Here is a 57,671-nt window from a genome sequence, read left to right on the forward strand (position 1 = left end):
TGGGCGCTCCTATTTTTGGGGAAATGTTTAAAAATAACCCTACCGATCGTATTTTCAGATTTCTGGATGATGAAACAACCTTTAAAGAGGAGTTACAGATTATTTGGAGTCTGCCAAAAAAGGAGTTTGTGAAGGCAGTATTTAGTCGGTTGTTTGGGTAGTGGAGAATTGTTTTAAATGCATCTCTATCATTTCTTTATCACTTTTGGATTTTAAGACTAAAAGATCATGCTCTTTATGTGTTTTATAGCTAAAAACAAATTTAGTCGTGCCGCTTTGTGAAACCTCTGTAAACACGAACTTACCAAGGTTTAGATTAGTATCTAATACATTTTCGGTTATGAGCTTTCCCAACCTGTACTTTTTAATCTGAATTGTTTTAGAAAAGATATTGATCCTGATTTCTTTATAGAAAATCCATGCGGTAAATCGAAATAGGATATAAAATAGACTAACAACAACTCCTACAGTAATACCTGCTATTATGTTTACAAAAAAGGACAAAACCGCTATAAGAGCGATAGAGAATGAGCCAATTTCTCTCCAATCTAGAGGTATGCGATCATTGATAATGAGCACTCCATGATCTTCTTTTGTAATTGAAAAATATTTTTTAGGGGTATCCAAAATTACACGTTTTGTTCTGTTAACAGTTTTTTCATTTCTGAAGTTGCGTCTGTGTAGTCTGCCATTCTTCGGCTTTTTCCAATGTGAATAATAGACCTATTCATTCGACTTGTCAATTCTTTCATAGGCATCGTATCCAAACTGCCAAATTGATATTTCCAGTAGTCTAGATCATAAAGCCGTTGATTTTGATGCGCTATAGTGCTTTTATCATTATCGGTTTTCAAAAAATCAAGATGACCAACTATAGTGTCTATACGTTCAAAATCTGTCACAATTCCGTCAAAAACAAGTTGTGTATAAAAGGTGTTTTTAAAGGTCTCTTCAATCTTATCTAAATCTGATGCTTTTATATTCGTCAGGATCACATTGTATTTAGTTAATCCATTTGTGAACAGCCAACATTTTTTTCGATCTACATAAAAAACTGTTGCATTCCATTTTCCTAATAGTCCACTATCTGCGTTTTGGTCAGTTACAATGAATTTCTTGACTAATTTTTCTGATTTTTTGGTGACATGAATTTTAGTTCTTTTCAAAATAGGTGATGTAATATCAAAATTTAAGTTAAGCTAAGAAAAATTTCGCGAAAACGAACAGCATTAGAAATAACGTATGTAAAAATAGCGTACTACTCTATTTTATGATTGTAAGAAAGGTGTGAGATTCTCGTCCTCAGTAGGGGGGTCCCTCTATTATAAAGCTTTTTTGAAAGTCAAATGAGATTCCCACCTTCGTGGGAATTAAAATATTCTACCTTTGGGAGAGGGGATTTAGGGGTGAGGGCTTGTGAGGGATCTACATCCCGCGTTCTTTCTGGATGGTTTCGTAGGCCTCTTGTACTTTCCTAAACTTATCTTCGGCACCTTTTCGGTAGGCTTCGTCCATATCCATCAACTTATCGGGATGGTATTTTTTTGCCATGGTTCGAAAGGCTTTTTTGACCTCGTCGTTGGTAGCGTCTTTTTGTATTTCAAGGATTTTATAGGCACTTTCGGCACTTTTAAAGAACATTGCTTTGATGCTTTCAAAGTCTTGAAGATTAATTCTAAAATACCCCGCAATTTCTGACATGACCTTTACCTCAGGTTCGCTCACATGACCATCGGCTTGTGCAATGCCAAATAAAAAGTGTATGATTTGTAAACGTACTTCGTAGCGCGTACGCATATTTAAGTACTGACACACACGTGAAGCAGATACTTCTCGTTTTTTTATGACGTCATTAAATGTTCTAAACGTAGCATTGGCACGTTCTTTCCCGTACGCTCTTACAAAATATTGACGGGCATAGTCTAGTTCTTTTTGGCTGATGGTACCATCTGCTTTGATCACAATGGAGGCAAGTGAAAGCAAGTTCAATTCAAAATCACCTGGAGAAACAGATTGTTGAGTCGCTTGGTCAAAAACATCTTTAAAACCTCTTCTTTTTGGTCCTTCGGTTTCTGGGGATAATAACCTATCAATTAGGCTTCCTATAAGATATCCCGCAAAAGCACCAAATACACCACGTACAGCAAAACCAATGACAGCACCTATATATTTAATCATCTATTATTATCTCGTTTAAGAACCACAAAAATAAGGGTTCTGATATATATGACGTAAGGTTGTTGGGATTGTTACGCTATTTTTTTGATTTGTATTTCTAGAAGTTGCGTTGTCATAACCTGTCAAAATTTCAATTTCTTTAATAAGGAACACTTTTTGTACCTTTGCACTCAAAATAAATTGATTATGTATCCAGCAGATTTAGTAAAACCAATGCGTGAAGACCTAACCAAAAATGGCTTCACAGAATTACATACAACAGACGACGTACACGCAGCAATGAAAAAAGAAGGAACAACCCTTATGGTTGTAAATTCTGTTTGTGGTTGTGCTGCTCGTAATGCACGCCCAGCAGCCGTACATGCTATACACAATGGCAAAAAACCAGATAACATCTTTACGGTATTTGCAGGCGTAGATGGTGAAGCCACCGATCTTGCTCGTAGTTTTATGGTACCGTTTCCTCCTTCTAGTCCATCGATGGCCTTATTTAAAGACGGAGAACTTGTACACATGTTAGAACGCCATCACATTGAAGGGCGTCCAGCTGAGATGATTGCACAAAATCTTATCGAAGCTTTTGATGAGCATTGCTAATCATAAGCTGTAAAATTGACAGAAACCGTTCTCATTTAGAACGGTTTTTTTATTTTTATGCTTTCAGCACAGCTGAAGTTTATGCTGAGCTTGCCGAAGCATGAAAGCGTACACTCATGAAAAAAATAATCGCCTTTCCATTCACTATTCTCTATTACCTATTGTTTGGGGCTATGCTGGTCTTTTTTCATCCTATACAGTGGATCTGTTTACGTATTTTCGGATATGAAGCACATAAAAAAAGTGTGGATCTCCTCAACTTTTTTTTATTGCGTTGTCTCAATGTACTAGGCACTCGATTTCATTTTGAAAACCCCTATCATATTCCTTTAGATCAACCCTGCATTATTGTAGCCAATCATCAAGGCACTTATGACATTCCGCCTATGATATGGTATTTACGGCACTTGCATCCAAAGTTTATTAGCAAAAAAGAGTTAGGAAAAGGAATTCCTAGCATTTCATTTAATCTAAGGCACGGCGGATCGGCACTTATAGATCGTAAAAACAAAGTACAAGCGGTACAAGCCATAAAAGACCTTACATCCTATTTAAACACACATCATCGCTCTGTCGTGATTTTTCCTGAAGGCACTCGGAGTCGTGATGGGATTCCTATGCGATTTGCGACAGCAGGTCTTACCACCTTATTTGAAGCCATGCCTTCGGCACTTATTGTTCCTATTACGATCAACAATTCATGGAAATTAAACCGATGGGGTGGTTTTCCTATGGATCTTGGCGTGCGTATACATCATAAGGTACACGAGCCTTTTTTTGTAAAAAGCGCTCCTGTAACCGATTTAATTACAAAAGTGGAATCTGTGATTTTACAGGATTTTCCAGAAATACGAGAGCGTAGAAAAACGACATCAAAAACCTAATAAAAAATACTTCATGACCGATCAACAACTTATAGAAAATACCATTTCTTTTGTAAAGAGAACCCTTGCCAATGCAGAGGGAGGGCATGATTGGTTTCATATAGAACGGGTCTATAAAAATGCAGTTCTTATCGCTCAAGGCGAAAATGTAAACCCACTGGTTGTTGCTCTTGGTGCTTTACTGCATGACATTGCAGACTCAAAATTCTTTAACGGAGACGAAACCATCGCGCCAAAGATGGCTAGTGAGTTTTTATTGAGTCAAAATACCGATAGTGCAATCATTGAACATGTGGTACAGATTATAAAGAATATTTCTTTCAAAGGAGGGAATAAGGAGCAAACCTTCACTTCTCCAGAACTGGATGTCGTGCAGGATGCAGACCGGCTGGATGCTATAGGTGCCATTGGAATTGCAAGAACCTTTAATTATGGTGGGTTTAAAAACAGAAAAATCTATGATCCTTCTATTGCTCCAAATCTTGAAATGACTCCAGAACAATATAAAGCATCAACAGCGCCTACCATCAATCATTTTTATGAGAAATTATTACTTCTTAAAGATAAGATGAATACCAAAACAGGGCATTCTATAGCAGAAAAACGCCACCAATATATGGAGGCGTTTCTGAAACAATTTTATGCGGAGTGGGAAGGAATCGTATAGTTTTTCCCAGTTCTGTGAATTCTGTATTCGATTTCGCGAAAGCGTACTATAAAAGAATCTTCCCTAAAGTCACTTTATCAGATTGACTAAAGAGCTTTACTACTTTTACTTCTTTAGTCTCTTTTGGAGTCCCGTAATGTCTATATACTGTGTATTTTAAGAACGGAGGAAGCACATAATCCCCTGCATCTCCAAGGTATTGTACATTAATTAACCATTCTCCTTTGGGGGCATCGTCTATAATAAATTCTTCTGTTTGGAAGCCTTGTGCTAATTCTTGTTCAAGTCTTTCTTTACTTTCGTCTAATGTGTGTGCCCATTTAAAGAACTTTTTATCAGGATTTACAAACTGAAATTCAAAAGGAACCGTAGGGTCAGACCACTCAATCACCATACGAATATCTATATCAAAGTCTGTGGTTAACCATTCATTAGGTAGTCTTTCAAAATCAATTTTATCTTTATGTAAAACAACCAAATGCTTCAGCTCACTTTGTAATGGTTTTTCCAGTCCTTCAAAGTTGACTCCTTTAATTTGTTCTCCGAGCATATTGATATATAACTCTAGCGCCTGATTGTATTTTCCAACTTCTTTTTCTTGGTATATTAAGGCAAGGTCGCGGTATGATTGTGCTTCAGAAGGAGCAATTTTTAAGATTCGTTCATATACCCAAGCTGCTTTTTTAGCATCTCCTCCTACTTCGTATAAATAAGCCAGTGTACGTAACGCTTTTGTGTTGTTTCTAGAGATATAGGCAAGGTCTTCACGTACTTTATTTGCTAAATTCTTGTCTACTTTATCAAAATGTTTGGCGACATCTACATAAAACTCTAGTGGAGAAGATTGTGTTGTAGATATTTTCTTATACAGCTTAAACTGATCATTTTTATTAGGAAGTTTACGCATGCGTTCTATATACGCTGGGGTGATTTCCTCCATGTTTTTTACAGCGCTTTCAGCATAATCATTTCCTTTTACAAGGGCTGTATTTTCTTTTTTCTTTTGTGCTTTTCCGTATATCTGATCCTTTGTTTTAATAATAAAAGCACCTCCAGCGGCGAGTGTTCCATAACGTGATGTAGCAGACACCGATTTTAAAACGGATATACTTGCGATTTGCTGTACGTCTAGAAAATTAGGTACATCTTGATAAACTGCTCCATTAATCACCCAAATAGGAGGGATATTATTTGTGACAGATTGATTTCCTCCTCTAATTTTATACACGACTTCGCTTCCTGTAAAAAGACCTCCTTCTACAGTAACACCTGATACTTTACCCTGAATGAGCTGTTGTAACGTGGTTGCTCCAGCAGCAAAGTCTCTTTCGGTAAGCTCACTAACAGCATATCCTAATTTATCTTTGTTTTCTCTACCATTACTGGTCTGGATGGTATTGTCTACTCTTTTATTGCCTTCTAAAACAATCTCGCTTAATTCATCACTTTTTGAAATAATCTCAACAGTTCCTATATCTTTTCTTTCGACTAAGACTTCTTTAGAAAAGTAGCCTATTTTACTTATGACGAGAATATCTCCTAAGGCAGCCTGTATGGCAAACTTTCCTTGTCTATTTGTAGATACTTCATCAAAACTTCCTTTTTTTGTAATCACCGCATCCCCAATAGGACCACTTAAGTCTACGATTTCACCCGTTATTCCGCTTTTTACAATAGCAGCATCCAGAGGCTGAGAGGATGTATTTTCAATTTCTCCCACAGGCACATATTCACCTGAGGTGTATAGAGCAAGTTGCTTCATATACGCACCATTATCTGTTTGTGAGATACTAGCCAGTGTATATACCGGTGTTTCTTGTTGCACTTTTAGTGTTCCATAATTAGGATCTCCATTAGAAGAAAAAAGAATGGCATCTGCACCTGAAGTATCTAAGATTCCATAATTAGAAGGACCTCCGTATTCTAATGAGTTTATAAGGGTACGCAATGTTGTAAGATACCCGTCTCTAATGGTGATGACCTCCTCTTTTTGGATTTCATATCCAAAAGCAACAAATGCTATTTTTAAACTCTTATTGGCATCTACAAAACTTTCAATATAAGCTAACTCTGCTTCTACATCTCTTCCTAACATGTCCTCAGAAATGTCCCAAAAAAGTTTTACAGATTTTACGGTTTTATCAGCTTCTTGTTGGGTAGAAGGTTCTAGTTGAATGGTGCTTGATCTATTAAATAATGTGCGTACTGCTTTTGCATCAAGAGCGATGGTTTCATACCCCTCTGCACTTATAATTAACTCACTTTTATCTCCTAGAATCTCGTGATATCTGCGGTAATTAAAACGTCCTTTTTCATCTGTAATCTCACCAACTCCCTGGTCATTTACACCCACTTTTGCATTCATGATAGGTGCTTTGGTACTTGCATTTACAACTGTTCCTCTAAAAACAGTTTGTGCTCCTGCGATCGTAGTGCCAAACAGGATAAGTAATATGATGGATAGTTTGCTGTAAATTTTCATGTGATGGATACTCTTATTTTTTGATTGGGTGAAATTATAGTCTTATTTTATTTTATGAGGTTGGTTTAACCTTTTTTTATAACTCTTCTTATTTCCTTTTTGAATTAATTAACATTTTACACTCCGTAAAGGTACAAACGCTCTTATTGTTAGATTGTTAATCATCGTTAACAAACGTTAACGCCTAATGTATATCTACACCATAAGTCCTATACCTTTTGATTATGTTACAACTTTATTGAAAAAATCATAGCGTATTTCAAAAGGTATAGGACTTAGACTTCTTTTTTGATAAAATGTTTTAAAATGTTCTCACAAAAACAGCTTTTTTCTCTATAAAATAATCATGCTGTTAGGTTGTTTATGAGTACGCTTTCGCGAAAGCATAAAAATTACAACACCACTCTTCCTAGGGTCACTTTATCGGATTGTTTAAAGAGTTTCACTACCTTAATCTCTTTAGTTTCTTGAGGGGTTCCGTAGTTTTTGTAGACCGTGTACTTCATAAAAGGGGGTAATACATAATCCCCTTCATCTCCTAAATACTGAATGTTAATCAACCACTCACCTGGAGGGGCGTCATCTATGATAAACTCCTCAGATTGATATCCCTGTTCCTGCTCTTCTTCCAATCGATCTCGTGTCTCTTGAAGCGTATGTGTCCACTTAAAAAATTTCTTGTCTGGATTGACAAATTGAAACTCAAAAGGCACCGAGCGATCAGACCAATCAATCACCATTCGGATGTCAATATCAAAATCTGTACGCAACCACTCATTAGGAAAACGCTCATAATCTACCTCTGCTTTGTGTAAAGACAGTAAATGGCTTAACTCATTCTTTATAGACTTTTCCAGACCCTCAAAGTTTACCCCTTTGATCTGCTCTCCTAGCATGTTATAATACAACTCTAAAGCCTCATTGTATTTCCCAATCTCTTGGTAGATCAATGCCAAATCTCTATAGGATTGCGCCTCAGATGGGGCTAACTTTAAAATACGTTCATAAATAAGTGCTGCTTTTTCGTAATCCCCTGCTGCTTCATAGATATAACAAAGTGTACGTAAGGCCTTGGTGTTATTTCTTGAGATATACGCAAGATCTGCTCTCACCTGATCGGCCATCTCTGTATTAATCCCATCAAAATACTGGGCTACATCTACATAAAATTCTAAAGGAGATTCCTGAGTCCTAGAAATACGCTGATATAGCTCAAATTGTTCCTGTAGGTTTGGTATTTCGCGCAAGCGTAAAATATATTCTGGTAATGTAGAGGTATCTATCGTGCGTGTAGTAGCCTCTTTATAGTCATTACCACTCACTAAAGCTGACTTTTGAGCTTTCTTAGCTTTGTCTTGAAAACTAACTTCTTTGGTCTTGATTAAAAAAGCGCCTCCCGCAGCGAGCGTACCATAACGAGACGTCGCTGATGCCGATTTTAGAACTGTAATACTAGCAATTTGTTGGACATCTAAAAAATCTGGTGGATCTGGATACGGAATCCCATTGACAATCCAAATGGGCGGAATTTCATTTTCTATAGATTGATTCCCCCCTCTTATTTTATACACTACTTGGCTTCCACTATATAAGCCGCCTTCTACCGTAACACCAGAAACCTTCCCTGTGATCAATTGCTGCAAGTTGGTCGCCCCTGCACTAAAATCGTTCTCCGTAAGCTCGTCTGCTGCATAGCCTAACTTATCTTTATCTATTCGCCTACCATCACTACCTTCAATCGTATTATCTACACGCTTATCACCAGAAACAATCACTTCGTCAAGCTCATCATTCTTAGATACAAGCGTGATGATACCCATGTTCTGAGATTCCACCAATACCTCTTTGGTAAACATCCCGACCTTACTTACTACTAAGACATCTCCCAGAGAAGCCTTGATCTCAAAACTGCCTTGAGTATCTGTAAACACTTCATCAAAACTCCCTTTACGTGTAATCGTTGCATCATCTAAAAAGTCTTTGAGGTCTTTTACAATACCTGTAACAGTAAGCTTAGAAGACGGATTTAATGTATTTGTCTTTAGAGCGCTAACTTCCTCTTCATAGTCGTTACCCTCTACTAAGAGAGATGGAATAGGTTCTGTCTTACTACTTGCAAAATTGCTTGTTGTAATCTCAACAACCCCTCCTCTTCCAATAGATCCGTAACGTAATGCACCTATCGTAGATTTTATTACAGAAATACTTTCTACGCGATCTGGACTTATGAATGGTTTTGATGTATCGGGTGTAAATATAGATCCATCAATAACGATAAGCATTGGCCCATTTCTTCCAGATACAGTAAGTCCTAGTCTTGAATCTTCAACGGCTGTAATCCCTGCAAATTTTCCGTTTAATACGGTGCCTAGGTCTGGTGCACCTTGAAAAATATCTTCTCTGCGCAATACTTTTACATCATACCCTAATTTATCTTTATTTTCTTTACCCCAAGCCGTTTGTACTTTTTCTTCTTCTTTTTCTTTTCCCTTTGTATTAAGAACCACCTCATCTAATACATTGTTTTTTGGAATTAAATCAATCGTATAATTTGTCTTACCATCTACGATAAAGCTTTTAGGGTACATGCCTAGATAATAGACAATCCATTCCTCTCCTTCATTGGCAGGAAGTGTAAAACTTCCATCTGCTCTTGAGGTATATTCTTCAAAAGTTCCTTTTTTACTGATAGTCGCTCCTTGAATAGGTTTTCCAAGGCTTGTGATTGTTCCTGTAATCTGAGGTTTATTAGCAACGATATCATTAGATATAGATTTCACTTCTTCCTCATAATCATTGCCTTTTACAAGTGCAGAAGGAACAGGCGAATTCATAGTGACAAAATCTACTGTATCTATAAGAATTGCTCTTCCTATAGCACCAACGATATTTTTTTTGACAGAAATAGTAGCTATATTCTGTGGGTTTACTGCAAAAAACTGAGCCCTATCTACGGGGATTCCGTTAATAAAAAATAATGCTTTTGAATCTCTAATCCGTATATCCTCGTAGCCAGGTCTTGTATTTACCGTAACATTCGAGAATTTTCCTGTCAATCCATATGCTACACTAGCCCATGATTCAATATTATCATCTTCTCTAGTTAGTGTTTGTACATCAAAAGTTCCTAAAAAGGAATCTTTATACGTTCCTGTTTCAAGGTCGACTCTTGTATTTGAAGTTCTTTTTGTCTTTCCTGTGATTTCGATTTCGTCTAACATATCGGTCTTAGGTAATAAGTCAATCTCAATCTCTTTGGTCTCATCATCAATAACGATGAGTTTTGGATACATTCCTAAGTAATTTACCTTTATCATGTCTCCCGCAGACAAGTTTGCTGTAAAGGAACCGTCTTGCTGAGAGGTGAACTCCTCAAAAGATCCTTTTACAGAAATAGTAGCGCCTTGAATTGGTTTTCCGAGACTGGTTACTTTGCCTTTAATTTGAGTCTTTCCTGAAATTATAGCGTTTTGGTTTATACTAGGAAGGGTTTCATCATATGTGTTATTTTTAGCTAAGTATTCTTTCCTATCTTTAAATTCTTCACGACCTGTCTTTGTTGTGACAATCACCTGTAACCCTCTTTCTCCCTGACCTCCATATTTTATATTCGTTAGATCTGAATCTTTTATAATTATAGATGCAATATCGCTATCTAGAATATATAACGGCAAAGGTTCTCCTGGTCCTAATGGAAAACCATTTACAATCCATAGGGGATATTTTCCAAAGACTGTAACCGTCTCTCCATACGGTGTATATCTTACTTGAATTCCACTAAACTTTTCCCTAAGTACTGATTCTAGAGTTCTGCCGTTAGGTGTAATGTCTTTATACGTAATATAAAAATCTCCTAATCTAGTAATACCCCCCGGGATATAAGGATCTTTTATTCCTCTTATCACTTTATTTCCAACAATGACCTCTTCATATTTTTCTGTGAGTACAACCTCATCTAGCATGTCATTTTTGGGTATTAATTCTAGTTTTATATCTTGAGTATTTTCTACCAATACAATTTTAGGAAACATCCCCAAGTACCTAAAAACAAGCACATCCCCTTCTTTTGCAGGCAACTCAAAAGTTCCATCAGCTTTGGTAAGATACTCTGTGAGGTCTCCTTTCTTTATGATAGATACTTCTTGTAATGGCTTGCCTAAACTTGTTACTTTGCCTTTTATGGTCTCCCCTTCAAATACAGGTGTTCTAACCTCACTTTTCATTAAATTTCCTTTACCCGACTGTATAGGTCTATACACTCCTTGGGTGTATTGCCCAAGCAATTCTAAATAGGCTTCGTTGACTTCTATATCTTGACTTGCAATCGCATACACTGGAATATCTTGAGAAACATTCAGTGTTCCGTAATTTGGATTTCCGTTAGAACTGAGAATCACCGCATCTGCACCCGTGATATCCAGTACGTCGTAATTAGAAGGACCATTGTAGATAAGGGCTTTTACGCTTTCGCGAAAGCGGGAAATATCCCCATTCCGTATCTCCATACGCTCATCTGTACGTATCTTGTAATCAAATACAACAAGGCGCAACCTAAGGTCTTTATACATTGAAACATAGGATTGAACATACGCAATCTCTGCCGCTATATCCCGACCTTTCATGTCTTCTGAAACATCCCAAAAAACAGTCAGATTGGTCACTGTTTTATTTTCTTTTTTCTCAGAAGAAGGCTGCAATTCAATTTTACTGGATCTGTTAAATAGTTGCCGAACTTCTTTGGGACCTAACTGCAAAGACTCATACCCAGAGGCCCCCACAACAAGTTGGCTTTCTGAATTTACAATCTCATGATATTTCTTATAATTAAAAAATCCTTTTTCATTGGTGATTTCACCAACGCCTTGATTATTGATACCTACGCGTGCATTTGCAATAGGTTGTTTGGTTTCTGCATCGATCACAGTACCTCTAAAAACAGTTTGTGCTTGTACTGTTACACTTAGGAATACTATAAAAAGTATGGTGTATATTGTATAATGTTTCTTCATAATGACTACTAATTTAGTGTAAGTGTTCCTACGGTTGTTTTGCCTTTTTGCTGAAAAAGTTTAATGAGTTTTACCTCTTTGGTTTCTTGCGAGGTTGCGTAATTTAGATACAGTGTGTACTTAAGATAGGATGGGGGTTGTACATTGTCTTCTCCTAAGTATTGTACATTGATAATCCATTCTCCTGGAGGAGCATCATCAAGTGCAAATTCTTCTATACTATACCCTTTTGACAATCCATCTTTTAAGCGCTCTTGATTTGCATACACAGAATGCTCCCATGTAAAATATTTCCCTGTTGGATTGACAAACTGAATTTGAAAATCTGCTTGAGGATTGGTCCATTCAAAAACAAGTCGACGGTCTTTTTTGAATCCTACAGCGAGTAACTCATTGGAGACATCTTGAAAGCTAACTTTTGACTTATGAAATGTTAATAATCGCATGATCTCAAACTCTGCTGTTTTCTTGAGTGGTGAAAAATCAAGAGCTGCGGTTTCATTGGCTAATATTTGCTTGTATAATTCAAACGCTTCTTGATAATTTCCTACCTGCTGATGAGAAACCGCAAGATCTCTGTATGACTGTATACGGTCTGGAGCAAACTCCAAAATCTTCTTATACAAAGTATTTGCTAATTGGTCTTCTTTAAAAGACTCTAAATGGTATGCCATTAATTTTAAAACCTCTATATCTCCTGATACCGTTTCTGGGAGATTAGAAAGAATACGTAATGCTGTATTTCTATCCCATTTTTTAAAATAGGTAGCGACATCTGTATAAAATACGATAGGGTCTTCTAAGGATGTATTTTTATAGGTATTATATGTATTTATAGCTTCTTCTAAAGTAGTTGCTTTTTCTAGTTGAATTAAATAGAAAGGTTTATTTAAAGTAGTGTCTAAAACAGCAACATCATCTGCTACATAATCATTTCCTTCTATAAGTGCTGATGGGACTTCCTCTCTTTTGTTTTTTTGCGCATAATAATCTGTCCCAGATTTTGTTTCTACAATAATAGACCCCCCTCTTCCTAAAGTTCCATATAAGCCGCTTGCACTAAGTGATGTGATAACCTCAACAGACACGATATCCTGAGGGTTTAAAGGAGGAACCCCACCATCTACTTGTTCATAAACAATCCCATTAACGACCACGATAGGTAGTACTTGTTGTGTGATACTCATGGTTCTAGGATTTACATAAATTTCTTCTCCTGTAATAGGATCTCGCTCTACCCTAATGCTTGAGAGTCTTCTTAAAATATCGCCTAATGTCAAAAACGAAGGACTTATGTCTTCTTCTGTAATGATATTTGTTTTGAATCCCACAGCATCAGTATTCTTTTTACCGCTAGCGGTGGCTACTTTTTCTTCTTCTTTTCTTGCTGCTTCAAGGACTACTTCTTCTAACCAACTACCTTCCGTTTCTAGCGTAATCCTCATCTTTGTACTCGCAGTGGCTTGCACTTTTTTGGTTTTCATTCCTGGAAATCTAATCTCTAGTTCATCTCCCTCTTGCGCATAAATTTCAAAAGTCCCTGAACTATCGGAAATCACTTCGTTAAAGCTTCCCTGAACTCCTATTCTAGCTCCCTCAAGAAACCCTATTTCAGAGGTAATACTCCCTGCTATCTTTACTGTGCTCTCAGCAGCTTCTTCAGTAACGGTAGATAGGTCTTTAAGGAGATACTCTAATGCCTTTTTGGGGCTGAAGGTTGTTAAATCCAGATAAAGCCCATCTGTGTAAAGCGCAACCTCCTCTAGGATTTCCTTGTTTACATTTTTAGCACTACTTATTGTGAATGTAGTGTTATTAAATACAGGCTCTAAATCAGAAAAGAAGGTATATCCATCTGTAAAAATAAGCGTGTATCCTAGTTTTTTAGAGATCGTTTCTGTTACCGCAGTATAATCTGAGGTTCCTTCATAGTTGGTGTTTTCTAGGAAATCAATCACAGCGTCAGGTTTTCCATTGGTCACACTAAACTCTTTAGATTCTATATACCCAAAAGCAAATTTACGAACCGTAACATCTATATTTTTGAAGGTTTTAAGGTATCGCTCTATCAATTCTATTTCTGCGTATAGGTTGCGATTCTTCGCTTTCGCGGAAGCGTCCCAAAAAATAGTTACTGCTTCAGGAATAGGTCTGTCTAAAATTTCCTTAGCTCCTTTTTCTAAAGGATAGGATGCATCCATTGTAAAGGCCATGGCATCTTTCATGTGTGACTTCCAATAATCCTGACTAATAGATCGTGTATACGATGGTTTTTTATTGCCACTTCCAGCCACGGCAAACCCAATACGATCTCCATAAATTTCTATTAACTCAATACTTACAATAACATCGGTATCTACAAATATTTTATATGTTGATAGTGGAATGCGCTCTACACCACTTTTTCTTGAGATGGTATGATAAATAGCAGTATTTAGTATGTTATTTTTAGGGATTCTAAAAATTGGATCAATATCGTATACATTGACACGCACTCGGATACTGTCTGATAAGTTTTCAAGTACGTTTACGTTAAGACTCTTAAGCTGTGTGCGTTTCTTTTTAATTCTAATTTTTGATGCGATCTCACCCCCAAGGCCTAACTCATTTTTCCAATAGCCAAATTTTTCAGTGTCTATCTTTGAGTTTCCAATGGTTGTATTTTTAATTTTTTTATCTCCTAATACAATTTCCTCTAGATTATAGAGTTCTGGAGTAAGTGTAATTATATTTTTTGACGAAAGCAGAGAGTTAATAGCACCAATAGGCGTTTTCTTTGTCTTAAAACCGATCATCGAAAATTGAATCACATCCGATTTTTTGATCTTATCAGTACGATAGGTTAATTCAAAGTATCCTTGTTCATTGGTTACAGACCCTATTCCTTTTCCAATAAAACCTACATTTACAAAAGGGATGGGCTTTTGGGTTTCTTCATGAAGAATCCTTGCTTTTAAGGTGGTGTAAGGTCCATTAGAAACATATTGTGCTTCTGTGTTTATAGTGTAAAAAGCACATAGGATTAAGCAAAAAAATAACGTTATATCTTTTTTCATAAGCGATGGTTAGTCATTAAGTATCAACTTAATGTGATACATAATTTTCAATCACTTTATAAAGATAATCGATAAAAAGCAGCCTTTAGTATACACCGATAAATGCTTACTTAGAATTTATAAGCGTATTCTTGAATTTGAAACGCCCATAAAATAGAATCTTATTACAATAAGAATTCGTCAAGCTGTGCCTTACCAATATCGGAAGTTAGTTTGATGACTTTTACATCTTTACGTTCACTAGGAGTACCATAATCTCTATAAATAGTATACTTAAGATAGGGAGGAACCGTCGTAAATGTTTCTTCTCCTAGGTATTCAATATTAACTCTCCATAAGCCATGTGGGGCCTCATCAATCACAAACTCTTCCGTTTGAAAACCTGTCTTTACTTCTGCTTCTAGGCGCTCTTTATTATCAAACAAGGTATGGTTCCATTTAAAAAATTTGTCTTTTGGATTTACAAACTGAAACTCAAAAGGAGCTTCTCTATCAGACCACTCTAACACCATACGTAAGTCCAGACGAAAATTAGGAAGTACCCAATCATCGGGAAGTCTTTCCGTATTTATTTTATTTTTATGTAATGAAACTAAATGTAATAATTCATGTCCTAAAGGTTTGTCTAATCCAGAAAAATCAACTCCTAAGATTTGTTCTCCAAGCATATTGATATAGAGCTCTAAAGACTTATCATAATAGCCTGCTTCTTCATACGCTTTAGCTAGGTCTCTATAGGATTGTGCCTCCCGAGGAGCGATACTTGTAATGCGCTCATACAACTTTAAAGCATTGTCATAGTCTCCTGCACTTTCATACAGATAAGCAGCTACACGTAACACTTTGGGATTCTTTTGTGCCACCTCTACAAGTCTTGATCGTATCTTTCTTGCTTTTTCTTTATCTAGTGGTTGAAAATACAATGCCATATCTATAAAGAATTCTGCATTAGTCGTGTTTGCTTGAGATAAATTTTGATACATGGTAAACTGAGCCTCAACACCATCTATAGCCTGAATCTGTTTTACATAATTAGGCTTTAGTGCCTCTAGGTTAAGTTGATCCACTTGCTCTGTATATTCATTTCCTGTGATTAAGGCCGTATCTACAATCTCGCCATCATTTTCAGATCTAAGAAATGCTTTTGTTTTCACAATAAAAGCACCTCCAGAAGCAATAGACCCGTAACGAGCTGTCGCTAGTATCGATTTTAAGATGGATATACTAGAGATATTTTGAGGGTCTATAAAGTTAGGTGTCTGTTCATAAATAGAGCCATCTACGACCCATATAGCAGCCTGCGAATTATTACCGCCTCTAATAGTGAATACAGCTTCAGTTCCGAATCCTGATACTTGGACACCTGCAAAACGACCTCGAATAATATCTCCAATATATTGTGCATTGGGACGTATTTCGGCACTGGTAATCGTGTTTACAGAAACGCCTATTTGATCCACACTTACTTCACCAAAACCCGTATCTGACGTCTCTTTACTTTTGGCTTTTTTGCCTTCAATGATGACCTCTTTGAGTAATTCATCCACAGGCTTCATTTCTACTACCAGTGAGGGTACATCTTCTACGAGCATTTCTTTAGGATGCATTCCCAAATAACGAATTTGCAATACATCTCCTACTTCTGCAGGAACCGTAAAACTACCATCTGATTTTGAGAGAAACTCTTCTAAGTCTCCTTTTATCGTAATACTTGCGCCTTGAATAGGCCCTATAGATGTTTTTACAATACCATTAAATGAAGACGAAATAGCAACTGTTTTATCCTTAAAAGGAACACCTTTTTTTAGTTGATCGATACTTTCTGCTATCGATGCTTCAGATAAATTGACATAGCTTCCAGAAGTAAACATTGCAAGTGATCGCAAATACTCATGATTTGCTCTAGATAAACTACTCACTGCATAAAAGGGGATATCTCTATCTCCCTCCCATTGGCCTAAGACCGCTTCTCCATCAGAAAACAACAATGCTGCATCTGTATTGCCAGTTGTCAAAATATCATAGGAAGTAGTCCCTTGATATTCTAGTCCTTCTACTTCTTTTTTTAGAGCAGAAATATCTTTGTTGATCGTATGCCTTTTTGTGGACAGAATCTTTTCATTAAAGATAATAAAGGTCACATTTACCTCACCTAATTCTTCAAAATAGGCCTCAATAAACCCCCATTCTTTTCTAAAATCTCTTCGCTCTGATGAGAGGGAAGCATCCCAAAAAATAGACACATTTTTTTGTGCTAAAAATTCTTTTTTCTCAGGAACCTCATCGGTTTGAGTAAGAACTATTTTACTCGATTTATTGAAAAGGCTTCGTATATTATCTCCTCTTAGTTCTATTGTTTCGTATCCAGGAGCACTAATGTTAAGTCGAGAAGCATTTCCAACCGTTTGGTGATACCTACGGTAATTAAAAAGTCCGTTCTCACTGGTCACAACACCTATCCCTTGATCGGATATTCCAATCTTGGCGCCAGCGACAGGCGCTTGTGTGGTCTCATCTAAAATCTTACCTCTAAAGACCGTTTGTGCCGTAAGTGTTTGTAAAAAACCTACAGCGATCAATCCAATTATGAAGATATTATATTTCTTTTTCATGCCCTAAAAGTACATTAATCCCAATTATTAATTGAATTTACTGCAAATTCAATTGGTAAATGGTATACCAATACAAAGATGGCAAAACAGCAACTAAAAGAATCTTAAAGATTGTTAAAAAGCCCCAATTGACCTCTATCTGTCTTTAAAAATAACCCTGTATTTAATGGTGGAAGTGTTTTGCCCTTAAAATATTGCTGCTTTCCTATGTCAAATTGTCTGTGAATTTGTGCTGCATAATTCCCTTCGCCTTTCATTCGCTTGCCATATCTGGAGTCGTTTACTTGCCCTCCGTGACAATCGGCTATTTGATTGAGCACTTTATCAGCTCTATCTGGTAAGACTTTTCGAATCCAATCTTCAAAAATACCTCCAATAGCACCGTTTAAACGTACAATTGTATAGCCCACTTGGAGAGCGCCTCGTTCTGATACTTCTTTTAACAACGGTAAAATCTCATGGGTATTAATTCCCGGAATCATCGGTCCCGCCATGACCATCACAGGAATCCCGGCGTTGCTTAAACACGCTATCGCTTCGAGTCTTTTTTTGATCGTTGCCGTGCGAGGCTCCATAAGGCGTCTTGTCTCTTCAGACAATGTAGTGACCGAAAATATCACACGACATAAATCATCTTTAGCCAATTCTTTTAAAATATCAATATCTCTGGTAACCAACACATTTTTGGTAATAATCCCAACGGGATGTTTATACTTTAAAAATAGTTGTAATAATTGCCGTGTAATTTTTAATTTCTTTTCAATGGGTTGGTAGCAATCTGTATTTCCTGACATCACAATAGTTGCTGCTTCCCATGAGGGGCTTTGTAGCTTTTTTTCTAATAATTCAGGAGCATTTTTCTTTACCAAAATTTTTTGTTCAAAATCTAGTCCAGCCCCATATCCCCAATATTCATGGCTATTCCGGGCATAGCAATAAATACATCCATGTTCACACCCCTGATACGGATTCAAAGAATATCCCATTCCCACATCTGGGCTGGTTACTTTATTGACAATTGTTTTAGGAAAGGTATTTATGTACACAGTTTTGGGATTAGTAGGTTGTTCGCTTTCGCGAAAGCAAAATTCTAAAAAATCATCACGCATCTCTTCACTAAACTCTGAAAAGCGATTTGATATGTGTATCTGGGCACCACGTCCATTAATAGATTTCTTCATGAATATGCTTTCGCGAAAGCGGAAACAACAACACATCCACCTTCTTTTATTGTTTTAAAATTTGGAATTACCGCAAATTTATGGAATATTTCCAAATTTTGTATATGAATAGAATTATTTAACTTTAAAAAAATTAAACACACTCCTATGAAACGTCGTTCTTTTCTAAAAAAATCTGCTGCTGCCAGTGCCGCTTTTACCATTGTTCCAAGTTTTGTCCTTGGAGGGAATCATATTCCGCCTAGTGACACGCTGTATATTGCCGCTGTTGGAGTTGGCGGTCGAGGTGGAGGTGTTGTACGTGAATTGACACAACATGGAAAGGTAAAATTTGTCGCGCTGTGTGATGTAGATGATAAAATGGGTGCTGGGAGTTATGCATTACATCCCAAAGCAAAACAATACCGCGACTTTAGAAAAATATACGATAATCATCTTTCTGATATTGATGCAATCATGGTGGGAACACCCGATCATACGCATGCTACCATTGCGCTACCTTTTATGCGAGAAAAGAAACATGCCTACGTAGAAAAGCCGCTTACACATAATATCTATGAAGCGCGTCTCATGGCAGAAACGGCCTCAAAGCAAGGAATCATTACCCAAATGGGAAATCAAGGTGCTTCGAGTGATGGGATTCGTCTCGCACAGGAGTGGATCAATGCAGGAGTGATAGGAAAAGTACACCGTGTGGACTGCTGGACTAACCGTCCTGTCTGGCCACAAGGGTTTAAGCATATTACCCAAGGACAACCTATCCCTGACAACCTCGATTGGGATTTATGGTTAGGCCCTGCGGCAACTCGCCCTTATAACGAGAACTATCTGCCCTTTAAATGGCGTGGTTTCTGGGATTTTGGAACAGGCGCTATGGGAGATATGGGATGCCATATTATGGAAACCCCATTTAAAACCCTAGACTTAGGGTTTCCGTACGAAGCAGAAGCGAGTTGTACCACCATTTGGTCGGGTGATTTTGTAGAGGCTGATTATTCGGAAGCGTGTCCGCCAAGTTCGATTGTACGTTTAAAATTTGATTCTCCTACTCAAGGCGATGTTTCTTTAAACTGGTATGACGGTGGGATTATGCCTGATCTTCCGTCGGAGTTAAAAGACAATGAAGCCCCTGGTAATAATGGTGGGGGAAGTATCTTTTATGGCTCTGATGGTATTATGATTACCGATACCTATTCTGGAAATCCTCGTTTACTCCCTAGCGAACGTATGAAGGATTTTAAACGCCCTGCTGAGACGATTGCGAGAGTAAAAACATCGCATGCTGGAGAATGGATCGATGCCTGTTTGAACAATAAACCTACGTCTTCTCCTTTTTCATACGGAGGACCGCTTACAGAAGCTGTATTGATGGGAAATCTTGCGATTAAAGCCTTCCAATACAAAACCCTAAAAAGCGGCAAAAAAGTAGGCGATTGGGATCCGTATAATTATCCAGGGCGTCGTACGATTAAATGGGACGGTGCCAATATGCGTGTTACCAATTATGAAGAAGCCAATGCCTGGGTAAAAAGGGAATATCGTAAAGGATGGGAGTTGTAGGCTATGGTCAAAAATATAAAAACGAGGGTGTGTACACAATGTTACTTTTTATTAGCACTTGATCCCATAAATTTCACTTTTAACAACAAGTATATTTTATAGAGAAAGTAAAACACTGGAATTCCTATAATGACCGTAACCACTAGTGTTGCCAGCATTAGTTTAAAACCCAAAAATGGAACTTTTCTTATGTCACTTAAGATCTCTGTGTCTTCGAATAAGAAAAAAGCAAAACCAATAGAAATCGTAAAGTATAGTGTAATTCCTAGGTTTGTCATAAAGTCTAAGTTAGCATACACATTCTCATTAGTGCTATATTGATAGGCATGCATCAATATAAGAGCTACAGCAGCTACAATAAGCATCCCTCTAACTGCTTTTATATTTTTATACATATTACCACTGAGATAACTCGATTGCTTGCAACTAGGGCAATACTCTTTGTCCATATGTAAACATGTAAAGCACATGCCTCTAAAACATTCTTTACATCTATTCTGGGAAAATAAATTAGTGTGAGTATGACAAAAATAAGCTTCTTTTTCTCTGTCTTTCATGAATATAAGGATTCCTAAAATCCACCTGTTTTTTTACCTAATCCTTCTTCAAAATCTTAGCCCTATTTTTCAAACCATCTACTGTAATCGTAGGATCTCCATATAATTCAATTGTAGACGTATCCTGAGCATATAATGTAATAGCTTCTTTTACATTCACATACGCATCTGAATTATCAGAGAGTGTAAGCGCTGCTGTCGTGAGTAACGCATCTTTTGCGTTTAACTTTGCACTATCAGAGAGCGTACCATTTAAAGAACCTACCGCGCCATCTAATGTGGCTCTTGAGCTATCTTTCAATTGGGATTCTAGAACATCTACTAAGACATACATTTTCAAGCTAGCTCTCCCATCTAGTGTCACCTTACTATTTTGAGATTTTACTTTAACGGCACCATCGGCATCACTGAATAGTTCCATAGTAATGGCTTCGGTATACGCCAAATCCAGATCAAATTTTGACCCTTTTCCTGCCGTAAGAAGTAGGTTTTCGCCTTTTATCAATCTATCTGATTGAATCCTAGCTTCGTTATTCAAATGTATTTCAGCAATAGTAGAAACGATGAGTATAATTTTTAGTCGTTTCTTTTTAATAATACGATGCGTGCCCGCTATTGTAAGGGTATTATTTGCCACTTGGAAGGTAACCACTTCTATCAAGTTATCATCTGTCTCTATCGAGTATTGATTGGTGCTCCCTTGTTGCAATTCTATCTCAAAATCACCATCAATATCTATGCGATCAAAAGGTTCTGTCAGCACTTCTTCTTTTAAAGTGACAATACCAGAGCCTTTAATCTTGGGTAAATCTTGTGCTAACACACATGCGCTCATAAGAAGTAACGTACTAACAAACAGTTTTTTCATGCTTTCAATAAAAAATAAGTTATAATAACTAACGTAAAAATTAATTTATTTTCCAGGAAAATCGGCTTTGCGTTTTTCTAAAAAGGCGGTGGTTCCTTCTTTAAAATCTTCGGTGCCAAAACAAGCGCCAAAGGCTTCTATTTCTGCTTCATACCCATTGACTCCGTCTGTAAATCCTGCATTCACTGCTTTGATTCCAGCCGCAATCGCTACCGATGAGTTACGCATAATCTTACCTGCTATTTTCTCTGCAAGAGGTACTAACTCTTCGATAGAGGCAATATGATTGACCAATCCGTAATCAAGCGCGGTATTGGCGTCAATCATTCCTGCGGTCATGATCATTTCCATGGCGCGTCCTTTTCCTACCAATTGGGGTAAACGCTGGGTTCCTCCATAACCAGGAATCACCCCTAAAGATACTTCTGGCAATCCCATGCGTGCATTATCACTAGCTACTCTAAAGTGTGCCGCCATGGCAAGTTCTAATCCGCCTCCTAAGGCAAATCCGTTGACAGCAGCAATGACTGGGGTAGATAAGTTTTCTACAAAATCAAATAAATCTTCCTGTCCTTTTCGAGCAAGTCTCGCCCCTTCTTCCACAGAAAAATGGGCAAATTCAGAAATATCAGCACCTGCCACAAAGGCCTTCTCTCCAGTTCCTGTAATAATAATGACTTTGGTGGAAGTGTCTGAGTCCGCTTTCGCGAAAGCGTCATGCAACTCCCCAATCGTCTCCGAGTTTAAGGCATTTAATTTGGAAGGTCGGTTGATGGTAATGGTCGTAACCCCATTATGTAGATTTGTAAGTATATTGTTATAGTCCATACGTATTTGATCTTTTCGAGCGCAGTCGAGAATTGGATAACATTATCAACCTACATAAGGTCTCGACTGCGCTCGACCAGATAATGTTATTTTTAATGACTTCATTTATTCTTTTGGAAAGATTACTGTAAATACAGTTCCTTTTCCTTCTTGGGATGTAAAAGTAATGGTTCCATTATAAGTTTCCATAATATTTTTTACCATCGCGAGTCCTAGCCCCATTCCACTGGTTTTGGTGGTGAATTTAGGCTGAAATATTTTTGCTTTATTTTCTTCTGTAATCCCAATTCCGTTATCACTTACGGTGATTTGAACATTTTCATTTACCGCTTGAACATCTACAAATATTTTGGGGTTTTCTGTGTGTTTTGTCGCTTGAATCGCATTTTTAACCAGATTAGTGACCACACGTATCAATTGAGTTCTGTCAAATTTTGCATGGATGACTTGGTCCGCTTTCGCGAAAGCGATATTACGCTCCCTAAAAATATCTAACGCAAGTTTGATCACCTTAGGGACATTTAACGTCTCACTCTGCTGGGCAGGCATGTCAGCAAAATTTGAAAAAGCAGAAGCGATACTACTCATGGTATCTATTTGCTGAATCAGGGTGTTGCTGTATTCTTTAATCTTAGTGTTGATTTCTGGATCTTCAGGATCAAATCGTCTTTCAAAGCTCTGAACCGTCAATCGCATAGGCGTCAACGGGTTTTTGATCTCATGAGCCACTTGCTTTGCCATTTCACGCCACGCAGCTTCACGTTCGTTTTGAGCTAACTGTGCCGCACTTTCTTCCAACTCATCAATCATCCCATTATATGCCGAAACGAGTGTTAATAGCTCTGTAGGTAGGCTATGTGTATCTACCTTTTTATTTCGTTTATCTAATTGAGTTTCCTTAATTTTCTCTTCAATATCTTTAAGTCGTAACGTGATGTATCTTGCCAAAATATACGCAAGAAAAATAGCTGTAAAAAAGACAATAAGCGCCACAACACCTATGCGAATCAAGATTTCTCGCATCTCTTTATTAATAAAAGACTCGCTATCTTCATATTGAATCTGAAGGATCGCAAGGCGCTTAAACTTTGGGTCGTTTACATACGAATACGAAATTTGTTGCGGGATTTCTGTTTCTACACGCTCTACATATCGCTTTTCTAAAGAACTTGCTAACGTATCTAATATACGCTTAGGAATGGCTTGTTGGATAGACGTTTCTAACAAAGTTTCGGTAGAAGAAACTAAAGGATTTCCATCTAGATCAAAGAGCGTTATATTCTCTCCATGAATACGTGCGATATCAAAAACTTCATCCATGAAGATAAATTTGATCTTATCTGTACGTAATTCAAAGGTGGTCGTTTTAAGAGTTCTATCTATTTCTTTTTTTATAGAATTTTCCTTTCGCTCTAGACGGTCTATATTATAATCTTTTATTTGCTCGCGGTACTGGTAATAGGTAATTCCTGAAATGAGTGCAAAGGCAATAAATACCAATACTAGCATAGAGGTAAATATGCGAAAACTTAAAGATTTCCTGTCAAAATTGAATACCGTTCTCATCTCATGTGTTAAAAGACTAAGATAGTGAGATTAGGTCTGAAAAAAGACATCATCCTATCATTAATCAGCGTTACGCATCTGGGTTTTTTTCTTGTATTTTTCGGTATAATCGAATGCCGAGCATTAATAATACCCCAAGACCTATAATTCCAAATACCCCATATATCCAATGGGTAGCGCTTTTTGTGACGGCCAGAAAAACAACCGCAAATAAAATAAGCGTAGCCCCTTCATTCCAAATTCGCATAAACTTAGAGGAGTACTTATATTCTCCTTTTTGTAATTGCTTATGAATACTCCAGGTCTTCGCATGATAGATATATAGCAATATCACAAAACCTAACTTTATCTGCATCCACGGGGCATTTAATAATCCTGGGGTAATATGCAACATCAGGAAGGCAAAAAGCGAACAAAGTACTAAAGAAGGACCTGTGATAATCTTCCAAAGCCGTTTGGCCATCAGCCCTAATTGTTTCCCTAAAATCTCACGATCTGGAGATGGTTTTTCATGAGCCTCTACTTGATATACAAAAAGCCGAGGCATGTAAAATAAGCCTGCAAACCAAGTCACCATAAAAATGATATGTAGCGATTTAAAGTAGAAGTAGTATTCTGCCATAAGGCAAAGATACGAAGGTCTATAAATAGATACTAAATCCTCCTACGAGATTTATATTGCTGGAGGTGTTTTTAGGTGAATTACCACCATTATCGGACTCACTTTTAAATGTCGAATTAATATATCGTACTCCAATGTCTAAAGAAACATCTTTTGTTAAGAAATAAGCCGCTCCGCCAGTAACGGAGTATACTGTACTTCTGCTTTTACTTTCATTTTCAAATGAGGTTACAACATCATTAATTAGCGTTGTACTTTCAGTTTTATTTCTGCCAGAACCAAATCCTACACTTGTACTCACATAAGGTTTCATTTTGCCTGTATCAAAATAGTAACGCGCAAAAGGAGTAAATGAAACATTTCTACTTCTAGCTAATGATTCACTAGGGAATTCACCTGATGACATACTTTCAGATTTAAATCCGGAAAAGTTTACGCCTGCACCTACGACAAGATGATTGATTAAAAAATAACCTATTGTTGGTGAAACAGAATAAACAGAAGTGTTCAAAGACGAATCCCCTATGTTGTTGATGCCTGCTCTAAAGTCAGATTGACCAGATAAAAAGAAAGTCCCTTTTGATAATGGATTATCGTCTGTTGGAGTGTCTACATCTTGAGAAAATACCGAAATAAAACACATTAAAAAACCGAATAGTACAAAATTATTTACTTGTTTCATGTTGAATCTTTTTTATTATTCTACAGCAATATAATCAAAGAGTATACTTGCGCGTCTTAATAAAAAGGTGATTAACTTTCTTTTATTATTATTTATAGTAATTTATGTTAATCTTCAGCTAATCTAGGTCAACATAAAATTGATATGAAGCGCTTTTATAAAATGGTAATATTCTCTATAGTTCAGAGATACTAGGAACTATTATTGCATATTTTCCATAAAAAGAGACCTAACAAATCGCTCTGTTAGGTCTCTATTATGTGTGTAATTTCTTTTTTTAATCCTCCACAAAAAGATAATTCAAATTCAAATTATTAAAATCTGTATTAAACTGAGCCACCTCGTCATCTAACATTTTATCAAACGCTTCTAGTTGGGTTGAAATAGCCGCAGCTAGTTCATTTTTTACAGCCACATCTTGATCTGTAGGTCCAAAATCGCCCATTCCTACTAGGCTATTTAAATGCCCTAATTTATTGGTTAATTTGATTGGGAAATTAAGCGGATCTTGTCCCGAACGATTCTTTGTTTGGTATAATTCCTTTTCTATTTTGCCAAATTCCTCTTGCATTTTTTTTGCTTTTTCGCGCAGATCTGCTGTACGGACATCGTCCTTATACTGTGCTTCAAAAGCTTTTAACTGAGCATTGATCTTTCGTATTTTCTTAATACTTTGATGTGCTCTGTCTACCGTTTTATTGACATCAGATATAAAATCATATTGTCGCTGCATATCGGCTACAGTTGCTTCGGCATTTGGATTTGGTTTAATTATGAAGGATTGTGTTTGCTCTTCACCATTTACATTCAACACTACTTTATAATTCCCAGGAACGGCTTTTGGTCCGTCAAGGCTTGCCCACCAAAGGATCATTCCTTTGAGTTGTTCTGCACCATCGGTACGGGTATTCCATGCAAAGAGATTACCTCCTTTTTTTGCCTCTAATTGATCTTTCTTTTCTTTGGCGCCTGTGCTAAAAGATTGCAAGGTATCTCCTGCCACCGTCATATAGGTAAGAGAAACCGTGTCTTTCTTTTTGTCAAAGTCTTTCAAATTAAAATAAGTCATCACGCCACTTGGATGGTTCGTTCCTTCTGTAAGGCTTCCTGCACGACCGCCTCCGCCCATACGGTAGGTGTCTTTTGGCTTAAATAAGTGATTGGATCCCGCTTTCGCGAAAGCGGACTGATGCAACATCCCTAAGTCATCAATAATCCATAGGCTACGTCCTTGTGTCGCTACAATAAGATTGTTGTCCTTAATCGTCAGATCTGTAATAGGTACAATAGGAAGATTTAACTGAAAAGATTTCCATGAATTTCCATCGTCAAAACTAATGTACATACCTGTTTCTGTTCCTGCATACAGCAATCCTTTTTGCTTAGGGTCTTCACGAACCACACGTGTAAAATGTTCTGATGGGATGCCGTTAGTAATCTTTTTCCACGACTTTCCATAATCGGTTGTTTTATATAAATACGGTGCAAAATCACCTGATTTGTATCGTGTTCCTGCGATATACGCCGTTCCTTCATCAAAAGCACTTGGCTCAACACTGTTAATCATCATCCATTCTGGCATTCCTTTAGGCGTTACATTTTCCCAAGAAGTACCTCCATTTCGACTTACGTGTACTAATCCGTCGTCACTTCCTACCCAAAGGAGTCCTTCTTTCAAAGGAGACTCAGCTGCTGCAAAAATGGTACAGTAATACTCTACCGAGGTATTATCCTGTGTGATCGGTCCTCCAGAAGATTTCATCTTATCTGGATCATTACGTGTTAAATCTGGACTAATGACTTTCCAGCTTTGTCCTTCATTTTCACTTACATGTACATTTTGTGAGAAGGTATATAAACGGTCAGGGTTATGCTTACTAAAAATAATAGGGAAATTCCATTGGAAACGGTATTTCATATCCTCTACGCCATGTCCCATAGGGTTGTCTGGCCACACAGATACAGAACGAACCGTATTTTTTTCGTGGTTGACTCTAGTTAAGAAACCATCATAACTCCCTCCATAAACAATCTCGTTATTTTCTGGATCTACCGCAATATGGGCACTCTCACCTCCAGCGGTACTTTCCCAATCGTCTTCAGAAATGCTTCTGCCTTCGGTACGATGCGGAATACGAATGGTACTATTATCTTGCTGTGCTACGTAAATTCGATATGGAAATGCATTATCTGTTGTTACACGATAAAACTGCGCTGTAGGTTGATTCATATATGTACTCCAACTACGACCCCCATCATAGGTTACTTGTGCACCTCCATCATCTCCTATAATCATACGATTGGGATCTTCTGGTGCAATCCACAAATCGTGGTGATCTCCATGCGGTGCATTGTACGTACTGAATGATTTTCCACCATCGGTCGATTTATGATAGTTTACATTAAGCACATACACCGTATTTTCATCTTGAGTATCTGCATACAAACGCGTGTAGTACCACGCACGCTGACGTAATTTACGCTCATCATTAACCTTAGACCAGTTCATTCCTCCATCTTTAGAAGTATATAAACCTCCTTCTTTTTCGTTTTCAACCATCGCATACAAGCGGTTGCTATTTACAGGGGATACAGTAATACCCATAATCCCTAAAATACCTTTTGCAAAACCGTCATTGGTTGAAATTTCTTTCCATGTCTCGCCTTCATCGGTACTTTTCCATAACGCAGAACCCTCGCCTCCAGAACTCAGGCTATACGGCGTACGTCTTGCATTCCAAGTCGTGGCGTACAGTATTCTATGGTTATTAGGATCTATAATTAAATCAACAACCCCCGCATCTGCATTACTAAATAGCGTTTGGTTCCATGTTTTTCCTCCGTCAGTACTTTTATACACCCCCCGTTCTTGCGTAGGTTTATAAATATTTCCAAGTACGCCTGCATATACAATATCAGGATTGGTAGGATGCACACGAATACGAGGGATGTGACGACTATTTTTAAGCCCAACTTGGCTCCAAGTTTGCCCAGCATCTACGGTTTTCCAAATGCCGTATCCAGAAGATACATTCCCGCGCAGGGTTTTTTCTCCTCCTCCTACATAGATCACATTAGGGTCGCTTTTGGAAACCTCCACAGCACCGATACTCCCTCCAAAGAAGCCATCGGATATATTTTCCCATGTTGTGCCTCCATTAGTAGTTCGCCAGACACCGCCGCCAGTACTTCCCATATAAAATAAATCAGGTTGTCCAGGCACTCCTGTTACTGCGGCACTACGTCCGCCTCGAAAAGGGCCAACTAAACGATATTCTAACGCTTCATAAGAAGAAGGGTCTGGGGTTTGGGCATTGATTTCTAATGCCATTCCTGAGAGTATCCCCAAGAAAAGGAAAAGGATCTTAGTTTTCATGTGTTTGTTTTTATTGTTTTTGATGGTCACATGTAACCTTGGATGTTAAAAATAATTAGTGTGTTATATTAATTATTATTTCCAACATGTCGGTTTCATTGAATTTTTGGTTTGGTATTTCCGATAGAAATTTAAGGAATTCTTAAGAAGGAATCCTGATTTAGGAGTTTTTTAACGTATGTAAGAACTAAAAAATCTATACTATTATTGATAGCCATGAGTCCGCTTTCGGCATTACCGAAGTTTATGCTGAGTTCGCTTTCGCGAAAGCGGCCAAAGAAATATCACCCTTCTTCCTGAACAGCAAGCTTGGTTTTGACTTCTTTATTCAAGAAATATCCCGTTACAATGGTAGAGAGAACATCAGCAATTGGGAACGAAATCCATACGCCCCAAACGCCTAGAAATGAAGGAAGGATCAGTACTAAAGGAATTAAGAAAAAACCTTGTTTTGTCAAGCTCAAAAGAAGTGCAGGCACCGCTTTCCCGATGGCTTGAAAATACGCAGAACCTATGAGTTGTATAACGATAACTGGTGTTGCAGCAAATACCCAACGTAGCGCATTTGGCGTGCGTTCTAACAAAATCTTATTATCTGTAACTGCCTGTGCATTTGCGTTACTATCACTTATAAACCAAGAGACAAAAAAATCTGGAACCACCATAATGACAATAAAAATAGCGAGTGCAAGTCCTCCCGCGTATAAAATGGAGATGTTTATTGTTTCGCGAACGCGTGCATATTTTTCTGCCCCATAATTATACCCTGCAATAGGCATAAATCCTTGAGTCACTCCAATTACTGGAAAGAGTGCAAACATCAACATCCTACTAATAATACCATAGGTTGCTACATCTAGTGCGTCTCCATAGCTTATGAGAACATTATTTAATAATATAGTAAGTACAGATATAACTCCTTGACGCGCTAATGTTACGCCACTTAAACTTGAAATTTCAGAAACAACTTTTCTTTTAAGTTTTAAGCATTCTGCAACGATTCTAAGTTCACTTTTAAAAATAAAAAACCATAGAATAAACGCAAAACATATGGCATAACTGATAAAGGTAGCCCAAGCAGCGCCTTCCATCCCGTATCCTAATACATTAATAAGTATATAATCCATCCCAATGTTCCCAATTGCTGGAAGGATCATGGCATACATAGCAAATTTAGGTTTACCTTCTGCACGTATGACATTATTACCCATCATACACATGGCAAGCATTACAATTCCGTACAAAACAATACGGTAATAGGTAAGTGCCATGTCTTTAAAGGAGTCATCTGCTCCAAAAAACTCAATAAGTGTATCTTGAAAAATAAGTCCTAAAACAGCAAGTAGCCCAGAAACAAGAAATGTAAGTGTAATTTGATTTCCAAAAACGCGAAGGGCTTTATCGTCATCACCAGATCCAAGTGCACGAGACAATACAGAACTTCCTCCTATCCCTACGGCAAGGCCAATCGCTGCAATAAAAAAAGTGACCGGAATAACAACAGTAATGGCGCTAATAGCGAGTGGACCAATCCATCTTCCTACAAAGATGGTATCTACAATCATATTTAAAGACATGACTAGAATACCTATAGAAGCAGGCACTGCTTGCTTAATTAATAATTTTGAAATAGGTTCTGTACCTAATGATGTAGAGTTTTTTTTGGACAAAATAGTGTGTTATCGGTGCAAGATGCAACCCCTTTTTTAAAAACAGTGTTAATGTAACGTGAAATTAGACCGTAGCCACTGCTGCTGTTTCCCAGTCTTTTATCCAACCTGCAATCACAGCTGCCCAATCATCACGGTCATTTAAACACGGAATGGTCGTAAATTCCTTACCCCCAGCTTCGTGAAAAATCTCCTCTCCTTCCATTGCGATTTCTTCAAGCGTTTCAAGGCAATCAGAGACAAATGCTGGCGTGACAATCGCCATTTTCTTAAATCCTTCTTTTCCCATACGCTCTATCGTCCGATCTGTATAAGGTTGTAACCACGGATCAAATCCTAAGCGCGATTGAAACGATGTGGAAAAAGTACCTGGTTTTAAGTTGAGGTAGTTCCCTACATTACGAGTGGTCTCATAACATTGGTGGCGGTAGCAAAACTCATGTGCTTTGGAACCTGCACTACAGCAACTCCCATCGATCTTACAATGTATTTTTGTGACATCACTCTTACGAATGTGTCTTTCTGGAACCCCGTGATAGCTGAATAAAAGGTGTTCATAATCTAGCTCTTTAAGGTGTTCTCCGATACTCTCAGACAATACTTTTATGTAGTCTTCTTTGTGATAAAAAGCAGGTACTTCGGTGATTTTCATGCTAGGAAAATGCTTGGCACGAAGCTCTTCTGCGAGCACGAGAATGGTCTCTGTTGTTGCCATGGCATGTTGAGGGTATAAAGGGAGTAACATCACTTCATCGATGCCTTGATCGTGTAGTTTTTGTAAACCTTCCATAATAGAAGGCGTACCGTAACGCATGGCTATTTCTACAGGTACATCGGTATGTGCTTGTACTTTCTTTTGTAACCGCTCTGTAAGAACAATAAGCGGAGAGCCTTCTTCCCACCAAATTTTACTGTAGGCTTTGGCACTTTGCTTAGGGCGGGTGTTTAAAATAATGCCTTTTACCAGAAGTGCACGAGCAGCATACGGGACATCAATCACACGCTCATCCATTAGAAATTCTCCTAAATATTTTTTTACATCTTTAGGGTCTGTGCTTTTTGGAGATCCTAAATTAACGAGTAAAACACCTTTGCTCATTCTTTCTTTTTTTATCTATATGTACCACAAAACTGCAGTATTTATTTAAATTGTCTAATCTTCATCAAATTTAATTAAACAAAATTTTACTTGCAAAAATACATACTATCTATCAATACCTTTTAAGAAAAGTATAAGAGTTTTTGATAGTACTATTCTAAACACCACAACATAGCTTCTTCCAAGTGTTTTCTAAAACCAACTTCGTTATAAGATTCTTTGGTGTGACCGCCCCCCGTATAAAATGCTTTTCCACCGTCGTACAAATGATACCAAGCAATAGGATGTTTTTTGCCATTAGTTCCTCCTTCGTAGCTAGTTTCGTCCAAATTCAACAAAGCGGTAATCTCAGGATTGATCTCTTTATAATTATACCACTCATCATCTCTTGAAAAAGAAGTTTCAAAATGGGAGGTACTTCGATGTTTGTTGGTCGTTTTGATAATTGTAGCTTTTCGGATATTGGGGTCATTAGGATGACTCTCAAAATACCCGCCGACTAATTTTCCGTACCACGGCCAGTCATACTCGGTATCGGCAGCGGCGTGGATGCCTAGATAGCTCCCGCCGCCTTGTATGTATTTTTCAAACTTTTTCTGAGCGTCATCATCGAGTACATTTCCTGTGGTACTTAAAAAGACAATCGCATCATACTGTGGCAAAAAAGCGGTAGAAAAATGCGTGCTATCTTCAGTATGCTCAACCACAAAATTATGTGTCTTTCCAAAATCTTTGATCGTAGCAACACCTGTTTCAATCGACTTATGACGCCAGCCAAGTGTTTTTGTAAAGACTAATACTTTCTTTGTTTGTGTTTGCTTTTCAGTAGCCAACTCTGTTTCTGCGGGGGCTGTATTTTTTTTCGCGCAAGCAGGGAAAAGAAATAAAACAAAAAGAAGGAAAAGTAACAATTTCGTGTTCATGTACATATTATTTTATCCCAATGACATCAAATATTTTTTAGGAGTCGTTCCAAATTTCTTTTTAAATCCAGCTATAAAGTGGCTGGAGGTACTATAGCCTACTTTGAGTCCAACTTCATTCACGTTATACTGCCCCGAAGCGAGTAACTGCCTAGCGACTTCCATTTTGTAATCAAATAAAAAACTATAGACAGAATCTCCATAAATTTGTTTAAATCCTTCTTTTAGTTTCTTAAGAGATAATCCTACTTCCAGCGAAAGTTCAGATAAGGTAGGTGGCTCTGTCATACGAGCAATAATGATTTCTTTGGCTTTTTTTATTTTGGTCACATTATCTTCATCGGCTAGGAAGGGACATTGCGCAATATCTGCATCTACTGGTCTATTAAAATAAAGACTTAGCAACTCATACGCTTTGCCTTTAAAGTACAAATCTTTAATACTAGGATGTAAATTATAGTTCATTAACTGATTTAAGACAATCGCCATACTAGGCGTAACCCCGCCATCTTTGTAGTATTTACGGTCTTTATTTTCTTCGCTCAAAAAGGTAATATAATTCGCTTCGCGCGAAAACAGACTATGAAACTTCTTAATAGAAACCAACACTGACACCACCCAAGTATCAGGTTGTAACTGAAGATTCATAGGCAAATCCCGTTGCGGATTATACAACAGTAATGATTGATCTTCTGGCATCGGTAATCGATACGCACCATTATTAAATGTAAAAACCGATTGCCCTTTTAAACAGAAATGAAACTGAATCACACTACTATCTACGTCACGTACAATTTGCCTATTGATATCTAAGGTGTTAGAAAATGTCAGTATAGAAAACCCCGATTCTAGTACAGTCTCTGTTTCTAAACCTTGAGCGATACTTTTCGGATCAATAGGAAGCGTCATTTTGTTTATTTTATTTAGAATCATTCTAATTAACGATCGTCTACAATCGCTTATAACACTACTAAAATAAGGTGTTTTACGCAAATTTACACGTAGAAACACCTGAATTTATGCATTTCGACAATTTTGGAACGTCTAGCGTTATTTTTTTACAAAGAAGCGAGATATTTTTGTGCCGTTATGAAAAACGCACGTTCTTCAGAATTTTATGTCATCGGACTCAGCTACAAAAAAGCAGACGCCGAAATAAGAGGTCATTTTAGTATTTCTGAAGAAGCTCAAGAACGTATTCTTTCAAATGCAAAAGCTGTGGGTGTAGAAGCGCTCACGGTGATTTCAACCTGTAATCGTACCGAGTTATATGGTTTTGCTCAAAGCCCTTCGCAGCTTATTCATCTTTTATGTGAATATACACTAGGAAGTGTTTCTGAATTTGAAAAGGTTTCTTACATCCATGAAAGTGATGATGCGATTCAACATTTATTTAAAGTAGGAACAGGTCTTGATAGTCAAATATTAGGTGATTTTGAAATTATAGGGCAGCTTAAAGTCGGTTTTAAAAAAGCAAAAGCTCACCATCTCGTTAATCCGTTTATGGATCGACTCATCAGTAGTGTGATCCAAGCGAGTAAACGCATTAAGACAGAAACAGAAATCTCTTCAGGAGCTACTTCGGTAAGCTTTGCAGCTGTACAATATATCATGGCGCGTGTGCCATATGTCTCTGATAAAAACATCTTACTTTTTGGTACAGGAAAAATAGGGCGTAATACCTGTGAAAACCTCATCAAACATACTAAAAATGAGCATATCACACTGATTAACCGCACCAAAGAGAAAGCTCAAAAAATAGCGGGGAAGTTTAACCTATTGGTAAAAGATTATGCCGATATCCAAAGTGAAATTTCACAAACGGATGTGCTGATTGTTGCCACAGGTGCTCAAAAACCCACCATTACCAAAGAGCTTATTTATACCAAAAAGCCCTTACTTATTCTAGACTTGTCTATTCCTAAGAATGTTTCAGATAATGTAACAGAATTAGAAAATGTAACGCTTATTCATTTAGACCAGCTTTCAAAAATGACGGATGACACTTTAAAACGTCGTCAACAATATATTCCTAAAGCCGAAGCGATTATTTCGCAAACCACCAAAGAATTTAAGGCGTGGCTTTCTACACGTGCATTTGCACCTACCATCCAAGCATTAAAATCAAAATTGAATGATATTAGTGCCTTAGAACTTAACAACCATCGTAAAAAAATAGACAGCTTTAACGAAGAACAGGCCAATGTCATTGCAGATCGTTTGATCCAAAAAATCACCAATCGATTTGCTAGTCATTTACGTACGGCAAACGGTAGCACACAACAAAGTATTGAGCTCATAGAAGCTATTTTCCAACTAGAAAAAACAGACAGTGAGTAGCCTCATACGCATCGGGACTCGTGATAGTGAGCTCGCATTATGGCAAGCAAAAACAGTACAACAACAACTTGAAGATCACGGGTACAAAACAGTTCTTGTTCCTGTAAAATCTACAGGAGATCTTGTACTAGATAAACCACTTTACGAATTAGGTATTACCGGTATTTTTACAAAAACATTAGATGTTGCGATGCTTAATGGCACGGTAGATATCGCTGTGCATAGTATGAAGGATGTGCCAACAGCACTTCCTATTGGCATTGTACAAGCGGCTGTTTTAGAACGTGCGGCTACGCAAGATATCTTAGTACATAAAGGATCTCCAGACTATTCCCAGCCATGTACAATCGCCACGGGAAGCCTACGGCGTCAGGCGCAGTGGCTTCATAAATATCCGCATCATACCACGACAGATATTCGTGGTAATGTTAATACCCGTTTGCAAAAACTAGAAGATAGCGATTGGACAGGGGCTATTTTCGCGAAAGCGGGATTAGAACGCATCAATGTACTGCCAGAAAATTACGAAGTATTAGATTGGATGACCCCCGCACCTGCACAAGGTGCTATGCTAATTGTCACTCTAGAAGAAGATGAGTTTTGTAAATCCGCTTGCGCGAAATTAAACCATGCCAACACCGCATTGTGCACCCATATCGAAAGAGAATTTTTACGCACCTTAGAAGGAGGGTGTACCGCCCCCATCGGAGCATTAGCCATCATCCAAGAGGAAGTAGTTCATTTTAAAGGCGTGCTTTTCTCCCTCGATGGAAAAACAAAAATAGAAGTCAACGAATCCTTATCTGTATCCCACTGTCAAGGATTTGGCACCGATTGCGCTTTAGAGATTTTAGACAATGGTGGGCGTGAGCTCATGAAAGAAATTAAAGCGTCTATTAATAAAAAATAACACAACAGTTTCCCCTCTAGAAAGAGGGGAGTAAGGGGTGTGTAAAACACCTCCCTCAATCCCTCCTTTTTAGTAGGGAAGCCATTAAAATGAAAACACTACTCTCCACAAAAAAACTACAGCCCAACCAGCGAGAACTCATTCTCAATGCTGGCGTTAGTTTTGTGGAATATGATGCGATTAGGACGACACCTATTGATTTTGAGATGCCAAAAGAGCTGAAAAATGTGATCATCACAAGTCAAAACGGAGCCAGCGCTTTTATAAAAAAGAGCCAAAAGCTCCCCTCTCCTGAAGGAGAGGGTCTGGGGGTGAGGTGCTTTTGTGTTGGAAAAAAAACCACTGCCCTGTTAGAAAAAAATGAGCACAAAGTGACATATACAGCCCAAAACGGCGCAGCATTAGCACATTTTATAGTAAAAAACCATAAAAACGAGTCTTTTACTTATTTCTGTGCAAAGCAACGCAGAGACGAATTACCTGTTATTTTAAAAGAAGCAGGTGTTTTATGTAACGAAGTCGTGACATATGAAACTCATAGCAACAAGCGAACATTTAATCAGACTTTCGATGCAGTACTATTTTATAGTCCAAGTGGGGTACAAAGTTTCTTTAACAAGAACAAAGCGCTATCCTCTCCTGAAGGAGAGGTGCTAGGGGTGAGGTATTTCTGCATAGGAGAAACCACCGCCACAGAAGCAAGAAAATATACTAACCAAGTCATTGTGTCTAACGCAACGACCATAGAAAGTACCATTGCAAAAGCAATCAATACGTTAAAAAATATAATACCCTCAGGGTAACAAAAACGAATTTGTCCCCTCGAGCGCAGTCGAGAGGTCAACAAACAACATATTATTGTAGTTCTCGACTGCGCTCGAACAGACATCACATTATGAGTACACTAAAAAACGATTTATTTTTAAGAGCATTAAAGGGTGAAACGGTAGATCGTCCACCGGTATGGATGATGCGTCAGGCAGGAAGATACCTTCCTGAATTTATGGAAATCAAAGCCAAATATGATTTCTTTACCCGTTGCCAAACTCCAGAACTTGCGAGTGAAATCACCGTACAACCGATCCGTCGTTATGGCATGGATGCGGCTATTTTATTTTCGGATATTCTGGTGATTCCGCAGGCGATGAATATTGAGGTAGAGATGAAACCCAATGTAGGGCCTTGGTTACCCAACCCCATCCGCTCTGCAAAAGACGTGGATCAAGTGATTGTTCCAGATATTCAGGAGACCTTGGGCTATGTGATGGATGCCATCAAAATGACCAAAGAAAAACTCAATGATGAGATTCCATTAATCGGTTTTGCAGGGAGTCCGTGGACGATTCTTTGCTATTGTGTGCAAGGACAGGGATCAAAAAACTTTGACAAAGCCAAAGAGTTTTGCTTTACACAACCACTAGCCGCTCATACGTTATTACAGAAAATCACAGACACCACCATTGCCTATCTCAAAGAAAAAGTAAAAGCAGGGGTGAATGCAGTACAGGTATTTGATAGCTGGGGAGGCATGCTTTCTCCAGAAGATTACCAAACTTTCTCTTGGCAATACATCCAACAAATTATTGACGCCTTAAAAGAGGAATCACCTGTGATTGCTTTTGGAAAAGGGTGTTGGTTTGCCCTAGATACGATGGCAAAATCGGGTGCTTCGGCATTAGGGGTAGACTGGACGTGTTCGGCGCGTAACGCACGCTATTTAACGGGAGGAAACATTACCTTGCAAGGTAATTTTGACCCTACGCGTTTGTTTTCGCCCCCGAGCGAAATCAAACAAATGGTTCATGAGATGATTCGTTCTTTTGGAAAAGATAAGTACATTGTGAATCTAGGGCATGGTATTTTACCTAATATCCCACTAGAAAATGCAGGTGCTTTTATAGAGGCAGTCAAAGAATATAAAGAATAACGTGAACCTTAACAAGGTCATAAAATCAATGGACTTTAAGCAGCTCTGGAGCCTTGCAGGGCTTTGCTTACGGCATCCTTTGTTTGTGTTTCCTACCTACGTTGCGACGCGTAAAACGATTAAAATATGTGATCAGAAGTTTGGTAAGGCTCATCACAAAAATGGACGTGCAAATGCGTTTCGGCATGCGTTATGGAATGCGCTTATTATTCATAAATGCAATCGTTGGGGATCTATAGATAAAACAACGGCCTGGGCAAAACGTATCACTGATTGGCATGAGGATTTTTCGGTAAATGCTGCTTTAGCCAGAGCCATGGATTTACATAATAATCAGATAGGACGTACCTTTGCTAGAAAACATAGAGACAGCAGTGAGTCTCAACTAGTACAATTGGTGATGGTGTTGATTCCGCTTTCGCGAAAGCATACCACCATTCAACAAATGCAAGAACATCCTGACACATTAACACATATAGAAGATGATTAAAGGCATTCTTAACGGACTCAAAACCTATGGAAATTCTTTTGGCCTTGTCACAAAACTAGGCTTGTGGAAATACTTTGCGATTCCTATGGTGATTAGTTTACTCACCGCTGCCATCATTATCACAGCTGCCTATGGTTTTTCTGATGATATTGGGCACTGGGTAGAACAAATATGGCCGTGGGAATGGGGGAAACAAGCCTTTTTTGTTTTTGCCGAAATCCTAAGTGCATTGGTGATCATTGCTGTTGGCTTTATACTTTATAAGCACATCGTCATGGCTTTGAGTGCTCCTTTTATGAGCCCTGTTTCAGAAAAAATTGAAGCGCATTTATTAGGCACAAAGTATAACCCAAGGGACACTACATTTGGCGAGCAATTATGGCGTGGTATCCGTATCAATGTCCGTAATCTAAGCATGGAATTACTCTTAACCATTCCTATCCTTTTACTCAGTTTAATTCCTCTGATTGGTTTTATATCACCTATTCTCTTATTTTTAATGCAAGCCTATTATGCAGGTTTTGGGAATATGGATTATACTTTAGAACGTCATTTTACGTATGAAAAGAGTGTTCAATTTGTGCGTCAAAACAAAGGGCAGGCCATTGGAAATGGGATCGTGTTTATGTTGTTTTTATTGATTCCTGTGATTGGGGTTATTTTGGTACTTCCACTTTCTGTAACAGCTGCCACAAAACAAACCATTGGATTATTACCTCCAAGAGAAGATGTAAAACGCACTATAGAACCAACAGATCCTAAGCAACTTAACAGCAAGTGATCATAAACTTGCAAGGAATGTGTAAAGTAAAAGACCTGCAAGGTATGAACGAGTAAGAAGCCTGCAAAGCATGAAGTATGAGCAAGCAAAAGAACTGCAAAGCATGAGCAAGGCGATCCCGGACCTGCAAGGTATGAGCAAAGCGATCCTTGTAGGTCTACATAAAAAGAAGCCATGAAGCTAGAACATATAGAAAAAGATGCAACCTATCACATCTATAACCGTGGCATCAATAGCACACGTATTTTTAAAAGCTCTGAGAATAAACGATATTTTCTTTCGCTATTTCAAAAATATCTTAAAGGTAAGGTTACCGTATTTGCCTATTGTTTAATGGATAACCATTATCACTTTTTAGTGAAAATTACGGAAGATGAAAAGGTAATAACACAGAGTTTCTCAAATCTATTTAACGCCTATGCCAAAGCGTTTAATAAACAGGAGAAACGCACAGGAAGTCTTTTTGAAAAGCATTTCAAAAGAAAACGTATTACAGACGAAACGTATCTTACCAATCTATTTTGTTATATACATAACAACCCTGTGAGTACTAAAGAAAAGGACCTCTTTTCTTCTTATGTTCATTATTTAGAGCACACACAACCCGAAGGTTTTACATTGGATAAAACACTAGCTTTGCAATTGTTTGATACTATAGAGAATATGAGGCACGTTACTCAGAGTAGGGTTGGTGATAGTGGTGATAGTGAGTCTGGGTTGGGAGACCTACAAGGTCCCCTGCGGGAAGACCTTGCAGGTCTAGATCGGGAAGACCTTGCAGGTCTAGATCAAAACGAGGAAGACCTTGCAGACCTAGATCAAAACGGGAATGATGTCATCCCCTTAAAAAAACATTCAGATATTCCTTTTGACATGAAAGAAATTACTATAAAAAACCAATTTGTATCCTACATTCATACCTTACAAGACACCATCACTACTCGTATAGAAGCCATTGATGGAAAAGCTACTTTTCAAGAAGATATATGGAAACGCCCTGAAGGTGGTGGCGGTCGTACGCGTGTGATTGAAAATGGAAATGTCTTTGAAAAAGGAGGGGTTAATATCTCTCAAGTACACGGGGAATTACCAGCAACCATGCAACAGTATTTTGGGGTAAAAGATGCTAATTTCTTTGCCTGCGGACTCTCACTCGTATTACATCCTAAAAGTCCGATGGTACCTACGGTACACGCCAATTGGCGCTATTTTGAAATGTATAATCAAGATGGAGAGATTGTAGATCAGTGGTTTGGAGGAGGGCAGGATTTGACGCCTTATTACCTTTTTGATGAAGATGCCATTCATTTTCATACGGTTTGCAAGAACGCTTGCGATGCGCATGATCCTACATTTTATCCAACGTACAAAGCACGTTGTGATGCGTATTTTTACAATGCACACCGCAATGAGTGTCGTGGTATTGGTGGACTATTTTTTGACTACCTTAAAAAGACAGAAGAGCGCTCTATGCAAGATTGGTATCACTTTGTGACGACGGTAGGCGACAGCTTTTTAGAAGCCTATGTTCCTATTGTGGAGCGTAGGAAAGAGACCGCTTTCGCGAAAGCGCAAAAAGACTGGCAAGAAATTCGTCGCGGACGGTATGTAGAATTTAACCTTGTACACGACAAAGGCACCCTGTTTGGCCTTAAAACCAATGGCAGAATTGAAAGTATTTTGATGAGTCTCCCGCCTGTAGTACAATGGAAATATGACCATCATCCTGAAGAAGGAAGCGAAGAAGCGAGACTGCTTGAGGTATTGAAAAATCCGAAAGAGTGGGTATAAATCTTATTTTTGAAAACAATTAAGTACGTATGTTAGACAGTTTATTAGAAGCACTTCAATTTTCTCCAAATAATATTCCACTCAAAATACAAGTGGCGAAATTATATATAGATCAAGGAGATTTTGTAGCAGCAGAAAATCATTTAATTGATGTTATCAATATAGATAGTACTCATAAACAAGCAAAATTTACGCTTGCTAGTTGCTTTCATAAGCAAAATAAAATAGATGCTGCGCTCGTATTACTAGAAGAAATAACAGTAAATAGTAAAGATGTAAAGCATTTAGAATTGCTTTGTTATTGTCAAATTAGTCAAAAAGATTTTGTTGAAGCAAAAAACACCTATCAAGAAATAGTTGCTATAGATGCTACCTATAGCAATGAAGACTTTGATGAATATCTCAAAGCTAGTATGCTTCCTGATGCAGATTTTACAGATGAAGATGCATTGTCTTTTATCAATAAAGCTGAAGCTTCTTTTGGGGATGTCGGGGGAATGGAGGATGTAAAAGAAGAGATTTCGCTTAAAATCATAAAGCCATTACAACATCAAGATTTATATAAAGCGTATGGCAAAAAAATAGGAGGTGGTATTTTGTTATATGGCCCTCCTGGTTGCGGAAAAACACATCTGGCCAGAGCCACCGCTGGCGAAATTAATGCTAACTTTATTAATGTTGGTATTAATGATATTCTAGACATGTGGATTGGAAGTTCAGAACGTAACCTGCATGAGATTTTTGAAGTAGCTCGTAAAAACACACCTTGTGTTATTTTTATTGATGAGATAGATGCTCTAGGAGCCAATAGGAATGATGTTAATAAAACGGCAGGACGCACTATTATTAATCAATTTTTAGCGGAATTAGATGGTTTAGATGCTAACAATGAAGGTATTCTTGTTTTAGGAGCAACCAATGCGCCTTGGTACTTAGATCCTGCTTTTAGAAGACCTGGCCGTTTTGATCGTATTATTTTTGTATCACCACCAGATAGCGAAGCTCGGGAGGCTATTTTTAATATACACCTTAAACAAAAACCCACAGACCCTATAGATTACAAATCACTAGCAAAGGCATCTAAAGAGTTTTCTGGAGCAGATATTATGGCCGCCATTGATATCGCAGTAGAGCAAAAACTACAAGCTTCTTTTAAAGATGGCATCCCAAAACCGCTGACTACAAAAGATATTTTAAAAGGGATAAAAAAATCAAAACCCACAACAAAAGAATGGTTTAGATCGGCAAAAAATTATGCATTATATGCGAATGATGCCGGACTCTATGATGATATTCTTGACTACTTAAAACTAAACAAATAATTGTATGGAATCACCAGACTTACAAAGAGGCATACAGTTATACCAACTAGGGCGTTACCAAGATGCTATCACCTATTTTGCAAAAGATTTAGAAAGTTGGAATAGTAGATTTTATCTTGCCCAATCGTATTACATGCTTTCCGAATCTAAGAAAGCTTCAGAACTAGCTGAAGGATTACTCTCTGAATCTCCAAACGACCCTGATGTTTTTTATCTAAAAGCACGTATTTCATTACAAGCAGATGATAAAAATGATGCTTTAAAAAATATTAACGAAGCTATTTCGCTTGAACCTTATCAATCTGATTATTTTGGATTTAAAGCAACAGTACTGCTCCAACTAAAGAAGTATGAAAAAGGATTAGAAAATGCCAATGAAGGATTACAAATAGATCCTAAAAATAACTTTTGCCTTAATATACGAGCCCAATTACTTACAAAACTGAATCGTATATCAGAAGCAGACCACACGATAGAAGATATTTTATTTGAAAACCCTGAAGATGTATATTCTCATGCCAATGTAGGCTGGGTTGCTTTAGAAAATAACAAAATAGACACCGCCTTATCTCATTTTAAAGAGGCTCTACAAATTGATCCTAATTTTGAATATGCGAGAGAAGGGATGAGTACTGGACTCAAAGCAAAAAACTTCATTTATCGAAATTACCTAAAATACTCGTTTTGGATTAGTAAGCAGTCTACAAAAAATCAATGGGGATTTCTTATAGGAATCTATTTGGTGTATCGGTTTTCCTATAAATTCTTAAGTGCAAATGGCCTTACCTATTTAGCAATACCCCTTTTGATAGCATATCTGCTATTTGCTTTAGGCAGCTGGATTATGGAACCAATGTCTAATGCGATTCTTGGCTTTAATTCTTATGGCAAGTATTTACTAAGTACAAAAGAAAAATTAAGCGGTTACTTTTTTGTAGGATTAGGTACCCTTGGGATGGTATCTATTCTTGCTTTTTATATTCTTGAAATAGATTATTTTCTTCCCATAGCCATTGCAAGCTTAGCAGCACTCATCCCATTACCAAGAGCTTTTTTACAATACGCTCAAAAATCACAGTATTTTGGAATCGCTATAGGTGTTCTTATTATATGTGTTGGTTTCTTTGGATTTTTATTTACAAGTGATACCACATTAGTAGGAGCTGTTGCTTTTTTGATCATGATAGGGTTTACTTGGATAGCAAATATTTTCAATTAATATCACTTCCAAATAGCGGCTGTTTTTGTTTTAAAACCCCCTTCTGTATTTAAATAATGGAAACGTGCTTTTAATAATTTTTTGCGCCCTTCAGGATTTCTCGTGAAAATAAGGGTAGCAGCTCCTTTATAGATTTTCCAATAGTTAAAAAACAGTAATGCATCTTCCTTGCGTTCTGCAAAAACAGAAGGCACCGCAAAGTAATTTGAAAAGCCAAACCTACGTTGCAACCATCCCGATTGCGCAATCATATATCTTGGATTGTCTATTTTCTGGACAATCTCTTCTAGGTTATTTACAAAAAGTAATTCTTCTTTGGCAGTGGCACCACGTATAAAACAAGACACTTCTCCTGTATCAAACTTTTCTATACATAACTGTGTTTGCGATTCAGGCGTTGTGACCTGCTGTTTGTCACGCATGGTTTTAAGAAGTACCTGCCCAATTTTGTAAAGCTGTTTATCAATACGCCCATATTTGATGTAAAGCAATACAGCTTTGTAGGTTTTGGGAAGAAAAAGAATGGCGAGTCCTGAAAGGACGGCGTAAAAAAAGTAAAGCACTCCCCTAGAGAAAAAAGTCCCTATATTTTTAAAAAACAACTCTGGCAGGGTAAAAGTAGCCATGGTGATTAATTGAATGAATGAGTATTTTACAACATCTTTATAATAGACTTTCTTCTGACCTGATTTACTTTTTAAATTCTCTAAATTTATTTTTAATTCCCGCACTAGAATATTCCCTTTTGCAATCGCAACATCCCATCTTTTTTTTACTTCGTGACGTTGTGCTGCAAGGAAAAACATCTGCTCGTTGAGGCGCTCTTTATTCAAATGTTCTTCAGGTATTGCAAAACGATCCACCCCATTTTCTATAAAAGGAGTGCCTTCCAAAGAAATGCCACAAAAAGCCTCAAATCTTTTATACAGCTTTGCGATGTCTTCACCTCCATCTGCTACTGTAGGATCAATACAGGCAAGATGCCATACGGATGCCACTTTATCTGGATTTTTTGCATGCACCCGAATCGCTCTTCCGCGCATCTGGTTAGACATCACAAACGATCCTACGTAAGAAGCCAATACCAGTGTATTAATTGCTGGCGCATCCCATCCTTCTCCCAATAAGGAAGTAGTTCCTACTAAAACTTCAATATGCCCCTTTTCAAATAATGTAGTCATTACACTCACTATTTGACTCTTTCCTTTGTCTGTAGGGGTCAATATGAAAAAATCAGTAACTCCCATTGGGGAAAGTGAATAATAATCAGCAGGAATAGCAGCATCTATATGCGATCGTAAACGGTCGTGTATAATCACTAATGACCCTGTTAGAACTGCTAATTTTTCCTGCCTATTAATCGCTTGCCAATTTTCAGGATCACGTTGTAATGATGCTTGTAAATATTTAAAAATGGGAACTACGCCTAGTTTATTAATGGAATCCAACTGGTCATCTGGAGTGTCTAAAAACTCTTTTCGGATATAATCTGCCAACACTACCGCTCGTAAATTAGTGTTTAACTGAGCCGACTCAAATGCAACAATCTCCTGTATACTTTTTAGTTTATTTGGGCTTTGCGCTAGTGACTTATACAACTCATTTTTTCCCTCTAGATGCACCCGTTTCTTATGAAAAGCACCTATTTTTCGTAATTCTTTTTCGATGCTTGACAGCAATGCCTCGTGTTCAAAAAGCGTTTCTCTAAACTCAACCAATAACGGTTGTAATAAGGAAGTCACCCACGTATAGGTAAATGCTGGGATCACCGCTTTCTTGTTTTTTATCCCCAAAACAGCCAACTTTTCTAATGGAATGTCTGTTTTTGCTGCATGGAGATAGATGAGCATCCCAGCATACAAATCAGAATGATCATAAATAGCCTCTAATACATTTGCTGTCTGAGCATAAAAAGGGTGTTGAAGGATAAAATTTTTAAAATCTACATCATCTACTAATGCATTGATAAACGCCATCAGTTTCACTCTGTAGGCAATAATATATTGCACTTGCGCTTCGTCAGGTTGTGAAAAATAAATATAATCCTGATGCGGACACAAATTCCCTTCTTTTACCAATTCAGGCACGCCAATCTCCACATCTATGGAACCACATAACTCAAAATACTTAGCAATTTCCCGCTGTTCACTGTCATAAGGAGGTGTTGCTGTAAGGGCAATCAAAATGCAATTAGGCAGTACTTTTAAGGCAAAAAGGGGTTTCCACCATTCATTTTTAAGATGGTGGGCTTCGTCTAGTACGATATTTTTTATCCCCGCTTTCGCGAAAAAAGCCACCAGTTTTTCCCCATCACTTTCCATTTCGTTTTTGTAAAACGTATGCAACGATTGATACGTGGAAAAGGTAATATGTGCAGGTTGTTTTATATTTCGCGAAAGCGGAATATTACATGATTCCTTAGCTACAAAACATTCATACATCCGCTCTTGCCATTGATTTCGAATAGTTAATGTAGGCGCAAGTATTAATGTTTTTTGATCTACTCTCCGAATCATTTCCAATCCTAAAACGGTCTTTCCAGAACCTGGAGGTGCCACTACGTGAAGATGACCGTCTTCAATATGGCTCTCAAACCCCTCTAAAAACCGATGTTGGTAGGTCCGCCATGTATATTTGAATTGAAAGGTCTTCTGTAATGATATCAAAATGCCGACTCGGTTTTTAATTTGGTAAATTTGCAATAGAAAAAGAATAGCAAAATACAATTTTATGTACCCATTACGAAGAAATCGTAGATTAAGAACCTCAGAAGCCATCCGAAGTCTCGTAAGAGAAACAGTGATCACCCCCAATGACTTTATTGTACCCCTATTTGTGGTAGAAGGAAAAGGAATTCGAGAGGAAATCCCGTCGATGCCTAACTACTACAGGCAAAGTCTAGATCTTCTTGCCGCCGAAGTAAAAACACTATGGAGCATGGGTTTAAAATCTGTGTTGTTATTTGTCAAAGTGCCAGACAACCTAAAAGATAATGCGGGTACCGAAGCCTTCAACGCTGACGGATTGATGCAACATGCCATCAAAACCGTAAAAAATGCCTGCCCCGAAATGCTTGTGATGACGGATGTAGCTCTTGATCCTTATTCTAGTTACGGCCATGATGGGATTGTAGGAAATGGTGAGATTCTCAATGATGCTACTAATAAAGCTCTTGCAAAAATGGGGTTGTCACATGCGCAAGCAGGCGCTGATATTCTTGCCCCAAGTGATATGATGGATGGTCGTATTTATGAAATGCGAACCGTATTGGAAGAAGAAGGGTTTCATAATACAGGAATTATGAGTTATAGCGCCAAGTATGCGTCGTCATTTTATGGGCCTTTTAGAGATGCACTAGACAGTGCTCCTGCCGATATACAGAATGTCCCAAAAGACAAAAAGACCTATCAAATGGATTTTGCCAACCGAGATGAAGCTGTAAAAGAAACCCTCATGGACATTGAAGAGGGCGCCGATATTGTAATGGTCAAACCTGGGCTTTGCTATTTAGATATTGTGCGCGATATCAGAGATGCGGTAGATGTTCCTGTCGCCGTCTATCAAGTCAGTGGTGAGTATGCCATGTTAAAAGCGGCCGCAGCCAATGGATGGTTAGATCACGACGCTGTGATGCTAGAGCAAATCACCGCCATAAAACGTGCTGGAGCGCATATGATTGCCAGCTATTTTGCGAAGGACGTTGTGAGGTTATTAGGGTAAAATGAAAGATAATACCGTACTCATATACGCGGTTACACTTATAGGAATAGCTTTATTGAGTTATATCCTATGGAATCTCGATTACTCAGAACAAGCCACTGAAGAATCCATTGTTGAAAACCAACTATTTTGCGGGACCATTTCTTCTTATCCTAGTCCAAGTACCCTATTAGAAGAAGAAGGAAATTATTTATTTAAAGCAAATTGTGCGGCTTGTCATAGGATGTATAAGAGAGCAACAGGACCTGCTTTATTTGAATCTATGAAAAAATTCTCTTCAGATTCTTTACTTCTATTCTATTTAAAGAAAGATAAACTGGTTGGCGAATATGGCGCACCTTGTATAAGTTTCCCTAGTCTAACTTATAAAGATGCTGAAGCACTGAGAGCTTATATAAATCTATATACTGATTAAAACACAAAAGCCACTCTCTCAAGTGGCTTTTTAAATCTATAAAAATAATTTCTTATTTATTGTTCTCAAATTTTGCGCTCACAGCTTTCCAGTTAATGACATTAAAAAATGCATTGATGTAATCTGGACGTCTGTTTTGGTAGTGTAAGTAATATGCATGCTCCCAAACATCCAATCCTAAGATAGGCGTTCCTCCACATCCTACACCTGGCATTAAGCTGTTGTCTTGGTTAGGTGTTGAGCATACTTCTACTTTTCCTCCTTTATGAACACATAACCATGCCCATCCAGATCCAAATTGTGTCGCTGCTGCTTTTGAAAATGCATCTTTAAATGATTCAAAGTTTCCGTATGCTGCATTAATGGCATCTGCTAACGCTCCCGTAGGCTCTCCTCCACCGTCAGGTGACATGACTTCCCAGAATAAACGGTGATTATAAAAACCACCTCCATTGTTACGAACTGCTCCGTTTGACATATCAAGATTTGTCAATATATTTTCTATGGTCTTTCCTTCTAGGTCTGTTCCTTCTACGGCTGCATTAAGCTTAGAAGTATATCCGTTATGGTGTTTACTATGGTGTATTTCCATAGTGCGTGCATCTATATGTGGCTCTAATGCATCGTATGCATAGCTCAATTTTGGTAACTCAAATGACATATCTGTATAGTTTTAAGTGAATAAATCGATTGTACACAAAGTTACGTAATCCTATGAGCAATTAAAATTCTTTGTATCCATAAAATTTATATCGCAGTATAAAGAGTATTGATACCTCACAAATAAACATCACATCTGCTCAGTTTATGTCTTTTTTTTTAAAAATTGCTTTTTAAAAAGCAACCTTTTTGATGTATACCCGTCTAATAGGTATGTAACAGTGTTGGTTTTAGTCACATTCTTACATTTTTAAGTTGGTTAGTTAGGTTTAGGTAGAAAAGCTACTCGGTCTCGAGTAGCTTTTTTATATTTAGACCGATGGTATCTTCACATAGTTTAACGGTATTAAATGCTTCGGCGGGGTCTGGAAAGACATATAGTCTTGTCAAGGCGTATGTCACCACCTTACTCACGAGTGAAAATCCTAAAAAATACCGACAGCTTCTTGCGATTACCTTTACAAACAAGGCCGTCCAAGAGATGAAGGAGCGTATCTTAGGAACACTAAATGCTTTTAGTGTTTATAACACTTCTCAAGGCACCATTCCTGATATGCTTGCTACGATTGCAACCGAAACAGGGGAGTCTCCCACCACACTTGCTAAAAAAGCAACTCAAATCCTGCATTCTATTTTGCATAATTATGCTGCTTTTGATGTGGTTACGATTGACACCCTCACCCACCGGATTCTTAGAACATTTTCTAAAGACCTAGAGATTTCAGGAAATTTTGAGGTCTCTTTAGATAGTAAAACACTACAGGCAAGAGCCGTAGATGCCCTCATAGATAGTGCGGGACAAGACAAAAGGATCACAGATATTTTGGTCGAATTTGCGCTTCAAAAGGCAGATGATGATAAAAGCTGGGATATTACGAGAGACCTTCAGGAGATTGCAAAATTACTTTCTAGCGAAAATGATGCACCCTACGTCACTCAACTAACCTCTAAAACCCTTGATGATTTTGACGCATTACGAAAGGTATTGAGTCAGCTTGAAATTTCGCTTAAAGCGAACATAAAAAATAGCGCCACCACACATTTAGAATTGATCCATAGTTTGGGGTTGGATGAAACCCACTTTTCTGGAAAATATTTCTACAATCACCTAGTCAAACTACAACAAAGCCCGACAGATGTAGATTACAAAGCAAAGTGGAAACAAGATATAGACAGTTATACATTTTATAAAAAAGCGGAGAAACAACCCATAAAAGATGATATAGACAGCATTAGAGATCAGTTGATTGCCTGTTTTAACGAAACCAAAAACGATTATTACAAACTGCTCCTCATTTCAGAATTTGCAAAAAAGGTAGTCCCTCTTTCTGTATTACAGCTCATCAACAAAGAACTTCAGAAAATTAAAGAAGATGAGAATATTTTGCTTATTTCAGATTTTAATGCCCTTATTTATAAATCCCTGAGAGAACAGCCTGCCGCCTTTATCTATGAGCGATTGGGAGAGCGCTACACTAATTATTTTATAGACGAGTTTCAAGACACTTCGGTGGTGCAATGGCATAATTTGGTTCCGTTGGTCGAAAATGCAATAGCGACAGATACACTGGATAGCGTAAAAAATAGTTTGCTCTTGGTAGGTGATCCCAAACAAGCTATTTACCGATGGCGAGGCGGAAAAGCAGAGCAGTTTATAGACCTTGCCAATGACATTCATCCTTTTTCCATTCCTAAAGCGGAGGTACAACAACTAGGTACTAACTACCGAAGTTATTCTCAAATCATCAATTTTAATAATCACTTTTTTACCTATATCTCTTCTTTTTTTAAGGATCCAACCTATACCTCCATTTACCAAACAGACAATAATCAAGGCTTAAATCACAGAGAAGGTGGGTTTGTATCTATACAATTTGTAGAAGCAGAAACAGTAAAAGACATCGATGAGCGCTATGCCGAAAACGTATTAAAAATTATCAATGAAGTAACGGCACAGGGTTTTTTTAAAAGTGATATTTGTATCCTTACTCGAAGCAATAAACACGGCGCTTATATTGCTCAATATCTAGCTAGCCATGAGGTAAAAGTAATTTCTTCAGATAGTCTGTTGTTACAAAGTTCGCCAGCAGTGGGGTTTGTGCATGCTATTCTAGCCTTGCAATTACAACCCAATACGCCTCAAATCACCTTGAAGATTCTCTCATTTCTTGCCAACAGGTTTAAGATAGAAGATGTTCATGCTTTTTACGATCAATGGGCAAAAGCGCCTACGGCAGATTTTATAAAAGGGCTTGAAGAACGGCATATTTATTTCTCGCCTTCCTTGTTTGAGTCGTTACCTCTTTATGAAGGTGTCGAATATATTGTACGCGCTTTTCATCTTGAAAAAGAAGCCGATGCTTATGTATTTGGGTATCTCAACACGATTTTTGAATATACGCAAAAAAACAATGGAGGACTTATTGGATTTTTACAGTATTGGGAAGAGAAGAAGGACAACCTAAGTATTGTGGCTCCAACACAAAAGGACGCTGTTCAGGTCATGAGTATTCATAAATCCAAAGGACTAGAGTTTGACGTGGTGATTTATCCATATGCCGATTCTGAATTGTATTCTCATCGCAACGAGCATCACTGGTATCCAACGGATGCCTCCGATTTTGCTGGTTTTGAGCATTTATTGGTTGGGCACAAAATAGATGTTGCCTCTTATAGTTCGCACGGATCCCTCTTATATGAAGAACGTATCGCACAGCAACAGTTTGACGCTGTGAATATTTTGTACGTAGCATTGACCAGAGCGGTAGAGCGGGTGTATGTCTTATCACGCTTTCGCGAAAGCGGAACCAAAACGAACCCCAATAGAGATCCAAAAACATTTAGTGACCTTTTTGTTTCCTATTTACAGCAAGGAGACCTTTGGGAAGGTCCTGAAAAAGCGTATGTATTTGGAACACCAAAAGTAAAAGAACAAAAAGATACAGAAGACGCCAAAGAAATGGTCACCATTCCTTTTTTATCCTCTTCAAAAGAATCTCATAACATTCGTACGATTACTAAAGCTGGCTTTTTATGGAATGAAGAGCGGCAAAGCGCCATTACCTATGGTAATTTAATTCACGAACTCATGGCAAAAATTATAGATCGTCAAGATATAGACCATGCTGTTTCTGAAGCGGTGTTTGAGGGAATGATTAGTTTGGAGGAAAAAGAGGCCGTGAAAGCGATTCTATCTAATGTCGTGAATCATCCTGAGCTACTTTCTTACTTTTCTCAAGCAAATACGATATATAATGAGCGCCAAATTCTCTCGGCAGATGGTAGTGTTCATATTCCTGACAGAATAGAAATCCTTCCCGAAAAAGAAGCTGTTATTATGGACTATAAAACGGGTGTGCCATTAGAAACGCATGCCTACCAAATACAGGAATATGCACAATTACTGAGTGAAATGGATATTAAGATCAAACAGCTGTTTTTAATATATATTAACAAAGAGGTGACTATTATTAAGGTATAATTATCTATACATTTGCAAAAACGAAACCCATGTACGGAAAAATACAAGAGCACTTACAAAACGAATTAGCTTCTATTAAAGAAGCTGGACTATATAAAAAAGAACGTATTATCACTTCACCTCAAGATGCGGTGATTACCATTTCGACAGGAGAAGAGGTGATTAACTTCTGCGCAAATAATTATTTAGGCCTTTCCTCAAATAAAGAGGTGATTCAAGCCGCAAAGGATACGATGGACACTCATGGTTTTGGAATGAGTTCTGTACGTTTTATATGTGGTACACAAGACATTCACAAAGAACTTGAGCAAAAAATTGCTCATTTTTATGGTACAGAAGATACTATTTTATACGCTGCGGCATTTGATGCCAATGGAGGTGTCTTTGAACCTTTATTGGGAGCAGAAGATGCAATTATCTCTGATTCTTTAAACCATGCTTCTATTATAGACGGTGTTCGCTTATGCAAAGCAGCACGCTATCGCTATCAAAACAATGACATGCAAGATTTGGAGGCGCAGCTTAAAAAAGCAAATGAAGCGGGTGCGCGTCATAAAATTATTGTTACTGACGGTGTTTTTTCTATGGACGGTCTTTTGGCACCTTTAGATGAAATATGTGATCTCGCCGATACTTACGATGCTTTAGTAATGATTGATGAGTGTCATGCAACTGGATTTATAGGAAAAACAGGACGAGGTACTCTGGAAGAAAAAGGAGTGATGGGGCGTATTGATATTATTACAGGTACATTAGGAAAAGCCATGGGAGGTGCCATGGGAGGATATACAACAGCAAAAAAAGAAGTAATAGAAATCTTACGACAACGCAGTAGACCGTATCTTTTTTCTAATTCACTTGCTCCTGCGATTGTAGGTGCCTCTATTAAAGTGTTTGATATGCTAGAAAATGACACTTCTTTGCGTGATAAGCTAGCTTCAAACACGACTTATTTTAAAAATGGGATGAAAAATGCAGGATTTGACATCATAGACGGAGATTCTGCTATTGTGCCTGTTATGCTATATGACGCCAAGCTTTCGCAGCAAATGGCAGATGCTTTATTGGAAGAAGGAATTTATGTTATAGGCTTCTTTTTCCCAGTGGTACCAAAGGGTAAAGCCCGTATACGTGTACAATTAAGCGCGGCTCATGAGGTAGAACATTTAGACAAGGCTATTGAGGCATTTACGAAAGTTGGAAAAGAATTAGGCGTCATTAATTAACATTCTTTACACGATAGTCAATGCATTTTCTAAAATTTTAGTACTTTTATCTTTGTTGATTAGTTTTAACAACTTACTTTTGCTTTTAATTAACACTTAAAATTAAGAATAAACAATGAAACATCTTAGCAGATTTTTAGTTGCTTCGCTTCTGATCATGGTAATCGGGTCGGTGAATGCACAAGACAAAAATAACCCTTGGGCAATTAATGTCGGTGCCAATGCTATTGACACGTATCCTGTTGGAGACCGTGCTCGTCAAGCTGGAACTAACCTTGAGATCAGAGGAGGCGTATTTGAAGAATTTTACAATGTAAACGATCACTGGAACATTCTTCCTTCTGTATCATACATTAACATCTCTAGATATGTTGGTGACGGGTTCGTAGTTGGAGTAACTGGAACATTAAACAGAATTGATAAATTAGGTGACACAAGCCCTGTAAACGAATTACAGCACTATGCTGTAGACGGAGCTGTTTCATATAGTCTAAAAGAAGTTATCGGAAGTACTTGGTTTGATCCTTACTTAACAGTTGGAGCAGGTTATACTTGGTTAGATAGTCAACTCACAGGAGGAACTCCTGGATTTGGAACTGCTAACGGAGGTGCTGGTGCACGTTTCTGGTTATCTGAAAACTTTAATGTTGGTGTTCAGTCAATCTATAAGCACGTATTTGAAGACAATGGTCCTTTACACTTCCAGCATTCTGCATCTGTAGGATTTGCTTTTGGAGGAAAAGATACTGATGGTGATGGTATCTACGATAAAGATGACGCTTGTCCAGAAGTTGCAGGTCTTCCTGAATTTGACGGTTGTCCTGATTCTGATGGTGATGGTATCCAAGATTCTAAAGATGCTTGTCCTACTGTAGCTGGAACTGCTGAATTTGACGGTTGTCCTGATACTGACGGTGATGGTATTCCTGATCCTAAGGATGCTTGTCCTACTGTAGCTGGTGTTGCCGCTTTAGGTGGATGTCCAGATGCTGATGGCGATGGTATCAAAGATGCTGACGATGCTTGTCCAAACGAGGCGGGTCCACGTGCAAACAACGGATGTCCTTACCAAGATAAAGATGGTGACGGTGTATTAGATAAAGATGATGAGTGTCCAGAAGTTGCAGGAACTGTAGCTAACAAAGGATGTCCTGAAGTATCTGTAGAGGTTCTTAACGAACTTAATGTACAGTTCAAATCAGTTCTTTTTGATTACAACAAAGCTACTATCCGTGCTGAATCTAATGAAACGTTAGATAACGTTGCTAAAATCATGAATGAATATCCAAGAACTCGTTTCTTAATCGAAGGTCACACTGATGATAGAGGACGCGATTCATACAACTTAAACCTTTCTGACCAGAGAGCTGCTTCAGTAAGAAGCTACTTAACTAGTAAAGGTATTTCTGCTTCTCGTTTAGAGTCTAAAGGTTTTGGTGAAGCTAGACCAGTTGCATCTAACAAGACTGCTGCTGGACGTCAAGAAAACAGACGTGTAGAGCTTTCTATCATTGAGCAATAGAAATAAAATTATTTTATAATTAAAAGCCTCGCGATCGCGAGGCTTTTTTTATACCTATTATTTATAAAATACCTTCTTTAATCCTTAAGAAGATATTATTTTAGAGCTATGCAATCATTTATAGAAGATGTCATCACTAGCTGTATAGAAGAATACGACGACCTTTCTTCTGTTGCTTTTATTGTTCCAAGTAGACGTGCAGGTAGTTTTCTTCGCACTAATATTGCAAAACATTTAGAAAAATCCATTTTCTCTCCTGAAATATATAGTATTGAGGAATTTATAAGTTATTTATCTGGTCTTAAACAAGCCTCACAAACTGATCAAGTATTTGCATTATATCAAGCCTATCTAAAAATAACACCCCCAAAAGACAAAGAATCCTTTTCTATCTTTTATGGATGGGCACAAACGATATTGGGTGACTTTAATGAGATTGACCGTTATCTTGTGGATCATGTTTCCTTTTTTGACTATTTAAGTGCTATTCAGGATTTAAATCACTGGTCGAAACAACAAGAGACTACTTCGCTTGTCAAAAACTATCTTAAATTCTGGAAACTTCTCCCTGAATATTACCAGCTTTTTACGTCTATTTTATTAGAGGCTAACACAGCCCATCAAGGACTTATTTATAGAAAAGCAGCAGAAGATATTGAACATTATATTGAAAATAATACCACTAAAAAACATGTCTTCTTAGGGTTCAACGCACTCAACACCTCTGAACAACATCTTATCCAAGCATTATTGGCGACAGGGAATAGTAAAATCTATTGGGATGCTGAGAAACATTTTATAGAGAATACCGCCCACGAAGCCTCTCTTTTTATGAGAGAACATCAGAAGAAATGGCCCTATTTTAAAACACATCCTTTTGAAACAGTGTACACACATTACACTAAAAAAAAGGAAATTACCATCACCGAAGTCACACAAGGCTTACAACTTGCAAAGTATATCGGAAACCATCTAGCTACCTATTCACAAGAACAACTCAATGAAACCGTCTTGGTCCTAGGAGATGAAACGTTATTATTACCTATTATCAATGCACTCCCTAAAAACATTAAAAATATTAATGTCACCATGGGGATTCCGTTACGGCAAACGCCACTCGCCTCTCTATTTGAACACTTTTTTACGCTCAAAAAAGAGCATAATCAAAAAGGGTTTTATTACAAAAATGTCATTACGCTACTACAACAACCGCTTATTCAAAAATTACTTTTAGAACAGGCTGAACAAATTATTCACACCATTCAACAAGTCAATACCATTTATATAAATAAGACCGATTTACAAGAGATGTTAGCGCTTACAACGCTTCCTGAATCCCTAGTGATCTTATTTGAAATCTGGGAAGACAATCCTGTAAAAGCCATTGACAACTGTTTGTCCCTTATTTATATTCTTAAAAACACACTTGATCCTTCTCAAGATGCACTCAACTTGGAATACCTATATGGCTTTTATAAGACATTCAACAAGTTAGTGACCCTTAACAATACCTATTCGTATATAGAAGACATTCCTACATTTATACGGTTTTATAGAGATACGATCTCCTCAGAAACCATCGATTTACAAGGAGATCCACATCAAGGGCTTCAGATTATGGGGATGTTAGAATCTAGGTTACTCGATTTTAAACACGTGATTATTACTTCGCTTAATGAAGGTATTTTACCTGCCGGGAAAAGCACCAATTCCTATATCCCGTATGACTTGAAGTACATACACAAATTGCCTACGTACCAAGAGAAGGATGCGGTGTATGCCTATCACTTTTATCGATTATTACATCGATCGGAACACATTCATTTGGTGTATACCTCAGCAACAGAAGGCATTGGTACTACTGAAAAAAGTCGTTTTCTACTGCAATTAGAACTAGAAGGCATCCATTCGATTCATCAAATCGTAGCGACACCTGCAGTCGCTATGAATACTTTACCTGTACAAAGTATTCATAAAACAGCCGAAGTGATACAACAACTCAAAAAACTGTTTGCATCAGGTTTATCGCCCTCATCACTAAGCACCTATTTACGAAATCCTTTAGAGTTTTATTATAAATACGTGTTGGGCATCCAAGAATTGGATGAAGTAGAAGAAATTGTGGCCGCCAATACCATGGGTACGATTATTCACAATGCTCTAGAATATGTCTATACCCCTTATGTCAACACGATGCTGACTGTTGCACACATCGAAGCCATAGAAACCAAGATTGAACCTGTTGTAAAAGCACAATTTGATCAGATCTTTAAAAGCATGAATCTTTCTAGAGGAAAGAATCTTATTATTTATGAGGTGATACAACGGTATCTTATGAATTTTCTTGCCTTTGAGAAGCAATGCATCCAACAAGGAGATCGCATCCAGATTATACAGCTAGAGCAGCAATTAAAGACTCCTTTGGTTGCAGCACAGTTACCTTTTCCTACCCATCTAAAAGGAACCGCAGATCGCGTTGAAATCCGTAATGATGAGATTCGCATCATTGATTATAAATCAGGCAGTGTACAACCTGCAGATTTGAGCATCACCGCCTGGGAAGATCTTTTACTCCCCGAAGGTAAGTACGAAAAGGCTTTTCAAGTGCTTTTATACACCTATATGCACTATAAAACCGGAGGTATCTCTTTTCCTGCAAAAGCAGGGATTATCTCATTTAAAAAGCTAAAAAATGGTTTTATGCCTTTTAAGTTTGATAAAGATTCTAATATCACCGAAGACACACTGCTGGAGTTTGAAAAGGTGTTGACGGGATTGGTTTGTGAGATCGGGAGTGAGGAAGTGATGTTCAAACAGCATACTTCTGAAATTGGTTTGAATTAGAAAACAATCAAAAAGCAAAAGATTTAAAATATTTAATAGATGAGTATAGGGGAGGTGGTCTAAAAAAAGTGCCTGCAACAAATAGCAATAACTATGATAATATTTTATATCTAGGAGTTAGACAAGGTGGATATAGAAAGAAAGATGATTTAACTAATATCACAGGTAGGATAAATCAGCATTTAGGTTATTATAAAGCAGGAACTACACAGGGATTACAATTATATGAATACGCAAAAGGAAAAGATTTTGAAATTACTCTAAAAATAATTGAATTTGATGGCATAGAGCCCTATTTATTAAATGTGATTGAGAAGTTATTAGCAAAAAAAATGAAGCCGTTATCTGGTAGACATTAGTTAGATAAATATTAGACTTCTGACACCTAAAAAACAAAAATCCCCGTTATCACAATGATAACGGGGATTTTTGTGGAGAAGATGGGATTAACTGCGTTGGGCCTATAAACACCACTCCCGCAAATAGGAAATCCTAGCCTTCGGCTTTCATTTTTTGTTTTCGCAAAAAACCAAATCTTGGATTCGTTTTTCGCGAAAACAAAAAATCCACACTTTCGTGTGGATTTCCTGCTTGATGTGGAGAAGA

The 57,671-nt window shown here is 37.8% G+C and carries 42 protein-coding genes, 1 tRNA gene and 1 pseudogene (2 of these 44 running past the window's edge); 22 read left to right on the forward strand and 22 right to left on the reverse strand.

The genetic code is table 11. The features are described from left to right. Positions 1 to 161, forward strand: partial view of a lycopene cyclase family protein gene (locus ACFO3O_RS06860; protein ID WP_379977834.1) — the final stretch only. The gene continues 985 nt to the left of window position 1, outside the view; the window shows 161 of its 1,146 coding nt (coding positions 986–1,146); the start codon falls outside the window, past its left edge; its stop codon occupies positions 159 to 161. Here ACFO3O_RS06860 and ACFO3O_RS06865 read toward each other — a convergent pair. The 3 genes from ACFO3O_RS06865 to ACFO3O_RS06875 all read right to left on the reverse strand — a co-directional run bounded on the left by ACFO3O_RS06865 (position 142) and on the right by ACFO3O_RS06875 (position 2,178). After that, a complete protein-coding gene (locus tag ACFO3O_RS06865) occupies positions 142 to 627 on the reverse strand; it encodes a hypothetical protein (protein WP_379977835.1) in 486 nt (161 codons plus the stop codon). The two genes, ACFO3O_RS06860 and ACFO3O_RS06865, sit on opposite strands and share 20 nt — an antisense overlap. 2 nt (positions 628 to 629) lie before the next feature. Further along, positions 630 to 1,166: a DUF6933 domain-containing protein gene (locus ACFO3O_RS06870; protein WP_379977836.1), complete on the reverse strand. Its 537-nt coding sequence runs from the start codon at positions 1,164 to 1,166 to the stop codon at positions 630 to 632. A gap of 259 nt (positions 1,167 to 1,425) precedes the next feature. After that, entirely contained in the window at positions 1,426 to 2,178 is a 753-nt protein-coding gene (locus ACFO3O_RS06875) for a TerB family tellurite resistance protein (protein WP_379977837.1), read from the reverse strand. Between the two features lie 186 nt (positions 2,179 to 2,364). Here ACFO3O_RS06875 and ACFO3O_RS06880 point away from each other — a divergent pair, with 186 nt between their 5' ends. The 3 genes from ACFO3O_RS06880 to ACFO3O_RS06890 all read left to right on the forward strand — a co-directional run bounded on the left by ACFO3O_RS06880 (position 2,365) and on the right by ACFO3O_RS06890 (position 4,326). Beyond that, complete coding sequence (locus ACFO3O_RS06880; protein ID WP_379977838.1) at positions 2,365 to 2,775, forward strand: BrxA/BrxB family bacilliredoxin; 411 nt, start codon at positions 2,365 to 2,367, stop codon at positions 2,773 to 2,775. Between the two features lie 116 nt (positions 2,776 to 2,891). Then, complete coding sequence (locus ACFO3O_RS06885; RefSeq protein ID WP_379977839.1) at positions 2,892 to 3,659, forward strand: lysophospholipid acyltransferase family protein; 768 nt, start codon at positions 2,892 to 2,894, stop codon at positions 3,657 to 3,659. 13 nt (positions 3,660 to 3,672) lie between these two features. After that, on the forward strand, positions 3,673 to 4,326 hold the full coding sequence (locus ACFO3O_RS06890; protein WP_379977840.1) for an HD domain-containing protein: 654 nt from the start codon (positions 3,673 to 3,675) through the stop codon (positions 4,324 to 4,326). Between the two features lie 46 nt (positions 4,327 to 4,372). Here the strand turns inward: ACFO3O_RS06890 and ACFO3O_RS06895 are convergent, their stop codons facing one another. From ACFO3O_RS06895 to ACFO3O_RS06915, 5 genes are all read right to left on the reverse strand, one after another. Then, positions 4,373 to 6,808, reverse strand: a complete 2,436-nt coding sequence (locus ACFO3O_RS06895) for a carboxypeptidase-like regulatory domain-containing protein (protein WP_379977841.1) — start codon at positions 6,806 to 6,808, stop codon at positions 4,373 to 4,375. A gap of 392 nt (positions 6,809 to 7,200) precedes the next feature. Continuing rightward, positions 7,201 to 11,817, reverse strand: a complete 4,617-nt coding sequence (locus tag ACFO3O_RS06900; protein ID WP_379977842.1) for a TonB-dependent receptor plug domain-containing protein — start codon at positions 11,815 to 11,817, stop codon at positions 7,201 to 7,203. 8 nt (positions 11,818 to 11,825) lie between these two features. Beyond that, a complete protein-coding gene (locus ACFO3O_RS06905; RefSeq protein WP_379977843.1) occupies positions 11,826 to 14,873 on the reverse strand; it encodes a carboxypeptidase-like regulatory domain-containing protein in 3,048 nt (1,015 codons plus the stop codon). A gap of 164 nt (positions 14,874 to 15,037) precedes the next feature. After that, positions 15,038 to 17,485, reverse strand: a complete 2,448-nt coding sequence (locus tag ACFO3O_RS06910) for a TonB-dependent receptor plug domain-containing protein (RefSeq protein WP_379977844.1) — start codon at positions 17,483 to 17,485, stop codon at positions 15,038 to 15,040. 104 nt (positions 17,486 to 17,589) lie between these two features. Beyond that, positions 17,590 to 18,666 (reverse strand): PA0069 family radical SAM protein, encoded by a 1,077-nt coding sequence (locus ACFO3O_RS06915; protein WP_379977845.1) that lies wholly within the window; start codon positions 18,664 to 18,666, stop codon positions 17,590 to 17,592. Positions 18,667 to 18,813: 147 nt separating this feature from the next. Between ACFO3O_RS06915 and ACFO3O_RS06920 the strand changes: the two genes are divergently transcribed. Further along, positions 18,814 to 20,226 (forward strand): Gfo/Idh/MocA family protein, encoded by a 1,413-nt coding sequence (locus tag ACFO3O_RS06920; RefSeq protein WP_379977846.1) that lies wholly within the window; start codon positions 18,814 to 18,816, stop codon positions 20,224 to 20,226. Positions 20,227 to 20,267: 41 nt separating this feature from the next. On the opposite strand, the gene ACFO3O_RS06925 is transcribed toward ACFO3O_RS06920, so the two are convergent. From ACFO3O_RS06925 to ACFO3O_RS06975, 11 genes are all read right to left on the reverse strand, one after another. Then, positions 20,268 to 20,675, reverse strand: coding sequence for a hypothetical protein (locus ACFO3O_RS06925; RefSeq protein ID WP_379977847.1), 408 nt, complete (start codon positions 20,673 to 20,675; stop codon positions 20,268 to 20,270). A 145-nt stretch (positions 20,676 to 20,820) separates the two neighbouring features. After that, on the reverse strand, positions 20,821 to 21,651 hold the full coding sequence (locus ACFO3O_RS06930) for a GIN domain-containing protein (RefSeq protein WP_379977849.1): 831 nt from the start codon (positions 21,649 to 21,651) through the stop codon (positions 20,821 to 20,823). Between the two features lie 45 nt (positions 21,652 to 21,696). Continuing rightward, a complete protein-coding gene (locus tag ACFO3O_RS06935; protein ID WP_379977851.1) occupies positions 21,697 to 22,479 on the reverse strand; it encodes an enoyl-CoA hydratase/isomerase family protein in 783 nt (260 codons plus the stop codon). A 105-nt stretch (positions 22,480 to 22,584) separates the two neighbouring features. Continuing rightward, positions 22,585 to 24,045 carry a sensor histidine kinase gene (locus tag ACFO3O_RS06940; RefSeq protein WP_379977852.1) on the reverse strand — a complete coding sequence of 487 codons (1,461 nt, stop codon included), beginning with the start codon at positions 24,043 to 24,045 and terminating at the stop codon, positions 22,585 to 22,587. Between the two features lie 70 nt (positions 24,046 to 24,115). Next, on the reverse strand, positions 24,116 to 24,667 hold the full coding sequence (locus ACFO3O_RS06945; protein WP_379977853.1) for a CopD family protein: 552 nt from the start codon (positions 24,665 to 24,667) through the stop codon (positions 24,116 to 24,118). Between the two features lie 19 nt (positions 24,668 to 24,686). Further along, the gene (locus tag ACFO3O_RS06950; RefSeq protein ID WP_379977854.1) at positions 24,687 to 25,349 is read right to left on the reverse strand and encodes an outer membrane beta-barrel protein; all 663 of its coding nucleotides are present in this window, start codon (positions 25,347 to 25,349) and stop codon (positions 24,687 to 24,689) included. A 277-nt stretch (positions 25,350 to 25,626) separates the two neighbouring features. Further along, on the reverse strand, positions 25,627 to 28,725 hold the full coding sequence (locus ACFO3O_RS06955) for a WD40/YVTN/BNR-like repeat-containing protein (RefSeq protein WP_379977856.1): 3,099 nt from the start codon (positions 28,723 to 28,725) through the stop codon (positions 25,627 to 25,629). A gap of 284 nt (positions 28,726 to 29,009) precedes the next feature. Further along, positions 29,010 to 30,395, reverse strand: coding sequence for an MATE family efflux transporter (locus ACFO3O_RS06960; RefSeq protein WP_379977858.1), 1,386 nt, complete (start codon positions 30,393 to 30,395; stop codon positions 29,010 to 29,012). A gap of 64 nt (positions 30,396 to 30,459) precedes the next feature. Beyond that, positions 30,460 to 31,494, reverse strand: coding sequence for a ferrochelatase (gene hemH, locus ACFO3O_RS06965; RefSeq protein WP_379977860.1), 1,035 nt, complete (start codon positions 31,492 to 31,494; stop codon positions 30,460 to 30,462). A 152-nt stretch (positions 31,495 to 31,646) separates the two neighbouring features. Further along, entirely contained in the window at positions 31,647 to 32,417 is a 771-nt protein-coding gene (locus ACFO3O_RS06970; RefSeq protein WP_379977861.1) for a ThuA domain-containing protein, read from the reverse strand. A 12-nt stretch (positions 32,418 to 32,429) separates the two neighbouring features. Continuing rightward, a complete protein-coding gene (locus tag ACFO3O_RS06975; protein WP_379977862.1) occupies positions 32,430 to 33,326 on the reverse strand; it encodes an AraC family transcriptional regulator in 897 nt (298 codons plus the stop codon). Positions 33,327 to 33,506: 180 nt separating this feature from the next. Here ACFO3O_RS06975 and hemA point away from each other — a divergent pair, with 180 nt between their 5' ends. The 10 genes and pseudogenes from hemA (at position 33,507) to ACFO3O_RS07025 (ending at position 43,197) form a co-directional block, all read left to right on the forward strand. After that, positions 33,507 to 34,757, forward strand: a complete 1,251-nt coding sequence (gene hemA, locus ACFO3O_RS06980; RefSeq protein WP_379977863.1) for a glutamyl-tRNA reductase — start codon at positions 33,507 to 33,509, stop codon at positions 34,755 to 34,757. Beyond that, positions 34,750 to 35,667: a hydroxymethylbilane synthase gene (gene hemC / locus ACFO3O_RS06985; protein WP_379977864.1), complete on the forward strand. Its 918-nt coding sequence runs from the start codon at positions 34,750 to 34,752 to the stop codon at positions 35,665 to 35,667. Before hemA ends, hemC begins: the two co-directional genes overlap by 8 nt. Before the next feature lie 89 nt (positions 35,668 to 35,756). Continuing rightward, positions 35,757 to 36,470 carry a uroporphyrinogen-III synthase gene (locus ACFO3O_RS06990; protein WP_379977865.1) on the forward strand — a complete coding sequence of 238 codons (714 nt, stop codon included), beginning with the start codon at positions 35,757 to 35,759 and terminating at the stop codon, positions 36,468 to 36,470. 92 nt (positions 36,471 to 36,562) lie between these two features. Then, entirely contained in the window at positions 36,563 to 37,594 is a 1,032-nt protein-coding gene (hemE, locus tag ACFO3O_RS06995) for a uroporphyrinogen decarboxylase (protein ID WP_379977866.1), read from the forward strand. Between the two features lie 28 nt (positions 37,595 to 37,622). Further along, positions 37,623 to 38,084 carry a DUF6973 domain-containing protein gene (locus ACFO3O_RS07000; RefSeq protein WP_379977868.1) on the forward strand — a complete coding sequence of 154 codons (462 nt, stop codon included), beginning with the start codon at positions 37,623 to 37,625 and terminating at the stop codon, positions 38,082 to 38,084. Then, positions 38,077 to 38,865, forward strand: a complete 789-nt coding sequence (locus ACFO3O_RS07005; RefSeq protein ID WP_379977869.1) for an EI24 domain-containing protein — start codon at positions 38,077 to 38,079, stop codon at positions 38,863 to 38,865. The genes ACFO3O_RS07000 and ACFO3O_RS07005 overlap by 8 nt, the downstream gene beginning before the upstream one ends. A 174-nt stretch (positions 38,866 to 39,039) precedes the next feature. Then, positions 39,040 to 39,393 (forward strand): annotated as a pseudogene (locus ACFO3O_RS07010) (transposase); the annotation flags it as partial. A 345-nt stretch (positions 39,394 to 39,738) separates the two neighbouring features. After that, a complete protein-coding gene (gene hemF / locus ACFO3O_RS07015) occupies positions 39,739 to 40,656 on the forward strand; it encodes an oxygen-dependent coproporphyrinogen oxidase (RefSeq protein WP_379978075.1) in 918 nt (305 codons plus the stop codon). A gap of 29 nt (positions 40,657 to 40,685) precedes the next feature. After that, the gene (locus tag ACFO3O_RS07020) at positions 40,686 to 41,978 is read left to right on the forward strand and encodes an AAA family ATPase (protein WP_379977870.1); all 1,293 of its coding nucleotides are present in this window, start codon (positions 40,686 to 40,688) and stop codon (positions 41,976 to 41,978) included. A 4-nt stretch (positions 41,979 to 41,982) separates the two neighbouring features. Next, the gene (locus ACFO3O_RS07025; RefSeq protein WP_379977871.1) at positions 41,983 to 43,197 is read left to right on the forward strand and encodes a CDC27 family protein; all 1,215 of its coding nucleotides are present in this window, start codon (positions 41,983 to 41,985) and stop codon (positions 43,195 to 43,197) included. 2 nt (positions 43,198 to 43,199) lie between these two features. Here the strand turns inward: ACFO3O_RS07025 and ACFO3O_RS07030 are convergent, their stop codons facing one another. Continuing rightward, entirely contained in the window at positions 43,200 to 45,863 is a 2,664-nt protein-coding gene (locus ACFO3O_RS07030; protein ID WP_379977872.1) for a DEAD/DEAH box helicase family protein, read from the reverse strand. A gap of 64 nt (positions 45,864 to 45,927) precedes the next feature. Here ACFO3O_RS07030 and hemB point away from each other — a divergent pair, with 64 nt between their 5' ends. Together hemB and ACFO3O_RS07040 are read left to right on the forward strand one after the other, a co-directional pair. Beyond that, entirely contained in the window at positions 45,928 to 46,917 is a 990-nt protein-coding gene (gene hemB, locus ACFO3O_RS07035) for a porphobilinogen synthase (protein WP_379977873.1), read from the forward strand. A gap of 1 nt (position 46,918) precedes the next feature. Further along, positions 46,919 to 47,332: a c-type cytochrome gene (locus ACFO3O_RS07040; protein WP_379977874.1), complete on the forward strand. Its 414-nt coding sequence runs from the start codon at positions 46,919 to 46,921 to the stop codon at positions 47,330 to 47,332. 52 nt (positions 47,333 to 47,384) lie between these two features. Here ACFO3O_RS07040 and ACFO3O_RS07045 read toward each other — a convergent pair whose 3' ends face one another. Next, positions 47,385 to 47,993: a superoxide dismutase gene (locus ACFO3O_RS07045; protein ID WP_379977875.1), complete on the reverse strand. Its 609-nt coding sequence runs from the start codon at positions 47,991 to 47,993 to the stop codon at positions 47,385 to 47,387. Positions 47,994 to 48,311: 318 nt separating this feature from the next. Here ACFO3O_RS07045 and ACFO3O_RS07050 point away from each other — a divergent pair, with 318 nt between their 5' ends. From ACFO3O_RS07050 to ACFO3O_RS07070, 5 genes are all read left to right on the forward strand, one after another. Beyond that, complete coding sequence (locus ACFO3O_RS07050; protein ID WP_379977876.1) at positions 48,312 to 51,473, forward strand: UvrD-helicase domain-containing protein; 3,162 nt, start codon at positions 48,312 to 48,314, stop codon at positions 51,471 to 51,473. 29 nt (positions 51,474 to 51,502) lie between these two features. Then, positions 51,503 to 52,699: a glycine C-acetyltransferase gene (gene kbl / locus ACFO3O_RS07055; protein WP_379977877.1), complete on the forward strand. Its 1,197-nt coding sequence runs from the start codon at positions 51,503 to 51,505 to the stop codon at positions 52,697 to 52,699. 115 nt (positions 52,700 to 52,814) lie between these two features. Further along, entirely contained in the window at positions 52,815 to 54,221 is a 1,407-nt protein-coding gene (locus tag ACFO3O_RS07060; RefSeq protein WP_379977879.1) for an OmpA family protein, read from the forward strand. 108 nt (positions 54,222 to 54,329) lie between these two features. After that, entirely contained in the window at positions 54,330 to 57,065 is a 2,736-nt protein-coding gene (locus ACFO3O_RS07065; protein WP_379977880.1) for a PD-(D/E)XK nuclease family protein, read from the forward strand. 68 nt (positions 57,066 to 57,133) lie between these two features. Then, positions 57,134 to 57,424 (forward strand): hypothetical protein, encoded by a 291-nt coding sequence (locus tag ACFO3O_RS07070; RefSeq protein ID WP_379977881.1) that lies wholly within the window; start codon positions 57,134 to 57,136, stop codon positions 57,422 to 57,424. A gap of 238 nt (positions 57,425 to 57,662) precedes the next feature. Here ACFO3O_RS07070 and ACFO3O_RS07075 read toward each other — a convergent pair. After that, positions 57,663 to 57,671: transfer RNA gene (locus ACFO3O_RS07075), tRNA-Ala, on the reverse strand (it continues 65 nt past the right edge of the window).

Origin of the sequence: Dokdonia ponticola (assembly GCF_042653865.1) — a bacterium.
In the GTDB taxonomy this organism is placed as follows: domain Bacteria; phylum Bacteroidota; class Bacteroidia; order Flavobacteriales; family Flavobacteriaceae; genus Dokdonia; species Dokdonia ponticola.

Coding starts and splice junctions, on each gene's coding strand:
- ACFO3O_RS06895 (WP_379977841.1), bottom strand. CDS start 6,808: ATGAAAATTTACAGCAAACTATCCATCATATTACTTATCCTGTTTGGC.
- ACFO3O_RS06970 (WP_379977861.1), bottom strand. CDS start 32,417: ATGAACACGAAATTGTTACTTTTCCTTCTTTTTGTTTTATTTCTTTTC.
- ACFO3O_RS07000 (WP_379977868.1), top strand. CDS start 37,623: ATGGACTTTAAGCAGCTCTGGAGCCTTGCAGGGCTTTGCTTACGGCAT.
- ACFO3O_RS07045 (WP_379977875.1), bottom strand. CDS start 47,993: ATGTCATTTGAGTTACCAAAATTGAGCTATGCATACGATGCATTAGAG.
- ACFO3O_RS06900 (WP_379977842.1), bottom strand. CDS start 11,817: ATGAAGAAACATTATACAATATACACCATACTTTTTATAGTATTCCTA.
- ACFO3O_RS06930 (WP_379977849.1), bottom strand. CDS start 21,651: ATGAAAAAACTGTTTGTTAGTACGTTACTTCTTATGAGCGCATGTGTG.
- ACFO3O_RS07040 (WP_379977874.1), top strand. CDS start 46,919: ATGAAAGATAATACCGTACTCATATACGCGGTTACACTTATAGGAATA.
- ACFO3O_RS06905 (WP_379977843.1), bottom strand. CDS start 14,873: ATGAAAAAAGATATAACGTTATTTTTTTGCTTAATCCTATGTGCTTTT.
- hemB (WP_379977873.1), top strand. CDS start 45,928: ATGTACCCATTACGAAGAAATCGTAGATTAAGAACCTCAGAAGCCATC.
- ACFO3O_RS06885 (WP_379977839.1), top strand. CDS start 2,892: ATGAAAAAAATAATCGCCTTTCCATTCACTATTCTCTATTACCTATTG.
- ACFO3O_RS07005 (WP_379977869.1), top strand. CDS start 38,077: ATGATTAAAGGCATTCTTAACGGACTCAAAACCTATGGAAATTCTTTT.
- ACFO3O_RS06935 (WP_379977851.1), bottom strand. CDS start 22,479: ATGGACTATAACAATATACTTACAAATCTACATAATGGGGTTACGACC.
- ACFO3O_RS06875 (WP_379977837.1), bottom strand. CDS start 2,178: ATGATTAAATATATAGGTGCTGTCATTGGTTTTGCTGTACGTGGTGTA.
- ACFO3O_RS06890 (WP_379977840.1), top strand. CDS start 3,673: ATGACCGATCAACAACTTATAGAAAATACCATTTCTTTTGTAAAGAGA.
- ACFO3O_RS06940 (WP_379977852.1), bottom strand. CDS start 24,045: ATGAGAACGGTATTCAATTTTGACAGGAAATCTTTAAGTTTTCGCATA.
- ACFO3O_RS07065 (WP_379977880.1), top strand. CDS start 54,330: ATGCAATCATTTATAGAAGATGTCATCACTAGCTGTATAGAAGAATAC.
- ACFO3O_RS07060 (WP_379977879.1), top strand. CDS start 52,815: ATGAAACATCTTAGCAGATTTTTAGTTGCTTCGCTTCTGATCATGGTA.
- ACFO3O_RS07050 (WP_379977876.1), top strand. CDS start 48,312: ATGGTATCTTCACATAGTTTAACGGTATTAAATGCTTCGGCGGGGTCT.
- ACFO3O_RS06945 (WP_379977853.1), bottom strand. CDS start 24,667: ATGGCAGAATACTACTTCTACTTTAAATCGCTACATATCATTTTTATG.
- ACFO3O_RS06925 (WP_379977847.1), bottom strand. CDS start 20,675: ATGGACAAAGAGTATTGCCCTAGTTGCAAGCAATCGAGTTATCTCAGT.
- hemA (WP_379977863.1), top strand. CDS start 33,507: ATGAAAAACGCACGTTCTTCAGAATTTTATGTCATCGGACTCAGCTAC.
- ACFO3O_RS06950 (WP_379977854.1), bottom strand. CDS start 25,349: ATGAAACAAGTAAATAATTTTGTACTATTCGGTTTTTTAATGTGTTTT.
- ACFO3O_RS07025 (WP_379977871.1), top strand. CDS start 41,983: ATGGAATCACCAGACTTACAAAGAGGCATACAGTTATACCAACTAGGG.
- ACFO3O_RS06915 (WP_379977845.1), bottom strand. CDS start 18,666: ATGAAGAAATCTATTAATGGACGTGGTGCCCAGATACACATATCAAAT.
- ACFO3O_RS06910 (WP_379977844.1), bottom strand. CDS start 17,485: ATGAAAAAGAAATATAATATCTTCATAATTGGATTGATCGCTGTAGGT.
- hemH (WP_379977860.1), bottom strand. CDS start 31,494: ATGAGCAAAGGTGTTTTACTCGTTAATTTAGGATCTCCAAAAAGCACA.
- ACFO3O_RS06880 (WP_379977838.1), top strand. CDS start 2,365: ATGTATCCAGCAGATTTAGTAAAACCAATGCGTGAAGACCTAACCAAA.
- ACFO3O_RS06955 (WP_379977856.1), bottom strand. CDS start 28,725: ATGAAAACTAAGATCCTTTTCCTTTTCTTGGGGATACTCTCAGGAATG.
- ACFO3O_RS06920 (WP_379977846.1), top strand. CDS start 18,814: ATGAAACGTCGTTCTTTTCTAAAAAAATCTGCTGCTGCCAGTGCCGCT.
- hemF (WP_379978075.1), top strand. CDS start 39,739: ATGAAAGAAATTACTATAAAAAACCAATTTGTATCCTACATTCATACC.
- ACFO3O_RS07020 (WP_379977870.1), top strand. CDS start 40,686: ATGTTAGACAGTTTATTAGAAGCACTTCAATTTTCTCCAAATAATATT.
- kbl (WP_379977877.1), top strand. CDS start 51,503: ATGTACGGAAAAATACAAGAGCACTTACAAAACGAATTAGCTTCTATT.
- ACFO3O_RS06975 (WP_379977862.1), bottom strand. CDS start 33,326: ATGACGCTTCCTATTGATCCGAAAAGTATCGCTCAAGGTTTAGAAACA.
- hemE (WP_379977866.1), top strand. CDS start 36,563: ATGAGTACACTAAAAAACGATTTATTTTTAAGAGCATTAAAGGGTGAA.
- ACFO3O_RS06990 (WP_379977865.1), top strand. CDS start 35,757: ATGAAAACACTACTCTCCACAAAAAAACTACAGCCCAACCAGCGAGAA.